At 54.4% G+C, this 57671-nt stretch carries 51 protein-coding genes (3 of these 51 only partly in view); 30 read left to right on the top strand and 21 right to left on the bottom strand.

Features of this window, described 5'->3' with window-relative positions:
• A protein-coding gene (locus B4O97_RS11485; protein ID WP_083050961.1) for a helix-turn-helix transcriptional regulator crosses the window boundary here: on the bottom strand, positions 1–25 show its beginning. 275 nt of this gene lie to the left of the window's left edge; 25 of the gene's 300 nt are visible here — the first part of the coding sequence; it begins with the start codon at positions 23–25; its stop codon lies off the left edge, out of view.
• Positions 26–174: 149 nt separating this feature from the next.
• Here B4O97_RS11485 and B4O97_RS11480 point away from each other — a divergent pair, with 149 nt between their 5' ends.
• The 3 genes from B4O97_RS11480 to B4O97_RS11470 all read left to right on the top strand — a co-directional run bounded on the left by B4O97_RS11480 (position 175) and on the right by B4O97_RS11470 (position 1299).
• Entirely contained in the window at positions 175–555 is a 381-nt protein-coding gene (locus B4O97_RS11480; protein ID WP_198947070.1) for a hypothetical protein, read from the top strand.
• Between the two features lie 14 nt (positions 556–569).
• Positions 570–920 (top strand): DUF3147 family protein, encoded by a 351-nt coding sequence (locus B4O97_RS11475; RefSeq protein ID WP_083050960.1) that lies wholly within the window; start codon positions 570–572, stop codon positions 918–920.
• A gap of 112 nt (positions 921–1032) precedes the next feature.
• On the top strand, positions 1033–1299 hold the full coding sequence (locus B4O97_RS11470) for an SHOCT domain-containing protein (protein ID WP_198947069.1): 267 nt from the start codon (positions 1033–1035) through the stop codon (positions 1297–1299).
• Here the strand turns inward: B4O97_RS11470 and B4O97_RS11465 are convergent.
• Together B4O97_RS11465 and B4O97_RS11460 are read right to left on the bottom strand one after the other, a co-directional pair.
• The gene (locus tag B4O97_RS11465) at positions 1283–1888 is read right to left on the bottom strand and encodes a class I SAM-dependent methyltransferase (RefSeq protein ID WP_158084269.1); all 606 of its coding nucleotides are present in this window, start codon (positions 1886–1888) and stop codon (positions 1283–1285) included. The genes B4O97_RS11470 and B4O97_RS11465 overlap by 17 nt on opposite strands.
• 11 nt (positions 1889–1899) lie before the next feature.
• Positions 1900–2646, bottom strand: coding sequence for an HpcH/HpaI aldolase family protein (locus tag B4O97_RS11460; RefSeq protein ID WP_083050958.1), 747 nt, complete (start codon positions 2644–2646; stop codon positions 1900–1902).
• Between the two features lie 148 nt (positions 2647–2794).
• Between B4O97_RS11460 and B4O97_RS11455 the strand changes: the two genes are divergently transcribed.
• The 4 genes from B4O97_RS11455 to B4O97_RS11440 all read left to right on the top strand — a co-directional run bounded on the left by B4O97_RS11455 (position 2795) and on the right by B4O97_RS11440 (position 7525).
• Positions 2795–3718, top strand: a complete 924-nt coding sequence (locus B4O97_RS11455) for a DMT family transporter (protein WP_083050957.1) — start codon at positions 2795–2797, stop codon at positions 3716–3718.
• Positions 3719–3772: 54 nt separating this feature from the next.
• Positions 3773–4633, top strand: coding sequence for a DMT family transporter (locus B4O97_RS11450; protein ID WP_083050955.1), 861 nt, complete (start codon positions 3773–3775; stop codon positions 4631–4633).
• Positions 4634–4648: 15 nt separating this feature from the next.
• Complete coding sequence (locus tag B4O97_RS11445; RefSeq protein WP_083050953.1) at positions 4649–6034, top strand: MATE family efflux transporter; 1386 nt, start codon at positions 4649–4651, stop codon at positions 6032–6034.
• 162 nt (positions 6035–6196) lie between these two features.
• Entirely contained in the window at positions 6197–7525 is a 1329-nt protein-coding gene (locus B4O97_RS11440; RefSeq protein ID WP_158084268.1) for a DUF3943 domain-containing protein, read from the top strand.
• 20 nt (positions 7526–7545) lie between these two features.
• On the opposite strand, the gene B4O97_RS11435 is transcribed toward B4O97_RS11440, so the two are convergent.
• Positions 7546–8655 carry an aminopeptidase gene (locus B4O97_RS11435; protein ID WP_083050950.1) on the bottom strand — a complete coding sequence of 370 codons (1110 nt, stop codon included), beginning with the start codon at positions 8653–8655 and terminating at the stop codon, positions 7546–7548.
• A gap of 80 nt (positions 8656–8735) precedes the next feature.
• Here B4O97_RS11435 and leuS point away from each other — a divergent pair, with 80 nt between their 5' ends.
• The gene (gene leuS, locus B4O97_RS11430) at positions 8736–11246 is read left to right on the top strand and encodes a leucine--tRNA ligase (protein ID WP_198947068.1); all 2511 of its coding nucleotides are present in this window, start codon (positions 8736–8738) and stop codon (positions 11244–11246) included.
• A gap of 22 nt (positions 11247–11268) precedes the next feature.
• Complete coding sequence (locus B4O97_RS11425; RefSeq protein ID WP_083050948.1) at positions 11269–12381, top strand: M24 family metallopeptidase; 1113 nt, start codon at positions 11269–11271, stop codon at positions 12379–12381.
• A gap of 3 nt (positions 12382–12384) precedes the next feature.
• On the opposite strand, the gene B4O97_RS11420 is transcribed toward B4O97_RS11425, so the two are convergent.
• The gene (locus B4O97_RS11420; RefSeq protein WP_083050947.1) at positions 12385–13125 is read right to left on the bottom strand and encodes a hypothetical protein; all 741 of its coding nucleotides are present in this window, start codon (positions 13123–13125) and stop codon (positions 12385–12387) included.
• A 19-nt stretch (positions 13126–13144) separates the two neighbouring features.
• The gene (locus B4O97_RS11415; RefSeq protein ID WP_083050945.1) at positions 13145–13675 is read right to left on the bottom strand and encodes a DUF4416 family protein; all 531 of its coding nucleotides are present in this window, start codon (positions 13673–13675) and stop codon (positions 13145–13147) included.
• 56 nt (positions 13676–13731) lie between these two features.
• On the opposite strand from B4O97_RS11415, the gene B4O97_RS11410 reads away from it, so the two are divergent.
• Complete coding sequence (locus B4O97_RS11410; RefSeq protein WP_083050943.1) at positions 13732–15150, top strand: hypothetical protein; 1419 nt, start codon at positions 13732–13734, stop codon at positions 15148–15150.
• Between the two features lie 12 nt (positions 15151–15162).
• Here the strand turns inward: B4O97_RS11410 and aroF are convergent, their stop codons facing one another.
• Genes aroF through B4O97_RS11395 form a run of 3 tightly spaced genes read right to left on the bottom strand, consistent with a single transcriptional unit; the run spans position 15163 to position 18457 of the window.
• Complete coding sequence (gene aroF / locus B4O97_RS11405) at positions 15163–17070, bottom strand: 3-deoxy-7-phosphoheptulonate synthase (RefSeq protein WP_083050942.1); 1908 nt, start codon at positions 17068–17070, stop codon at positions 15163–15165.
• 13 nt (positions 17071–17083) lie between these two features.
• Positions 17084–17788 carry a transglycosylase SLT domain-containing protein gene (locus B4O97_RS11400; protein WP_158084267.1) on the bottom strand — a complete coding sequence of 235 codons (705 nt, stop codon included), beginning with the start codon at positions 17786–17788 and terminating at the stop codon, positions 17084–17086.
• Between the two features lie 39 nt (positions 17789–17827).
• The gene (locus B4O97_RS11395) at positions 17828–18457 is read right to left on the bottom strand and encodes a class I SAM-dependent methyltransferase (RefSeq protein ID WP_083050938.1); all 630 of its coding nucleotides are present in this window, start codon (positions 18455–18457) and stop codon (positions 17828–17830) included.
• A gap of 217 nt (positions 18458–18674) precedes the next feature.
• Here B4O97_RS11395 and B4O97_RS11390 point away from each other — a divergent pair, with 217 nt between their 5' ends.
• The gene (locus tag B4O97_RS11390; protein ID WP_096348886.1) at positions 18675–19031 is read left to right on the top strand and encodes a response regulator; all 357 of its coding nucleotides are present in this window, start codon (positions 18675–18677) and stop codon (positions 19029–19031) included.
• An 11-nt stretch (positions 19032–19042) separates the two neighbouring features.
• The gene (locus B4O97_RS11385) at positions 19043–20596 is read left to right on the top strand and encodes a peptide ABC transporter substrate-binding protein (protein ID WP_083050937.1); all 1554 of its coding nucleotides are present in this window, start codon (positions 19043–19045) and stop codon (positions 20594–20596) included.
• On the opposite strand, the gene malQ is transcribed toward B4O97_RS11385, so the two are convergent.
• Together malQ and B4O97_RS11375 are read right to left on the bottom strand one after the other, a co-directional pair.
• Positions 20593–22149: a 4-alpha-glucanotransferase gene (gene malQ / locus B4O97_RS11380; RefSeq protein ID WP_083050935.1), complete on the bottom strand. Its 1557-nt coding sequence runs from the start codon at positions 22147–22149 to the stop codon at positions 20593–20595. The genes B4O97_RS11385 and malQ overlap by 4 nt on opposite strands.
• 96 nt (positions 22150–22245) lie before the next feature.
• Positions 22246–23613, bottom strand: coding sequence for a mercuric reductase (locus tag B4O97_RS11375; protein ID WP_083050934.1), 1368 nt, complete (start codon positions 23611–23613; stop codon positions 22246–22248).
• Between the two features lie 122 nt (positions 23614–23735).
• Between B4O97_RS11375 and B4O97_RS11370 the strand changes: the two genes are divergently transcribed.
• The 4 genes from B4O97_RS11370 (at position 23736) to B4O97_RS11355 (ending at position 26046) form a co-directional block, all read left to right on the top strand.
• Positions 23736–24254, top strand: coding sequence for a CarD family transcriptional regulator (locus B4O97_RS11370; protein ID WP_083050932.1), 519 nt, complete (start codon positions 23736–23738; stop codon positions 24252–24254).
• A 9-nt stretch (positions 24255–24263) separates the two neighbouring features.
• Positions 24264–24926, top strand: a complete 663-nt coding sequence (locus tag B4O97_RS11365; RefSeq protein ID WP_083050931.1) for an IspD/TarI family cytidylyltransferase — start codon at positions 24264–24266, stop codon at positions 24924–24926.
• Positions 24923–25396: a 2-C-methyl-D-erythritol 2,4-cyclodiphosphate synthase gene (ispF, locus tag B4O97_RS11360; RefSeq protein WP_083050929.1), complete on the top strand. Its 474-nt coding sequence runs from the start codon at positions 24923–24925 to the stop codon at positions 25394–25396. Before B4O97_RS11365 ends, ispF begins: the two co-directional genes overlap by 4 nt.
• 65 nt (positions 25397–25461) lie before the next feature.
• Positions 25462–26046: an endonuclease III domain-containing protein gene (locus tag B4O97_RS11355; protein WP_233143020.1), complete on the top strand. Its 585-nt coding sequence runs from the start codon at positions 25462–25464 to the stop codon at positions 26044–26046.
• 72 nt (positions 26047–26118) lie between these two features.
• Here the strand turns inward: B4O97_RS11355 and B4O97_RS11350 are convergent, their stop codons facing one another.
• Positions 26119–26823, bottom strand: coding sequence for a hypothetical protein (locus B4O97_RS11350; protein WP_083050926.1), 705 nt, complete (start codon positions 26821–26823; stop codon positions 26119–26121).
• An 11-nt stretch (positions 26824–26834) separates the two neighbouring features.
• Positions 26835–28931: an elongation factor G gene (fusA, locus tag B4O97_RS11345; RefSeq protein WP_083050924.1), complete on the bottom strand. Its 2097-nt coding sequence runs from the start codon at positions 28929–28931 to the stop codon at positions 26835–26837.
• Between the two features lie 246 nt (positions 28932–29177).
• Here fusA and B4O97_RS11340 point away from each other — a divergent pair, with 246 nt between their 5' ends.
• Positions 29178–29954, top strand: a complete 777-nt coding sequence (locus tag B4O97_RS11340) for a DUF72 domain-containing protein (protein WP_083050923.1) — start codon at positions 29178–29180, stop codon at positions 29952–29954.
• A gap of 792 nt (positions 29955–30746) precedes the next feature.
• Here B4O97_RS11340 and B4O97_RS11335 read toward each other — a convergent pair.
• Entirely contained in the window at positions 30747–33530 is a 2784-nt protein-coding gene (locus B4O97_RS11335; protein WP_083050921.1) for a response regulator, read from the bottom strand.
• 91 nt (positions 33531–33621) lie between these two features.
• On the opposite strand from B4O97_RS11335, the gene B4O97_RS11330 reads away from it, so the two are divergent.
• The 6 genes from B4O97_RS11330 (at position 33622) to B4O97_RS11305 (ending at position 44094) form a co-directional block, all read left to right on the top strand.
• Positions 33622–35208: a fibronectin type III domain-containing protein gene (locus B4O97_RS11330; protein WP_083050920.1), complete on the top strand. Its 1587-nt coding sequence runs from the start codon at positions 33622–33624 to the stop codon at positions 35206–35208.
• Complete coding sequence (locus B4O97_RS11325) at positions 35208–37601, top strand: tetratricopeptide repeat protein (protein ID WP_083050918.1); 2394 nt, start codon at positions 35208–35210, stop codon at positions 37599–37601. The genes B4O97_RS11330 and B4O97_RS11325 overlap by 1 nt, the downstream gene beginning before the upstream one ends.
• Positions 37591–38466, top strand: a complete 876-nt coding sequence (locus B4O97_RS11320) for an HDOD domain-containing protein (protein ID WP_083050917.1) — start codon at positions 37591–37593, stop codon at positions 38464–38466. The genes B4O97_RS11325 and B4O97_RS11320 overlap by 11 nt, the downstream gene beginning before the upstream one ends.
• Positions 38467–38485: 19 nt before the next feature.
• Complete coding sequence (locus tag B4O97_RS11315; RefSeq protein ID WP_083050915.1) at positions 38486–39412, top strand: MBL fold metallo-hydrolase; 927 nt, start codon at positions 38486–38488, stop codon at positions 39410–39412.
• Positions 39413–39423: 11 nt separating this feature from the next.
• Entirely contained in the window at positions 39424–41922 is a 2499-nt protein-coding gene (locus tag B4O97_RS11310) for a hypothetical protein (RefSeq protein ID WP_083050914.1), read from the top strand.
• Between the two features lie 75 nt (positions 41923–41997).
• Entirely contained in the window at positions 41998–44094 is a 2097-nt protein-coding gene (locus tag B4O97_RS11305) for a histidine kinase dimerization/phosphoacceptor domain -containing protein (RefSeq protein ID WP_083050912.1), read from the top strand.
• A gap of 5 nt (positions 44095–44099) precedes the next feature.
• Here B4O97_RS11305 and thyX read toward each other — a convergent pair whose 3' ends face one another.
• On the bottom strand, positions 44100–44936 hold the full coding sequence (thyX, locus tag B4O97_RS11300) for an FAD-dependent thymidylate synthase (RefSeq protein ID WP_083050910.1): 837 nt from the start codon (positions 44934–44936) through the stop codon (positions 44100–44102).
• 127 nt (positions 44937–45063) lie between these two features.
• Here thyX and B4O97_RS11295 point away from each other — a divergent pair, with 127 nt between their 5' ends.
• Positions 45064–45543 carry an FKBP-type peptidyl-prolyl cis-trans isomerase gene (locus B4O97_RS11295; RefSeq protein ID WP_083050909.1) on the top strand — a complete coding sequence of 160 codons (480 nt, stop codon included), beginning with the start codon at positions 45064–45066 and terminating at the stop codon, positions 45541–45543.
• A gap of 12 nt (positions 45544–45555) precedes the next feature.
• Positions 45556–46698: a DUF819 family protein gene (locus B4O97_RS11290; protein WP_083050907.1), complete on the top strand. Its 1143-nt coding sequence runs from the start codon at positions 45556–45558 to the stop codon at positions 46696–46698.
• A gap of 13 nt (positions 46699–46711) precedes the next feature.
• Here B4O97_RS11290 and B4O97_RS11285 read toward each other — a convergent pair whose 3' ends face one another.
• The 6 genes from B4O97_RS11285 to B4O97_RS11260 all read right to left on the bottom strand — a co-directional run bounded on the left by B4O97_RS11285 (position 46712) and on the right by B4O97_RS11260 (position 53927).
• On the bottom strand, positions 46712–48772 hold the full coding sequence (locus B4O97_RS11285) for a methyl-accepting chemotaxis protein (protein WP_158084266.1): 2061 nt from the start codon (positions 48770–48772) through the stop codon (positions 46712–46714).
• Positions 48773–48818: 46 nt separating this feature from the next.
• Positions 48819–49958 (bottom strand): hypothetical protein, encoded by a 1140-nt coding sequence (locus B4O97_RS11280; protein ID WP_143305657.1) that lies wholly within the window; start codon positions 49956–49958, stop codon positions 48819–48821.
• Between the two features lie 201 nt (positions 49959–50159).
• A complete protein-coding gene (locus B4O97_RS11275; protein ID WP_083050902.1) occupies positions 50160–50360 on the bottom strand; it encodes a SlyX family protein in 201 nt (66 codons plus the stop codon).
• Between the two features lie 22 nt (positions 50361–50382).
• On the bottom strand, positions 50383–52452 hold the full coding sequence (locus tag B4O97_RS11270) for a TIGR03545 family protein (protein ID WP_083050900.1): 2070 nt from the start codon (positions 52450–52452) through the stop codon (positions 50383–50385).
• A complete protein-coding gene (locus B4O97_RS11265; protein WP_083050898.1) occupies positions 52452–52988 on the bottom strand; it encodes a TIGR03546 family protein in 537 nt (178 codons plus the stop codon). The genes B4O97_RS11270 and B4O97_RS11265 overlap by 1 nt, the downstream gene beginning before the upstream one ends.
• An 18-nt stretch (positions 52989–53006) precedes the next feature.
• Positions 53007–53927, bottom strand: a complete 921-nt coding sequence (locus B4O97_RS11260; RefSeq protein WP_083050896.1) for a M15 family metallopeptidase — start codon at positions 53925–53927, stop codon at positions 53007–53009.
• 118 nt (positions 53928–54045) lie between these two features.
• On the opposite strand from B4O97_RS11260, the gene B4O97_RS11255 reads away from it, so the two are divergent.
• Positions 54046–54645, top strand: coding sequence for a MarC family protein (locus tag B4O97_RS11255; protein ID WP_083050895.1), 600 nt, complete (start codon positions 54046–54048; stop codon positions 54643–54645).
• 37 nt (positions 54646–54682) lie between these two features.
• Entirely contained in the window at positions 54683–55669 is a 987-nt protein-coding gene (locus B4O97_RS11250) for an aldo/keto reductase (protein ID WP_083050893.1), read from the top strand.
• Positions 55670–55754: 85 nt separating this feature from the next.
• On the top strand, positions 55755–56399 hold the full coding sequence (locus B4O97_RS11245) for a CBS and ACT domain-containing protein (RefSeq protein WP_083050891.1): 645 nt from the start codon (positions 55755–55757) through the stop codon (positions 56397–56399).
• A gap of 67 nt (positions 56400–56466) precedes the next feature.
• Positions 56467–57671, top strand: the 5' portion of a protein-coding gene (locus tag B4O97_RS11240) for an HDOD domain-containing protein (RefSeq protein ID WP_083050889.1). Its footprint extends 7 nt past the window's final position; 1205 of the gene's 1212 nt are visible here — the first part of the coding sequence; it begins with the start codon at positions 56467–56469; the stop codon falls past the right edge of the window.
• On the top strand, position 57671 holds a 1-nt sliver of the coding sequence (locus tag B4O97_RS11235; protein ID WP_083050888.1) for a hypothetical protein. 1127 nt of this gene lie beyond the right edge of the window; only 1 of the gene's 1128 nt is visible here; only part of the start codon is in view: it crosses the right edge, with 1 base visible at position 57671; its stop codon lies off the right edge, out of view. The genes B4O97_RS11240 and B4O97_RS11235 overlap by 8 nt, the downstream gene beginning before the upstream one ends.

Here is a 57671-nt window from a genome sequence, read left to right as displayed (position 1 = left end):
ATGATCCTGATCTGTTCTGCCCCATATCCTTCTCCTTCAGACTTACCTGCCTCACAATAACGATCTATTTTACATGTGTCAATATACGTGAATTAAGATTCGTGTATTTTTATTCGGTATAGGTGTTTTATCCCCCTTTCAGAATCAGCCTGAACCGCGTATAGTAAAACATCTATGAACAAGACCCTGTTTATTTTTATCCGGGATATGACTATCGCTGTTTTCGGCGTCTGGTACTTTGAATTCAGCCTCGATTTTCAGCTCCCCTCGGAAAACAACCTGCTGCTCTTCTTCGTTGCCATTCCGGTGATCTGGGCCACACTGATGCAGCTCTGGATCTCCGTCAGTTACCGGGAACAGGATAACAGAATAATGTATGTCGCCTCCCATGTCCTTGGGGTCCTGATGCTCATAAGCAGCGTTTTTCTTATCAGCGCCGTACTCAATACCATCGAATCAAGTCTGGATCCCATGGGGAACGTACTGTTCCACTTTGTAGGCTGGACAGGACTCCTGGCGGTCATTTTTTATGACATGGTGGATATTTCCCGCTAAAGGAGAGATCTAAAATGGTGTACTACCTGCTGAAGGTACTGATATCGGCGCTGATCGTTGTCCTGGTTTCGGAAATTGCCAAGCGGAGCTCCCTTGTCGGGGCACTTATTGCATCCCTGCCGCTGACCTCCCTGCTGGCCCTGATCTGGATGCGGGTTGAGAAGGTGGAATCCCAAAAGATTGCGGCGCTCTCATCATCCATTTTCTGGCTGGTAATCCCGTCTCTTCTTTTCTTTGTCGTGTTTCCCCTGCTGCTGCGCAGAAACATCCCCTTCTGGATCAGCATAAGCATTGCCTGTGCAGTAACCGCCCTGAGTTACCTTCTGCTGACCGGCATCCTGCGGTACTTCCATATCGAGCTATAGAACGTCCGCTTCCCCTGGGCACCTCTTTTAAAAAATCCTCCGGTTTTCACAATTTGTTCACATCTCTGATTTATTATCTTTATTGTAAGAAATATTACAGGAGGTTACAGCCATGATGTACGGATACGGAAACGGAATCTGCAACGGGTTCTTCCCCTTCGGAAATTTCCCCTACGGAGGTATTATAAGCATGGGAATCGGACTTATTCTGTTAATTGTCGTCGCCTATTTTCTTTTCAGGATCAACGGCCCGTTGCGCTCCGGCAACGATGCAGGCAGGGAGACTCCCCTGGACACCCTGCAGAAACGCTATGTCAACGGAGAGATAAGCCGGGAGGAGTACCTGGAGAAGAGGGACATCCTTAAAGGGGGCAAGTAGCCCTCACCACACAGTCGATTTGAACAGTCCCGGGGGGTAGTCCGCCATGATCGGCGGGACAACTCTCCCGGTTTGCATAGCCGACTGACATGCCCGGCAGCAGAGCTGAGATCTCTTCCGGCGTATACAGAATATCCGGGATCTGCGGTCCCCCCGCCCCCTGGGTGATGTTAGTTCGGTCATGACCGACGATCAGCAGGCTGCCGCCGGGTTTAACGGCGGCGGCAGCTTTTTTAAGGACACCTGCGAGCTGATCCCCGGGGACATGAAGATAGAAGAGACATACCAGATCAAAGCTCTTGCAGGGTGGAACATATTCGTTCAGATCCCGGATCAGCCAGTCAACGGACAGGCCCTCATCTTCGGCAAAAGCCCTGCCCCACTCAATTCCGACCTCCGAAAAATCCACAGCCGTCACCTTCCAGCCTTTCCGGGAAAGAAAGAGTGCGTTCCTCCCGTCTCCTGCAGCCAGGTCCAGGGCCGTGCCGGCCTCAAGATGGGCGACGAGTTTTTCAAGATGCACATTCGGCGGCAAAGGACTTTTCGAAGACCTTTCCCGGTGTCGTTCATTCCAGCGCTCCCTGCTCACAGCTCCTCCCTTTAATCCAGAGCTTTTTTCAAAGCCGCCTTCGTCCCGTCCACCAGCAGGTTCAGATCGAGCCCTATGGAGATAAACTTCCATCCGGCCTTGAGACGTTCGGTAACCGGCCTCCCGGCGCCGAGCCACATTCCCGGAACCACATTGTGGCGCTTCGCCGCCTCCAGCACCTTGTCCACTGCTGCCTGAAACTTCGGATCATCCTGTTTACCTTTGAAGCCCATGGAAATCGACAGGTCAAAGGGGCCGACAAAACAGACGTCCACCCCTTCTACGGCGAAGATCTCATCCGCATTGTTCACCGCTTCCTCGGTCTCGATCTGCGGAATAACCAGGACCTCTTCATCCGCCGTGGCGATATAATCCGGGTCGTAAATCCACGGTCGCTTGGGGCCGCAACCCCGGATTCCCTTGGGCGGATAGGTACAGGCCTGCACCGCCTTGAGGGCATCTTCTTTCGTATTCACCATGGGAACGATGACCCCATGAGCGCCAATATCCAGGGCCTTTTTTATCAGCACCGGATCATTCCAGGCAACCCTGATAAGGGGGGTTACGCGGTCGCCCCGCATTCCCTGCATCAGGACCTGGGCGGACTGTTCGTTCAATCCGGAATGCTCGAGATCAAAGAGCAGCCAGTCGAGATCCAGGGTAGACATAGCTTCGGAAACATCCGCACTCGGTATAGTAACCCAGGCGCCCAGGGCATGCTTTCCTGATGCCAATGTTCTCTTCAACTGATTTTTCATTGCTGATAACTCCTTCAAAGCAGTAAAATCGTGTACAATCTGTCTGCTATCATACACGATTGGGCCCGCTTTGGCTAAACACTTTTATAGATTTTATGTTAAATTCGGCCTCTGTCATGGATCATCCATTTTAAACAGGAGCAGTACAGTGCAGTCATCCTATCGCAGGGCAATCATACTCAATCTCAGCGCCTCGGTGGTCTGGGCATCTACCTCGGTGATGATCCGCTATGTAAGCGCGGGATTCCCCGTGATGTTTCAGTCCTTCGCCCGCTACCTGGCCTCCCTCATGGTTTTGTGGCCCCTCTTCTTTTCAGCTGCCCCGCTGGAAGAGCGCAGGCACGTGGGGGCGAATCTGGCGCATCTCCTGCCCAGAATGGCCCTTATAGCCCTGATGAATTTCGGATTCCAGGCCGCCTATACCGGGGCGCTGTACATCCTTTACCCTGGTCTGGCCATGCTGATCTACCAGTCGGCGGCAATCTTCAGCGTGCTTCTGGGTTTCCTCTTTTTTGCCGACGAGAGGTCCCTGTTAAAGCGCCCCCTCTTCTACACGGGACTGGCCGCGGCAGCGGCAGGGGTGCTGCTTACTGTGTCGCCGGGATCCGGAGGCAGCAGTGCGCCCCTTACCGGGGTGATTCTTGTACTGGCGGCAGCCCTCTCCTGGGCGGGGCTTACCACCATGGTACGGGCCTGGCTCCCCGGATTTTCCCCCTATTTTGTGAACGCGGCGGTATTTACCTTTGTCACCCCCCTCTTCCTGGCCAGCCATCTGCTGATTGAGGGACCCCAGGTACAGTTTCAGGCCTCCTTCAGCATGTGGACCGTCATGATTCTCTCCGGACTCATCGGTATCGGCCTGGGGCACTCCCTCTTTTACCGTTCCGTACCCCATCTGGGGGTCTCACTGTCCAACATTCTGCAGCTGACCCGGCCCTTCTTTGCCGCGGTCTTTTCCTTTCTGATTTTCGGGGAACGTCTGAGCCCGCAGCAGATTCTCGGCGGACTGCTCCTGATAGGGGGAGCGTATTCGGTTACCATTCTCAGGCGGGAGAAAAAACACGCCGGGTAGATAATCAGGCGTTTTGCTTGCCAAAGATTATCCCCCCGGTGTAGCTTGCTAGCCATGCAGCAAAACCGCAAGGCCGAACTCGTTCTTCTCTTTGTGACCCTCCTGTGGGGGGCGACCTTTATCGCCACAAAACAGGGACTGCGTTCCGCGCCACCGGTCTTTTTTCTGGGTCTTCGATTTCTGATAGCGGCTCTGCTGCTGCTGCCAATCTGCTACCGGGAGCTGAAAAAGATTACCCCCGCCATATTCAAACGCGGTCTCGTACTGGGGGTTCTGATGTTCACCGGCTATGCCTTTCAGAACGCGAGCCTGGTCTATACCACCGCAGGGAAATCGGCACTTATAACCTACTTCTTTGCCCTGATCGTTCCATTTCTGCAGATACCCTTTACCGGCAAGCCCTTGAGCCGGGGAAACATCTTCGGTCTTGTCATTGTTGTAGGCGGCCTCGTGCTTCTGAATCTGCCTTCCGAAGGTGGCGTTAACCTCGGGGACATACTGGCCTTCGGCAGCGCCGTCTCCTACGCCTTTTTTATTATCTTTCTCGATCGCTACGGACGTCACGGAAGCGTCCCGGTCCTGACCTTTCTGCAGTTCGCCCTGACGGCAGTGTTCAGCTTCATCCTTTCCGGTATCATCGAATCGGGCCCGCTTATACTGGACGCGAATCTTGTCTGGTCCCTTTTCTATCTCTCCTTCTTCGGCAGCTTCATCTGCCTGCTGCTCATGAACCTGTATCAGCGCTACGTCACCCCGGTAAAGGCGGTCATAATCTATGCCATGGAACCGGTATTTGCCGTCCTGTTCGCCATGATCTTTCTCGCGGAGTTTTTCACCCCCCCGGAATGGGCCGGCGCAGGGCTGGTAATAGCAGGAGTGATCCTGTCTGATCTGTATAAAGATAGAAAAGTGTGATATGAATTGCAGCTCATGAACATACGACCGGATCGTAAATTTTTAGCATCCCTTGTCTCTCTTGCTCTCCCCATCGCGGCCCAGAGCTTTCTTCTGTCCTCGGTCAACCTGATCGACAACTTCATGATCGGCCGGCTGGGAGAAAGCAGCATTGCCGCCGTCGCCCTGGGCAATCAGGTCTATTTCCTGGTCATGATGCTTCTTTTCGGCGTAACCTCCGGGGCGGGAATCTTCGTCAGCCAGTTCTGGGGAAAAAGGGATCTTGCAACCATTCACCGAATACAGGGACTGACCCTGCTTGTCAGTTTCTGCGCCTGTCTAATTGTAAGTGTTACCGCAGTGGCGGTACCGGAAGGGCTGATCGGGCTGTTGACCACCGACACGGCCGTTATCCGGGAGGGTGCCCAGTATCTGCGGATCGTGGCTTTTTCCTATCCCCTGACGGCGATCACCTTCAGCTTCGTCATGGTTCTGCGTTCCTGCGGTTTTACCCGGATTCCCTTCAACGCCGCCGCCGCCGCCCTCTCTACAAACGTCGTCCTCAACGCGGTCCTGATCTTCGGTATGTTCGGCTTCCCCGCCCTGGGTGTCCGGGGAGCCGCCCTGGGCACACTGATTGCCCGGGCGCTGGAGACCTGCATTATCATAGTATTGAGCTACCGTCGCGAACGGCCCTCCGCGGCACCCCTGAAAGAGCTTATCGACTGGAACATGCCCCTTATCAGGCGGATCCGGAGAACCTCCCTGCCGGTGGTGTTCAACGAAATCGGCTGGTCCACAGGCATGGTGGTTCTGAACTCCGTCTTCGCCCGCATCGGTACCGAGGCCATTGCTGCGCGGAACATTGCCGATACTGTTTTCAGAATGCTTATGGTGCTCTTTGTCGGGATGGGAAACGGGGCGCATATTATGATCGGCAACGCCATCGGCTCCGGGAATGAACAGAGCGCACGGCGCCTTGCGGGTCAGTTCTCCCTGCTGAGCCCAATGACCGCGATATGTACCGGTACGGTACTGGCTGCAGTATCGCCCCTGGTCCCGCAGATGTTCAGCGTCAGCCCTGTAACCTCCCGATACATAATCCAGTTCCTGCTCATCATCGCCCTGGTCTTTCCCTTCAAGGCCCTGTCGATTATACAGATAGTCGGGATCTTCCGCGGCGGCGGGGACACCCGTTTCAGCATGGCCCTGGATGTGGGAGGAGTCTGGCTCATCGGTATACCCCTGGCGATAACAAGCGGGCTCATTCTTCAATGGCCGGTCTGGCTGGTATTCCTGCTGGCAAGTTCCGAGGAGATCATCAAATCGGTAATCGGGATCTACCGCACCATCAGCGACAAGTGGATCAACAACCTGACGGAGGATGAGCCGGGGATTCCCCTGGACAAGGCGCCGAAATAACGAAGCCACGGATGCCGGGCCGTGGATGCAGTCAGAGAGTACAGACGGACGGGGATTCAGGTTATAATGATAATCGGCGACCATACCCTTTGACAGAAAACGGTCTGCCGGCTACTTTTTTGCTTGATGAAAGCAATACTTACTTCTTTGATTTGTCTGACAGTGCTTGTTGCGATAGAACCCGACATCTATGCAATGGAGAATTGTGCAGAACCGGTTTACTCGGAAGAAAAGAACTACACACTGGGAGTCGGCAACGCCCTACTCAGCAACCTGGCCCTCTTTTCGGTAAACAGATTCATCGGGCAAACGGAATTCTCAAAAATCAGTATGGAAAGCATACACAACAACCTTACCTGTCCATGGCAGTGGGATCGCAGTATGTTTCTGGTAAACCAGCTGGGACACCCGTACCAGGGCTATGCATACTATGCCGCAGCCCGGGCAAATAATCTTAACGCTTTTGAATCCAGCCTGGTTTCAGCCCTGGGCAGCTACACATGGGAAGTCTTTGGAGAGAGAGCAACAGCTGCAGTAAACGATTTGATTGTGACCACGGTTGGAGGGATTTCCTTGGGAGAAATGCTGCACCGCATCTACCTTGATACATACACGGAGAACCAGCTGCTGGCGACCTTTATCAGCCCAATGGACAGTTTCAACGACTGGGTAAGTGAAAAAAAGCAACGGCCAACACATTCCAGGATACAGAATGCCACCCTTTCCTTCGGTGGGGGCTATGTGCAGACACAGCATTACAGAAACAATGAAAAGTGCGACAGAAACTCGTATCATACCGGTACCGGCAGCCTGGGGATTGATCTCAATTACGGAGACCCCTTTGTCTCCCATGCTTCATCCATATTCAGCCATTTTGATCTTCAGTTATTCCTTGAAGGCGGGTATAACTGGTACAACCTCGTTCTGATCTCCGATGGGGCACTGTTATCCGCAAGTCTCCGTCCACAGGAACATTCATGGACCAGCTGCGGGCTGCATCTGCATTACGATGTCTTCTCCAGTAAACTGATGGATTTTTCCGGAAATTCCCTTACCTTCACAATGCAGCATGAGCGGTATACCAGCAGCGGATGCGTATTCAAACTAAAAGCCCACGCCGGCTGCCTGCTCTTCGGCAGCAGTACATTTTATCGTTTCGAGACCGAGCCCTCGAAAGATTCAGTCGAAAGACGGGATTACGGTGTGGGGGCAGCATCAAAACTGCGAATGAGCTGGGACTTTCCCCGGGCTGGGACTATCTCCATGCAGACTGCCGGGTACCTGATGACGACCCTGCCGAATATGGTCTCCGGTTCAGAGGGAAACCTGGTATTCAGCAGATCTACTCTGGCCTGGAAATACCCGCTGAACGGAACAACCTCGGTGGGAGCGGCAAATACCCTCAGCTGGAAAAAGACAGACCGCGACTATTTGCCGGATCAGAACAAGCGGATCTACAATGCTACGGTGTTTATGGAATACAAGCTGTAAAACCCCCGGGCCCTCTGGTTTTACAGGTTCAGGACCCCGTCCTCCATTACGAGCTTCTCTTCTCCGCCGGGCAGAATAAAACGGATGGTAGGCTCCAGTACCAGCCCGTCGCAGTGGATCAGCGCCGGGGCATCCTCGGCGTAATTGGCCCCCACTGCCAGGTGGCATGTTCTGTAGGCCTTTTCGTCCTCCAGCATGTTGCCCGTAACCCGGGCGGCGGGATTAAGACCGATGCCGATCTCACCGATGGAGCGGGCGTTCCTGCGGTAGACCTCACCCATCCCGGGAGGCAGGGCTCCCTCTGCAGCCAGACGCTCAGCCCCGCTTTCTCCCGCGGCGATGGTCTCCTCTAAAAGCCCGGCTTCCCGTCCTCCTGCAACGGAGACGACAAAACCCTCCTCCACCTGCACGGTGATCGGTTCTTCGATGAGGATGTCCCCCCTGTTCAGGGATATGGAGCCCCGGAAAACGATGGTTCCGCTGACGCTTCCCAGTTCGGGAGAGGCAAAGCTCTCACCCGCAGGAAGGTTGCCTCCGCTGCCGGGGAAGCTAAAGTTTCCATCGTCTGCTTCCCCCTCTCTGCCCCGAAGGCCGATATAGAGGTCGGTCCCGCCTTTGCAGCGTACTTTCATGCCCTCGGCACGATTGAACAGATCGCTAATAAAGGCGCACTCACGTTTAAGCCTGGTGTAATCGATTCCCACGGTACGGCAGAACATATCCTCATGTATCCCCGGGGCCCAGAGGGCCCTGATGCTTTTTGTTCCGTTCAGCAGGTAGTCGAAAATATGGTCGAACTCCCGGTCCTCATAACGGTAGGGTGTTTTCAGTCCCACAGGGTCCTTGCCGATCTTTTCGGCGCTTATTGAACACACCACAGCGGGTCCGCTCTTCAGAGCCGCCAGAACGGAGGGATCGGCGTAATCGAGCTGGGTTTTCACGGGCTGAACAATCATCACCGGGTCAGCACCAATCTCTGCCGCAGCCAGATAGAGAGCCTGGGAGATGGATAACACCTCCTGAACAGGATTTGTAATAATCAGAACCCGCTCACCGGATTGTATGTTCAGAACCTCCGAACAGGTGGTACGGGCGGGGACGCTCAATCGGGAATCCAGATGCTCTTTCATTACGCCAGCCTACCGGGGCAGATCAGGGGGGTCAAGTATGAGATTGACCTTTGCTTCCTCCTGTGGGTATCATGCCAGATATGAGCAAATACCCATACGCCGAGATTGAGCAGAAATGGCAGCGCTTCTGGGAAGAGAATTCCAGCTTCAAGGTGGAAGAGGACCCCTCCTTTCCTAAAGAGAAACGGCGCTACGTGCTCGACATGTTCCCCTACCCCTCCGGATCCGGACTCCATGTCGGCCATCCGGAAGGATACACTGCAACGGATATCTACTGTCGTTTTTTACGGATGAGGGGCTTCAACGTGCTCCACCCCATGGGCTTCGACTCCTTCGGTCTGCCCGCCGAGAACTATGCCATCCAGACCGGGACCCACCCGAAGATAACAACGGAACGGAATATCGACCACTTCCGTACCCAGATAAAGTCTCTGGGTTTCAGTTACGACTGGGACCGGGAAATATCCACCCACAGCGAGGATTACTACCGCTGGACCCAGTGGATCTTTCTCAAACTGTTTGAACAGGGCCTGGCTTACGAAGCGGAAACTCCCATCAACTGGTGCTCCTCCTGCCTGACGGGACTTGCCAACGAGGAGGTCAAGGACGGCAAATGCGAGCGCTGCGGACAGCTGGTGGAGCGGCGCAACATCCGGCAGTGGATACTCAAAATCACCTCCTATGCCGACCGGCTCCTGGAAGACCTGGATACCCTTGACTGGTCGGAGTCCATAAAGACCATGCAGCGCAACTGGATCGGCCGCTCCGAGGGTGCCAATGTGCATTTTCAGATCGACGGACACCTGGAGTCCCTTGAGGTCTACACCACCCGTCCGGACACCCTCTTCGGCGCCACCTACATGGTCATGGCTCCGGAGCATCCCTATGTGGAGAAGATCACAACAGACAAACATCGCCCCGCCGTTGAGGCTTACCTGGAGCAGGCCCGGCTCAAGTCGGATCTGGAGCGCACGGATCTTGCCAAGGACAAGACCGGTGTCTTTACCGGCGCCTTCGCCGTCAACCCGGTAAACGGGGAGAAGATCCCCATCTGGATTTCCGACTATATCCTGATTTCCTACGGAACCGGCGCCATCATGGCGGTTCCGGCCCACGACCAGCGGGACTGGGAATTCGCGAAGAAATTCGACCTTCCCATTATCGAAGTCCTCAAGGGCGGTACTATCGAAGACGAGGCCTTTACCGGGGACGGCCCCCATGTAAACTCCTCCTTCCTTGACGGAATGGGAAAGGAAGAGGCCATAGAGAGTATCATAGAATGGCTGGAGGAACGCAAGCTCGGGCAGCGTGCGGTCAATTACAAGCTCAGGGACTGGGTCTTCAGCAGGCAGCGCTACTGGGGAGAGCCTATTCCGCTGGTTCACTGCCCAACCTGCGGTATCGTGCCCGTCCCGGAGGACCAGCTTCCCCTCAAGCTGCCGGAGGTGGACTCCTACGAACCGTCGGGCACCGGGGAATCTCCCCTTGCCAAAATACATGAATGGGTTAACACAAGCTGCCCCAAATGCGGAGGACCCGGACGACGGGAGACCAACACCATGCCCCAGTGGGCAGGTTCCTGCTGGTACTATCTGCGCTATCTGGACCCCCGCAACGGTTCATCCCTGGCGGACCGCCGCAAGATCGACTACTGGATGCCCGTGGACCTCTACGTGGGGGGCGCGGAACACGCGGTGCTTCACCTTCTCTACGCCCGTTTCTGGCACAAGGTGCTTTACGATATAGGTGTCGTGGGAGACGTTGAACCCTTCAAGCGCCTGGTAAACCAGGGAATGATCACCTCCTTCGCCTATCAGCGCCCTGACAAGACCCTCGTTCCCACGGATGAGGTGGAGGAGCCGGAGACCGACAGCTTTGTAGAAAAAGGGACAGGTACCCCCCTTACCCAGGTCATCGCCAAGATGTCCAAGTCCCTCAAAAATGTCATCAACCCCGATGACATCATCCGGGATTTCGGGGCCGATTCCATGCGGGTCTACGAGATGTTCATGGGGCCCCTGCAGGTATCCAAGCCCTGGTCCACCTCGGGGATATCCGGGGTTCACCGTTTTCTCGACCGGGTATGGCGTCTCTTTGACAGGGAGCTGGTCGACCGGGAGCCCCCGGAAGAGCTGAAGCGGGTTCTGCACAAAACCATCAAGAAGGTTACCGGCGACACGGATTCCCTGGAGTTCAACACCGCCATCGCCCAGATGATGATCTTCGTCAACGAGGTTTTCAAGGAAGAGACCCTGAACCGGCAGCTCATCGAGCCCTTCGTACTGCTGCTTTCTCCCTATGCTCCCCATCTTGCCGAAGAGCTCTGGGAACGCCTGGGACACGAGCCCCTTGCCGGCCGTCAGAACTGGCCCGACTATGACGAGGAGCTCACCCGGGACGAGATGATAAACCTGGTATTCCAGATCAACGGGAAAGTCCGGGCCAAGGTCGAGGCCAATGCCGACATCAGCCCGGAGGAAATGAAGGAAGCGGCTCTGAATCATCCGCGGATAAAGGAGCTTACCGCCGGCAGACAGATCAGGAAGATCATTCCGGTGCCGGGCAAGCTGGTCAATATAGTGGTCAGCTGAAGGAAGCAAAAGGAACAACATAGTGGCAAAATATCGCCTGAACAGTCTGCAAAACTGGATGGAACAGGAGGGGATCGACCTTGTGGTCGTGGAAGACACCGAAGGAAGGCGGAATGCCTCCCTTCGCTACCTCTGCGGTCATCCCTCCGACGCCGTCTTCTTTTTTCATTCCTCAGGGGCCTCCCTGCTTGTCGCCTGGGACCTGCCCCTGGCCGAGATCTACGGAACCGCCGACGCCTTGGTCGCCTACAGCGAATTTCAACGCAGCCCTGTTCAGGCCATTGCCGGGGTGGCCCGGCGCTTTGGCCTTTCCAGAAACGCCCGCATTGAGCTGCCTCCGAACCTGCCTGTTCCCCTGGTGGACAACCTCCGGACCGAAGCCCCGGAATTCAATTTTCTCTGCCGGGAAAACGGTGCGGAGGCCCAGATTACCGAACTCCGCAGCATAAAGGATGCCGCAGAGCTGGAAATTTACCGGGAAGCCGCCGGAATGACAAACCGGATAATCGATGAGCTTGTACAGGGCTTCCGGGACAGGCGCTTTCCCACGGAACTTGACGCTGCTCTTTTTATAGAGCGGGAGATCCGCATGGCGGGGGCGGAAGGAACAGGCTTCGAAACCATTGTTGCCAATCCGAAGCGAAGCTTCGGGATACATGCCTACCCTTCATTTTCAGGGGCGGGACTGAGCCCGGAGGGGCCGACAATCATAGATTTCGGCGTGAAACTGAAGGGCTACACCACCGACGTCACCCTGACCATGATTACCGGCTCCCTGAATCCCCAACAGGAACGAATGGCAGCCCTGGTGGAAGAAGCCTATGCCGCCGCAGAAGCGGCTCTCGCTCCGGGAGTCCCCTCATCCTCTGTGGCCCGCCGCGTGGATGAGGTCTTTTCACGGGAAGGCTTTACCATGCCCCACAGCCTCGGCCACGCCATCGGTCTGGAAGCCCATGAACGGCCGGTACTCCGGGACCGCAGGGAACTGGACACGATACTTCAGCCCGGAATGGTACTTGCAGTCGAACCCGGGCTGTACGATGCCGAGCTGGGGGGATTCCGCAAGGAAAACGACTACCTGATAACCGAAAAGGGAGCAGAAAAACTCACCAGATCGGGAATCTTCAGGGTATAGGAATCACCATGTTCCGCCGCGGCTGAAGGACCCGTCCCGGGCGTAGAAATGCCAGCCCATACTGTCGCACCACAGGACTGCGGCATCTTCTCTTTTGTAAAATGTCCATCGCCCCTCGTAGACTCGTGCAGCTTCGCCGCCTGTAAGCTTTTCCGCCAGGGGATTGGCGGGAGTCCACTCTCCAGGGGGAAGGGCCTCGGGAGGAAGTTCATACTCTCTGAGCATGACAATATCGCGGACGGAAAAGTTCCCCGCCAAAAGAGCCCTGAATATACGTTCATTGTCCAGCAGATAGGGATTTCCCCCGGAGCGAAGGCGACATTCCCTGCTGAGGCGTCGATAATTGACGACAGAAAGGGGAACACCTGCCTCCGCAAGGCGTGAAAAAACAGTCGAGCAGAATCCCTGCCCAAAGCCGAGTTCCACCCGGGCCTCCCCATCTCCATCCCAGGGCAGTACCCCTCCGGCCGGCGGCACACCACCCTGATAAAAGGCGGTAAATACAGTTACCTGTGCCTTGGGAAGCTTAAGCCTCCTGACCTCCCCCGCCCTGGCACTGATGTCGATTCCTCCGGACTCTTCGCTGTCCACTTTTAAAATGACCCGGTCATCGACACATTCGGAAGCCCCCGGGGGAACCGGAGGGATGGCTACTTCGACCTCCGTTTCAAAGGGATGAAATCCGCAGGATATGCTTATCGCTGCCAGAGTCGCAGCGGCAACACAGGAGATATGACTGTTCATACCTCATATAAACCGGGAATCAGAGCAGGTGCTTCAGCTGTCCGTGAAAAATCTCCCGCAGCTCCAGAAGAATCCGCTGATACTCTTCGCTCCGGTAATCAGGATAGGTCCAGGGCAGGGGTTCAAAACGTCCGCGCCGGTAATGGAGGGTAATCTCCGCATATATGCCTTCCGCCAGGGGAATACGGTGTCCGGCGTGTTTCGTCGTAGCCAGAACCAGGCGGTTCAGATCAAGCAGACCCGGGTCAAGATTGATCTTCCTGTCCCGATCCTCGGAAAAAAGAGCCTCCATGCGGTTCGTCGCTTTTTTAATCCGCCACAGGTCACCCGGATCAACCAGCTCCTCAAAACCCAGAAAGATTCTCCCGAGCCCCGGGCCCATCTCCCTGTCGTAGTAGGACGAGAAGGAAAAGGGGATCTCCCGACTCGTATAATCGATCGGTCCAAAATTCTGCTCCAGCTCTGAATACAGGACAGGAAGCATGGAGACGCTGCTGTACAGGAGTGGAATTATAAGCTTTTCCGGCGGGAATTTACCCTCACGACCCATAAATACCCTGTAAAAAGATTGAAGGATACCGTATTTTATCCCATAATGTTCAGAATATGGAAGAGAGGATCGATCTTGACGATGCGCTGAACCAGGCGGTGGCTCATCGGCGTGAACATATAGACAAGAGGATTATGCCGAAGTTGAAAGAAGACTTTCGGCGCTACCACACCTCTTTCCAGAACGTTTACAATGTTCTGCTGCGCAAGGGGCTTGTCCAGGAGGACCCGTACAAAGGGGATTTCAAGATTTCTGAAGTTACCACCCCCAGCAACGAGCCCTACCTGGAATCGGAAAAGAACGAAAAGATGAGCATCCGGCTTTCCCAGTTCGATTCCATCCTGGAATTCCTGACCAACTACTACCAGTTCAGCGCGGATTTTCTCAATCTCAAGCGCCTGAAAAATATTTCCGCCCTTCTGAACTACTTTCACTGGACCAAACTGGGAGTCAGTTCGACATCCCTGAACACCCGGGTCATGGCGGACCTGGTACAGCACATCAAACAGGGGAGCGATTCCCTCTCGGCAAACATTGTCAGCGACGGCTGCAACCAGCTCTCCAAGCTGACGAATGAGATTTTCTCCCTCCTGAAAGACGTAACAGCCTTCAGCAGGGAGCTCTACAAGCAGGATATCCGGGAGCGGGTTCTGTACAAGCTTTCCATATCCGGTGAACCTTCAAGTCAGGTAATGGAGGAGGCCTTTAACCAGATTAAACGCTCCTTTCCCCGGGAACTGCCTGACACGCCCTTCTTTCCCGAACTGGTAAATGAACTTGTGGCGGAGGAGTACTCCCCCCAGCGGGACAAGCTGAAACAGGAGCTGATAAAATCTCTTCAGATAAAGGAAAAGAAACAGGAAACCAGGCAGGAGGTCTCCCACAAACCGCTTTTACTGGAGGCCGCCAGGATACTGTCCGGCGCGAGTATTCATCTGGAGAAGGCTGTTTCCAAGCTCAACGAGAGCCAGCAGCTCCTTGATCAGCGCCGCTTGAGCCTTGGAGAACGCTTTCGTCGCTGGGTAATGAACGTTGTTCAGAAGAAAGGCGATAAACATGTGTACATGGTGGAATTCTTCGACGAGAAAACCGGGGCCACCCGTATGGTCCGGGTCGATTATGACGCCTTTTCCGAGAATGTACTGAAACGGGCACGGGCCCTGAACATGCTGTCAAGCAAGGTTTCATCGGCATATATGCGCCTCGAGGGCAGCGATGAGGAAAAGGTCTACGAGTATGTCAGCAGCATAGTCGATGAGCTGTACAAGATCCTGAATACCCTGCCGGCCCTGGATACCTTTTTCAAGAGCGAAGCGCCACGGGAACTGCGCAGCAGTATTCGGGGAATAAAGCTCGAAATCTCCGCCATAAAGAACGTGGTAATCCGGTCAAACCAGAAACGCCACGAATATATAGCCAAAAAGGAAGAGATCGAACAGCTCAAAAAGCTGGGCATCGATACCAGTGTAAATTAGAGGCTGGCAGCGTCAGCTGCGGTAGACCCCCAGAACCCTCAGATTCTCAGAGACACCTTTAAGAGCCTCCACAGCTTCATCAAAAGCCGGCATCTTGCCGGGGAGTTCAACATCCAGGTAGAACATGTACTCCCAGGGTTTTCCCAGGATCGGCCGGGATTCCAGCTTTTTCATGTTGATTCCCCGGTCCGCAAGGACCTTCAGGCAACTGAAGAGTGCTCCGGACTTGTCCGGAACCGCAAAGACCAGGGAAGCGGTATTGGCGTCCGCCTCCAACGGTTCATCGGTGCTGCCGATTATAAAAAAGCGGGTATAGTTGCTGGGATTCGTCTCGATTCCCTCCTTTAGTACGACCATGCCGTTAACTGCAGCGGCCTCTTCGCTGGCGATAGCCGCGAGGGAATTATCCGGCTGTCCGGCAATAAAGCCGACCGAGCCGGCCGTATCGTAATAGGGAACCCGTTCAGCCTCCGGGAGGGTTTCGTCAAGAAAACGCGCGCACTGGGCAAGCCCCTGGGGGTGGGAGTAGACCTTGCGAATATCCTTCAGGCCGGCACCCGGCCGTCCGATCAGGGTGTGGCGGATTCTGACCCGGCGCTCCCCCAGGATTTTTATATCCGGATACTGGAGAAAAAGATCGTAATTCTCGTGTATCGATCCGGCCAGGGAGTTCTCCATGGGAACGACCCCGTATCGGACTTCTCCCTGGAGCACCGCATCGAACACCTTCCGAAAACTGTTCAAGGGCACGCTCTTCGCGTCTATATTACTGAAGTACAGGGACAGGGCCTTTTCGCTGTAGGCTCCATGTTCTCCCTGAAAACCGACCGGAACCGGTCCCTCAGCCGCAGAGGAGGCTGGAACAGCAGTATCCCTGGACAGAATCACCGGCCCGCGCCGCACGGGGCGTTCCAGCTCCCGTCCCACCACCGGAGCCATGGCCTCGATGTCCCGCATCATTTTCTCGAACTGTTCCGGCAGCAGGGACTGGGGACCGTCGGAAAGGGCCTTTTCCGGATCCGGATGCACCTCCACCACCAGACCGTCCGCCCCCGCCGCAACTGCAGCCAGTCCCATGGGAATGACCTTCTCCCGGATACCCGTGGCGTGGGAGGGATCGACAATAACAGGAAGATGAGAGAGCTTTTTTATTACCGGAATCGCCGAGAGGTCCAGGGTGTTTCGGGTATAGGTCTCGAAGGTACGTATTCCCCTTTCGCAGAGGATCACATTCTCGGCGCCGTGGGCCATCAGATATTCGGCGGCCATGAGCCATTCTTCAATCGTCGCAGCCATTCCCCGCTTGAGAATTATGGGCTTGTTCATGGAACCGACCCGTTTTAAAAGCTCAAAGTTCTGCATATTCCGGGCGCCGATCTGCAGCACATCCACAATATCCGCCAGCATATCGGCGTGCTCCGTGGCGACAATCTCGGTTACCACCGGAAGACCGTACTTTTCCCCCGCTTCTTTCAGATAGCGGGCTCCTTCTTCGCCAAGCCCCTGAAAGGCGTAGGGAGAGGTCCTGGGTTTGAAGGCCCCTCCCCGGAGCATTACACCCCCGGAATCCCGCACGATACGGGCGGACTCCATGATCTGATCCCGGCTCTCGATAGCGCAGGGACCGGCGATAACCGCCAGGCGTAACGGTCCGATCTTTACAGGACCGACGCTAACCAGACTGTCTTCTTTTTTAAACTCCCGGGAGGCAAGTTTGTAGGGTTTGGTTATGGGAATAACCTGATCCACCCCGGATAGAAGCTCCACCTCCCGCCGGTCGATCTGTACAAGACCGACGGCGCCGAAGATGGTCTCTTCTTCACCGACGATCTCCCGTACGGTAAAGCCCTTCCGGGTGAGAAAGCTTCGGATATTTTCTTTGTCAGCAGTGCTGATGGATTTGTTTAAGACGATTACCATAGTGGTAATCAAGCTATTTTACGGTCTTACTCTTGTCAAGTACGTAGGCGACACGAGCGCCGCTCTTGGAGTCTGTTTTTACCAGCTGCTGTTTGCTGATGAGTCCGTTTTCGAAACGCCCTTCAAGATCCCGCTGATAATCGAGAATCTTGGAAATGTAGTCCAGGGTCATCCGCGGGGTTCCACGTTCAGTGACCCGGGTCCGTCCGGCATTGTACATGGCCAGGGCCACCACCGGGTTTTTCCCCTCATCCAGACAGTAGCGAAGGTAGGCCACCCCGTGCTGGGTATTGACGACGGGATCAAAGAAGTCAGCTTCCGTCAGTTCCGGGAAGGAGCGGTTATTCAGCTGAAACAGACCGCGGTCGATGGAATTGCTGTTGCGATTGACAGCCCGGGGCCTGAAACTGCTCTCGGCGTATACCAGGGAAAAGCTGAGAGACGGAGGAACTTCGTATCGGTTCGAGTAATGCAGAATAAGCTCCGCAATCTCCCGGGAACCGGCAACCTGGGAATAGAAATCAATAACCCGACCGCGGCTCTCAGGACGGCGATAGAGTTCGAGTCCGATATCCTGACCCGGGCCAAGAGATATGGCAGTTTCCACATATTCCGGCATTCCCTCTTCATCGATACTTCCGGGAGTAAAAAGGAGGGCAAGAAGGGGTATCAACAGCGCGACAACGCTAAATAATCCAATAACTCTAATTCCATTCATAGGCATTTATGCTAAGATAGTCATTTCCGCAGTCCAGGGTCAAGACCTGGAGCCGGAGCTTGAGGACCCGTGCCGGCAGACGAGGGTAAAATCATTGGACAGGTACCCTGCTTCGATCTCGGCAAGCGGGAACAGACCGCCCGCCCGCTTTATTACGCTGTCAGGGTCAAAATAATGATATTTGTCCTGCTGGTCACGGGAGGCAATGGAAAGAAGATTTATAACAACCGCTTCGGTGGTCAGATCCTGAAGACGCGTCAGGTACGCGTCCAGCAGTCTCTCGTTATCCCCGGTTTCCAGATTGAATATACCTGAGCAGAAAGCGATCTGAAAACGCTCATTTCCGAAAGGATTTTCCCGGAGCAGATCGGCCTTGATAAAACGTCCGGGGGGACAGCGTCTTCTGGCTTCCCGGATCATTTTTTCCAGGATGTCCACGCCGGTATAGGAAGCCTCGATTCCCTTCTGCTGAAGATAGGAGCACAGGTCTCCCACGCCGCAGCCCAGATCCAGGAGACTTTTACCGGACAGGTCTATCTTTCTGACCAGCACGTCGAAACGGCAGAACTGACTCTCCTGGTCTTCCCAGTCAAGGATCTCATAGCCCATGCTTTCGGGACGTATTCGAGGCTCGTAGTGCTCTTTCAGGCGACGCAGTGAATCTTTCATAGGAAGTTCAAGAGTATGAATCACCGCTCAGCCTGTCAAGAGCGGCGGGAAGTCACGGTGTAATAATTACTTGACCACGCTGGGGCTTTTGTTTACCCTAGCGTAACAAAGGTCTGCACACAGCCGGGTACGCGACAAAAAGATAGCCCTCTGACGGGCTGGAGCTTCATTGCCCGGCTTCTGGTTTTAGACTATCACGGGTCCAAGGAGCAGCCGGGTGACAACGAAACGTGTTCTCTATGCGGAAGATGAGTTCACCAATCGCAAACTGCTTGAAATGAAGCTGAAGAATCATGGCATCAGTTGCGATCTGGCTCACGACGGAGTTCAGGCACTGGAACTTTTTCAGAAGAACTCCTACAACCTGGTCATTCTCGACCAGTACATGCCTGGAATGAACGGAGATCAGGTGGCACGCCGAATCCGGGAGACCCATCCGGAACTTCCTCTCATAGCCATCACATCCGACGATGGCGAGATAGACCGTCTGAATGCCGCAGGTTTCAACGAGGTATTTATCAAACCCCTGCGGGGCCAGCATTATATCGACTCCATCAAGAATTACCTTACCTGAAAAGAGAGAACATGAAAAAATATATAAGTCTGATTTTCGCCCTTGTCGGCCTTGCACTCAGCGCAGAGACTGTCAGCGTAAGCTTCGGGTCAACCCGGATCGCTCTGGATCCCCACCACTCCTATTCCGCCACCGAGGCTCAGCTTTATACAGCCCTTTACGAGGGACTGTACACCTATCATCCCCTGACCCTGGAGCCTGTCCCGGGGGTTGCCCGGAATTTCGAGGTTTCCGAGGACGGCCTGGTATACCGCTTCTATCTGCGCCCCGATGCCTATTACTGGAACGGAGACCGGGTTACCGCCGAGGACTTCAGGGAGTCCTGGCTGCTCCATCTGAACCCGGAGGACAGGGCTGAATACACCTTCCTGCTGGACATTATCAAAGGGGCCCGGGAGTACCGTACCGGAGCCGGCAAACGGGAGGATGTGGGAATCTCGGTTCCGGAGGAAGGAGTCCTGGAGGTTACCCTGAACCATCCGGCATCCCACTTTTTAAAGATCCTGTGCCATCACAGTTTCTCACCCGTCCATTCCACCTTCCGGGAGAATCCCGACTGGGAAAACGCCCCTTCGGTGATCGGAAACGGACCGTTCATGCTCTATTCACGGAGCCCCGAGAAGTATGTCCTGAAGAAAAACCAGTTTTACTGGGATCGCAGGAACGTTCGGAGCGACGAGATTATATTTCTGCTGAGTGACGACTACCAGCATCTGACGGACCTTTTCAACGCCAAGGAGGTTCTCTGGGCTTCGGGGAATATCCTCTATGACAAGCTGGACGACACCTCCACCCTGCAGGTATTTCACCAGTTTGCCACCACCTATTTCTACTTTGTCTGCGACGAGGATCCCTGGACAGATCCGCGCGTACGGCGGGCGCTGCTTCTCCTCGTTCCCTGGGAGGATCTTCGGACCGAAGAACGCTATGCCGTACCCACCTTCCGGGCGGTTCCCGAGATCTCCGGATATCCGGAAGTTGCTGGAATAAACAGCAGGGACCGGGAGACGGCCCTGAAGCTGCTTAAGGAGGCGGGCTTTCCGGAAGGACAGGGTCTCCCGCGTCCTGTATTCAAGATCCCCGAAAGCCAGGAGGTACAGGATTTGGCAACGGCCATGGCGACAGCCTGGAGAGATACGTTGGGACTGGAAGCACAATTTACCCTTGTTCCCTACGGAGACTACTATAACTCCATTGAAAACAGGGATTATACCATCGGCCTGATGAGCTGGATCGGAGACTATGCCGACCCTCTGGCCTTTCTGCAGATGTGGGTCAGCGACTCCAACCTGAACAAGGGATCCTATTCTAATCCCGATTACGATAATCTGATCGAAGAGGCCATGTCCCTCTCAGGCAGGGAGCGGTACAACAGGATGGCCGAAGCCGAGGGGCTGATCCTCGAAGAAGGGGGAATAATCCCCTACAAGCACTCCCCTTCCTATAACTTTGTCCACGCCGATGTCCTCGGCGGATGGCTGCCCAATCCCCTGGATATTCATCCCTTCAAGTACCTGAGCTACACCAAGCCGCCTCTGCCCGCCAGGATCGTACGGGGAAATTAAGGCTCCCTCTTCGGCAGGCGGCCGTACAGGCTGTTCATTTCCCTCAGCCGGGCAGAGATCAGGTCGCTCAGGTCCTCCGGGCGGTGACGGTATGCCCAGTTCTGCGGTCCCACTGTGGACGGCGTATTCATCCGGAACTCCGTACCCAGGGAAAGCAGATCCTGAAACGGGACCACCGCGAAGCCCGCGGTGGAGGACAGGGCCATACGGATAAAGTCCCAGACAATATCGTGGTCATCCCTGGCAAGGTAGCGGCGCACGATATCCTGAATCCGTCCGTCCATGGAACAGTACCACCCGGCGGTAGTATCGTTGTCGTGGGTCCCGGTATAGACAACCGTGTTGGTATCGTAGTTATGAGGCAGAAAGTGGTGATCCGCATTGAATCCCCGCTGGAGATCAAACTCGAAGCCGAACTGCAGGACCCTCATCCCGGGAAATTCAAGGTCCTGTCGCAGCTTTATTACCTCAGGGGTTATGACCCCCAGGTCCTCGGCTATAATCGGCAGGCTGCCGAGGCACCGCTTCAGTTCCTGGAACATCTCGAAGCCCGGGGCTTTAATCCATTTTCCGTCCACGGCCGTCTCAGCATCGGCGGGAATGTTCCAGTAGGCTTCGAAGCCCCGAAAATGGTCTATCCGGACCCAGTCGACCTGCTTGAGGGTATATTCAATGCGTCGGATCCACCAGGAGTAGCGGTCCCGTCCCAGGGCCTCCCAGTTGTACACCGGATTGCCCCAGAGCTGACCTGTCTCGCTGAAATAGTCTGGAGGAACCCCTGCCTGAGCCGTCAGGCGTCCTTCATCGTCAATCTGGAAATATTCCCGCCAGGCCCAGACATCCGCGGAATCGGGAGCAACGAAAATCGGTATATCTCCGACAAAGCGAATTCCCTGTTCGGCGGCATAACTTTTAAGGCGTCGCCACTGGCGGTAAAAAAGGAACTGAATTACCTTTCTTATCTCCGTTTCCCCGCGAAGCTTTACAGACCAGCGGGCAAGGGCTTCCGGTTCCCGGAGTGCGATATCCCTGTCCCAGCGACTGTTTATCAGGGGTCCCTTTCTTGAGGATCGGGGCCTTCGGTTTTTAAAATGGTCCTGCAGGGATGCGTAGAGGGCGTAATCATCGAGCCACCAGGACTCCTCGCGGCAGAAATCCTCAAAGGCTTTTCTGTGGGGTCCGGCATCTCCGGACAGGAAGCGGCCGGCAGCCCTGCGAACCAGATCGGTCTTCCAGGGGACCACCAGGCTGTAATCCACCCGGTCCAGGGGGAAATCCGGCACTCCTTCAAGATCTCCGGGAGACAGCAGTCCTTCCTCCAGCAGGATATCGGGGCTTATCAGCATCGGATTGCCCGCAAAACTGGAAATGGAGGCATAGGGACTGTTACCGAAACCCGTGGGACCCAGGGGCAGAATCTGCCAGAGACTCATTCCGCAGCGGGTCAGAAAATCAACAAAGCGGTAGGCTCCCTGCCCGAAATCCCCGATGCCCCAGGGCCCCGACAGAGAAGTTGGATGAAGAAGAATACCTGCAGAACGCCGGTGAATCATACTTTTCTAGTGCTCCTTGCTCTCGATAATTATCACAGCTAATCAAGGTACTTCAAGATACGTCCGTGCTTCAAGACAGCCAGAATAGAGACACCCTTATTCCGGTTCTGCCAGACTGTTAAACAGGAAAGGTACAAGCTCCGCTACCGTGGGATGAGGTATGACTGTTTCCTGCAGTTTTGTATAGGGAATCCCCGCCTGCATTGCCAGGGCGAGCAGGGCAATAACTTCATCAGCTCCTGTTCCGAAGAGAGTGGCCCCCAGGATTGTGCTGCTCCCGGCTTCGGTAAGCACCTGCATTATCCCGCCGGTTTCGCTCTTCTCCTTTGCCCTGCTGACGGAACTCATGGGCATTTCCGCCGTGAGATACTCAAGCCCGCGGTGCTCCGCAGCCCTCCTGTTAAGGCCGACCCTGGCCAGGGGCGGATCGATGTACATGGCATAAACCGGGACCCGATCGCTGATTTTCCGCCCGCCGCCGCGCAGATAGTGGTCCAGGAAAACCTGTCCGTCGTTCACGGAGGTGTGGGTAAAGGCTCCCCTGCCGTTTACATCCCCCAGTGCGTAGATATGTTTTTGAGCGGTGCGGCCGTAATCATCGACCCGGATATAGCCTTTATCATCCGTTTCGACGCCCGCCGCGCCAAGATTGAGACCGGTAACAGCGGGAGCCCGTCCGGCTGCCACAAGGAGATGGCTTCCTTCCACGGTCTTTTCACTTTCCCCCTGCTTGTAGTGCAGTACGATGCTTTCGTCTCCGGATGAAAGGGACAGAATCTCGCTTTTCAGATGAAATTCCACTCCCTCATCAGCCAGCAGCTCCTTTGCCAGGGTACTGATATCCGGATCCTCGCGGAAAATAAGTCTCTCCCCGTGTTCAAAAACCGTGACCCTGCTGCCGAAGCGTCGAAAGGCCTGACCGAACTCAAGACCAATATAGGAACCGCCGATGACAAGGAGGTGATCCGGAAGCTCTGTGAGATCCAGGATTCTTTTGTTATCCAGCCAGGGAACAGATTCGATACCCGGCAGCTGAGGAATACGTGCCGCAGCACCGGTGTGAATGATAATCGTCTCAGCCTGTATCAGCTCATCCCCCGCTTTAACCGTATGTTCATCGACGAAACTTCCGGAAAAGGGATAAAAATCCGTCACCTCTTCAAGCCATTTCTGAAAACCGGTACTGGCTTCATTCCGTATTGAATTGACCCTTTCCATGACCCTGGAGAAATCCGTGACGCCGGGTCCTGTTTCGATTCCAAACTCCCCGGCCCGCTGAACCATGCGCGCGGCCCTGGCGCTTGCCACCAGGGTTTTGGTCGGAGTACACCCCCAGTTTACACAGGATCCTCCGACGCGGTCCCTCTCGATAACCGCGATGCGTTTGCCGGCATCCAGGAGTCCGGGAAGAATCGTACCTGTAGCCTGTCCGGTACCGATGAGTATGATGTCGTATTTTTTCATAGAAACCTCCTTGCGGCCGGGTTCAGAAGTCAAAAAACGGGAAAAACCGGGACTATACCGGATCACCCGCCCAAGGGCCCTGCCCTTTGACTCCCATGGTGATTTTTTGTATACTAACCGTTATGGAATCAGCCGTACAGGGTAACACCTCGACTCAATATAAGGTCAACCAGGAAGTTGTGTATCCTTTGCAGGGTGTCGGTAAAATTACCGCCATCGAAGAGAAGGATTTCAAGGGCAAGAAGCTGCTCTACTACATAGTCTATCTTGAAGTGTCGGATATGACCGTTATGATCCCCGTGGACAAGGCGGATGAACTTGGAATACGGGCTATTGTCTCCAAGGCCGAATCGAACAAGGCACTGAAGCTGATCTCGGAAGATCACGAACCCATAACAGCGGACTGGAAAATGCGCTACCAGATGAACCTGGACCTCCTGAAAAGCGGCAGCGTTATGGATATCGCAACGGTTGTCCGGACCCTCTACCATCGAAGCAAAATTAAGGAGCTCCCGATTCTGGAGCGCAAGCTTTTTGACAGCGCCCTCAAGCTGCTGGTAGACGAGATCTCCTACTCCCTCGGAAAAGAGAAGGAAGAGGTCGAAAACCTTATCTTTTCAAAGCTCGAATCCCAGGAATAAGCACCTCCCATGCGTGCCGCTGCTCTGATTACCGCCGCAGGCTCAAGTCAGCGTTTTGGCGGCAGCATGAAAAAGGAATACCTGCCCCTCGGGGCGGGAACTGTGCTTTCCAGCGCTCTGAGCTCCTTCGTCGATCCGGAAATTTTCAGCTATCTCGTTGTAACCATCCCGGAAAACGGCAAAGAAGAGGCTGAGTATGCCCTTCGGGATTTTCCCCGATCCCGGGAGGTAATCTTTGTCTCCGGTGGAGAGACCCGCCAGGCTTCGGTTCTCGCAGGGCTCAAAGCCCTGTCAGGGTATGATCCCGATGTGGTCCTGATACACGACGGGGCCCGTCCCTGGTGTACCCCGGAAATCGCGGAAGAGGTAGCCCGCAGGGCCATGGAAGCCGGGGGCTGCGCGCCGGCTGTCCCATCGGTGGATGCCATGAAGATACTGTCCCGGGACGGATTCATCATCGATCATCTCTCCAGAGAAACTAGCTTCCGCATTCAGACACCCCAGGGATTTGTATATCGCGACATTCTCGAAGCCCATATCAAGGCTGCCGAAGACGGAGGCTTCTACATCGACGATACCGAAATATACGGCCGGTATATAGGTGCGGTGGCGACAATCCCCGGAGATGAGAGGAACAGAAAGATAACCTATCAGGAGGACCTTGCGCCATGAGAATCGGTATGGGCTACGATCTGCACAGGCTGGTTCCGGAGCGCCGGCTTCTTCTGGGAGGCGTCCACATTCCGGCCCCTTTCGGTGAAGACGGCCACTCCGACGGCGATGTACTTCTGCACGCCCTGATAGACGCCCTCCTGGGGGCCGCAGCCCTGGGCGACATCGGGAGCCATTTTCCTCCTTCAGATCCGGCATATAAAGACATCGACAGCCGCGAGCTTCTGGTGGAAACAATGAAGCTTATACATGAAGCCGGTTACAGGATCGGCAATGTCGACGCAACGGTGATCCTCGAAAAACCGAAACTCAGAGAACACATCCAGGAGATACGGCGCCGCCTGTCCGCAGATTTGAGGGTAGAAGAGGCCAGTGTCAGCATCAAGGCAAAAACCAACGAAAGCGTCGATGCGGTGGGAGAAAGCCGGGCTGTGGCCGTCCATGCTGTTGTGCTTCTGCTGCGCCGATGAAGCTACCATGGAAACAGATCATATCAGTCCTCAGGCGGGCCACAGGTGCGACCGAAGTTCCATCAGTGACGAAAATAGCCGGGGACGGTCCCGATCCATACCGGGTCCTGATATCAACCATTATCAGCCTGCGGACCAGGGATGAGGTGACCATCAGTGCGTCCGAACGGCTCTTCTCCGCCGCCGACACCCCGTCTGCCATGCTCAGGCTCTCCTCTCCCGCCGTCGCTGATCTCATCTATCCCGCCGGATTCTACCGAACCAAGGCCGACACAATCCTCAAGATTTCCGGAATTCTCCTCGAAGCACATGACGGAAAAGTCCCTTCCCGGCTTACTGACCTTCTGACCCTGCCGGGGGTTGGCAGAAAAACCGCCAACCTGACTCTCGGCCTGGCCTTCGGAATCCCCTCAATCTGCGTCGACACCCATGTACACCGGATTCCAAACCGTGCCGGATGGATCAGCACCTCGAATCCGGAACAGACCGAGGATGCTCTTATGCAGATCCTCCCCGAAGAATTCTGGATCGAAATAAACACCCTGCTGGTTGCCTTCGGCAAGGATACATGCACCCCCGTAAGTCCCTGGTGCAGTCGCTGCCCGATTTCCAACTGGTGCAGCAGAATCGGGGTAAGCAGGCATAGATAGGGGCTACCTATAAAAAAAGGCCGCCAAGTACGTAACTCAGCGGCCGGATTTGCATATAGACAGCGAAGGGGGCTATTCCCTGGCAATCAGCATGGTCTTGGGATCCAGCATCAGATGCATATTGATCAGTTCGGTGTTCTTCTGATCCTTGACGGCCCGGAGTTTCACATTATCCCCCGCGTAGGCGAGGGTGATGATTACATCCAGACTCTCGGCAAAAGCCTTAAGCTCTACCGGAAATCCCTCATCGTCAAAACAGGGTTCTTCCGACTTCAGAGAAGCGCTGAACCAGATTCCAAGCTGATGATCCTGTGCGAAAGCTTTAAGCTTGGCCAAGTCCTCTAGAGTGGCATCTTCAAAATCGTAACCGTCAAAGAGTACCTGATCCGCGGCGAAATTCCCGTCGGTAATCAGTGCGCTTATACTCCGCAGGATCTGATCGATACTGATTCCCTTCTGGTTAAAATTCATGATAACCCGGTTCTTGACTATTTCGTCGTGAACGGAGACTGCATTCTCCAGGTCCCTCATCTTTGCAATCTCTTTAAATATATCCTCATACCAGCTGACAATGTGATCAACCCGGGAGGAAAAAGAAACATGTATAACATGCTTGTCGTTAAAAAGCTGGTCGGTTGCCAGATGGACCAGACAGGCAGTCTTACCGACCCCCTTTCGAGAGGCAAGAACGCCCAGATTTCCTTTGCCGAGCCCGCCATTGATCGATTTCTCGAAGACCCTGAGCGGGCTGCGCTTTATCAGTTCAGATTTAACCATTCCCTACCCCCTTATTTTCCAGCATCTTTCTTCTTTTTTTCTTCGAACTCTTTCTTCAGTTCTTCCGCAAGACTCGCCGGCAGACGCCCGTATTTTTCAAACTCCATGGTATATTCCGCCTTCCCCTGGGTCAGGGATCGCAGAATTGTTGAGTAACCGAACATCTCGCTCAATGGCACCTCAGCCTCAACCCGGCAGAAATTACCATCTTCAACGGATGCCACTATTATACCCCGTCGCTGATTAACCGAACCGAAAATATTTCCCTGGAATTCAGAAGGTCCTTCAACCGAAACCTTCATTATCGGTTCCAGGATAACGGGTTTTGCTTTATTGTAGGCTTCCCTGAAAGCACCAAGCGCGGCAGCCTGGAAGGCCATATCCGAGGAGTCGACTGCGTGAGACTGTCCGTCCTCAAGAACCATCTTGGTACCGACAATGGGAAATCCGATCAGGGTTCCCTTCTCTATGGCAGTCTGAAAACCCTTGTCGCAGGCTGGAATATACTCGGTAGGGATGTTTCCACCCTTTACCTTGTTCTCGAATACGTAGTTACCCTCGCCTTCTTCAAGGGGCTCCATGTAACCAATGACCTTACCATACTGACCGGAACCACCGGTCTGTTTCTTGTGAGTGTAGTTGAAATCCGCCCGCTGACTGATTGCCTCGCGGTAGGCTACCTGGGGAGCACCGGTGTCGACTTCTGCCTTGTATTCCCGCTTCATGCGCTCGATGTAGACGTCGAGGTGCAGCTCACCCATACCTTGAATTATAGTCTCATTTGATTCGGGATCAACATAGGTCCGGAAGGTAGGGTCTTCCTTGGTAAAGCGGTTCAGAGCCTTGGCCATGTTATCCGCAGCCTTCTTGTCCTTGGGCCGGATTGCGAGAGTAATTACCGGGTTCGGTACATACATTGATGTCATGGAATAGTTCAGGTCAGACTGGCAGAAAGTATCCCCCGAAGCACAGTCAACACCGAACAGAGCAGCAATATCGCCGCAGTGTGCCTCAGTAATATCCTCCATGTGATCTGCATGCATCTTGATAAGCCGGCCAACCTTGAACTTCTTACGGTTCCGCACGTTATAGAGTTCGATCCCTTTCTTGATCATTCCCTGGTATATGCGAATATAGGTAAGCTGACCATACTGGCCGTCCTCAAGCTTGAAGGCAAGGGCAACCGGAGGAGCAGCATCATCGGCCTTGAGCAGCACCTCCTCCTCATTATTGTCCAGATCCAGGGCCTTATTCTGCACTTCCGTAGGATCAGGCAAATACTTGAGAACAGCGTCAAGCAGAGGCTGAATGCCCTTGTTTCTATAAGCCGATCCCAGGAATACAGGGGTGAGCTCCAGAGAGAGAGTTCCCTGTCGGACGGCATCATAGATAAGCTCTTCGGTAACCTGCTCTTCCAGCATGGCTTCCATGAGCTCCTCGGAAAACATGGAAACCGCATCCAGCATGATCTCCCGCCGCTCCTCTGCCTGTTCAAGCAGTTCCGCGGGGATTTCACGTTCCACAATCTCGGTACCGTCATCGCCTTCAAAATAGATGGCTTTCATGGTGATCAGGTCCACAACCCCCTGGTGCTTGTCTTCCAGCCCGATGGGGATCTGCATCATAATCGCGTTATGTCCCAGTTTGGTCTCAAGCTGATCCCGCACCTTGAAAGGGTTGGCCCCGGTACGATCACACTTGTTGACAAAGGCTATCCTGGGTACATTGTAGCGCTTCATCTGCCGGTCTACAGTTATCGACTGGGACTGAACACCACCGACGGAACAGAGAACAAGAATCGCTCCGTCCAGAACCCGCAGAGCCCGCTCGACTTCAATAGTAAAGTCAACGTGACCAGGAGTATCAATGACGTTAATCTGGGTGTCCTTCCATTTTACATTGGTGGCTGCGGAAGCGATTGTAATCCCCCGCTCCCGTTCCAGTTCCATGGAATCCATTGTCGCCCCGACACCGTCTTTGCCCCGTACCTCATGTATCGCATGAATTCTCTTACAAAAAAACAATATACGTTCGGATAAGGTGGTTTTTCCGGAGTCGATATGGGCGCTGATACCGATATTCCTCAGTTTGGTAATATCAATGCTCATATAGTACTCTACCTCTCAAATATAAGTGTATTTCCTGCCTTTTCAATCTCAAGAGTCAGCAAGAAAGTTGGTTACCTGTTAAAAATAAGCAGGGGCGGAAGCAGTGCTCCCACAACGAAAATAATATAGAAAACACAGCTCAATTTCAAGTCCCGGCCCTCCGTTTCGTTCCATCCGACGGTATTCAGTGTCCTCGATTAACAAGAAATCAGCAATTCCAAAGGAGAAACAGGGTATACTCGACTCATGGGAATCTACATCGGAACAAGTGGATACTCCTACGCAGACTGGGTCGGGACCGTTTATCCGGAAGGAACCCGGCAAAACGAGTATTTGAGCGCCTATGCAGGGATTTTCAATTTTGTTGAGCTCAATTTCAGCTACTACGCCATGCCCTCCGCCAGGGTTCTGGAGGGATTGCAGAACAAAGTGGATGAGAATTTCCGCTTTACCCTGAAGGGACACCGGAGCATGACCCACGAAAAAGGGGGAGACCTCCCGTCGCTCTGTTCGGCCTTCATCGAAGGAACTTCTCCCCTGCGCGAAGCAGGCAGTCTGACCTCTATCCTGCTGCAGTTTCCCTACAGCTTTCACTACAACCGGGAAAATCGGGTGCACCTGGATACCCTCTGCAGCTGCCTTGAGGAGCTTCCCCTGCAGATCGAGTTCCGCAATACCGACTGGTTCAGGCCCCGGGTTGTGGAGGAGCTGAGAAAGCGCAGTGTGGGAATCATCACCTCGGATTACCCCGCCCTGGAGGGACTCCCCGATTTTTGCCCCCGGATTACGAGCTCCATCGTATATGTACGCTTCCACGGCCGCAACAGGGAAAACTGGTGGACCGGGAACAACGTGAGCCGCTATGATTACCGCTATTCCGCCGAAGAACTGAAGGAGCGGGTACCGGTTTTAAAGCAGCTGGCAGCAGAGGCGTCAATACTGCTGGTGGCCTTTAACAACCACTACAAGGGGCAGGCGGTGGACAATGCACGGGAACTGATCGGGCTGCTGGAGGAGGGGTGAACGCGGAGGAGAAAAGGCAGAGGTCATAGCACGAGAGTCGCGAAGAGAGCACAGGAAAGAGAGACCGCGCAGAGGCCGCTGAGGGAGGACGCAGAGTCACAGCGCGAGAGTCGCGAAGAGAGCACAGGAAAGAGAGACCGCGCAGAGGCCGCAGAGGAAGGACGCAGAGTCACAGCGCGAGAGTCGCGAAGAGAGCACAGGAAAGAGAGACCGCGCAGAGGCCGCAGAGGAAGGACGCAGAGTCACAGCACGAGAGTCGCGAAGAGAGCACAGGAAAGAGAGACCGCGCAGAGGCCGCAGAGGAAGGACGCAGAGCTTACGTGGATCCGACTTTACCTGGTTTTCTCTGCGTAATCTGCGCGGTTTATCCCCTAACGACTGCGCCTGCTTATCCAGAGACAACTGAAGGCAGTTCACAGGCACCAGGAAAACTCACAGAGGCCGCAGAGGGAGGGCGCAGAGCTTACGTGGATCTGACTTTACCTGGTTTTCTCTGCGTAATCCGCGCGGGCATCTTCGTCATTTCTGGCATTGTCTCCGTAGAAATACCCTGAGCCTCAAGAGGTCTGCAAAGCGTTCAGGCTACGGGATCGGTTTCCTGTGGAGAGGTCCATGCTGAGGCCGCAGAGGATCGCAGAGCGGTCACTGTGAGCAGATCAGGCTTTGATTCAGGCATCCCCTCCTACCTCTGCGTAATCTGCGCGGAACTTCTTCCTCGGTATACTCAGCATATACGAAGAAATCTCATCCTCCCTATCCTTCCCATCTTTGTTTCTCTTACTCGTTTTCGTTTTACCCCGAGAACAGGAACCTGCGCTTCTCCTGTGCAATGAAGGCTTCCGCTTTTTCCAGGAAGAGCCGGGCCGCCCTGTCCTCGGAATTCACCGCGATAATCTGCCTGAACAGTTCCGCCGATTCATCGAACTGGCGCTTGGAAAACTGCAGGATAGCCGTCTCAAAGTCGGTTTTGGTTTCAGTTTTTAATTCCCGCATCTCTTCCTGGTCGCCGTCGAAGATCTCGAAGAGGGATACGGACCTGTTCTTTCCCTTGACCCGCACCTTGCCGAGGAACCTGAATCCGTACTCCGTCGGGTTATCCAGCTTTATAAAGGACTCCTGGCTGATTATGATATTCGCCCCGTAGAGCTTTGTCACATCCTGAATCCGCGAGGCCAGGTTTACCGCATCGGATATCACCGTTCCCTGCATTCGTCCCTTGTCGCCGATAATCCCGAGAATCAGGTTCCCGGTATGTATACCCACACCGATGCTTATGGGCCTGTAGCCGCAGGATGCCCGCTGCTTGTTGTAGATCTCCATGTGTCCGACCATCTCGGTTGCTGCTTTTATTGCGTCTTCCGGCCGGTTGGGAAAGAGCGCCATGATGGAGTCGCCGATGTATTTATCGATAATGCCGCCGTTCTCCTGGATCATGGGACTCAGGCGGCTCAGGAATGAGTTGATGAACTTGAAATTCTCCTGGGGAGTCATGATCTCCGACAGCGCGGTAAATGCACGGATATCCACAAAGAGGACGGTCATCTCCTTCTGAACCTGGTCACCAAGTTTTATATCCGCAATGTTGTCGTGGCCCAGAAAATCGATGAACTCCATAGGTACGAATCGGCTGTAAATGGTATTTATCTTTGCCAGATTCAGGTGAGTCCGGATACGGGCAAGAAGTTCTTCCTGGGTATAGGGTTTTGCCAGGAAGTCGTTCGCTCCGGCAGAAAGCCCCTCCTCCATGTCCATAGCCTCGCTTTTTGCAGTAACAAGAACTATCGGCAGATTCGTGGAGGTATATTTTTCCCGAACCTTACGGCACAGGGTGTAACCGTCGATCTCCGGCATCATGATATCCAGGAGAACAAGATCGGAAGGGTTATTCAGAATATGAGACAGGGCCTTCTCTCCGTTCAGGAAAGGAACAATACGGAACTCCTCTCCGGACAGCTGGTTTTTAAGGACCTGGAGATTTACCGGATTGTCATCCACAACGACAATGGTGAACTTTGAGGCTTCGGTGTTGTCGTCGTTCAGGGCCTCCAGGTTTTCCAGAGCATCCAGGGAGATCTCCAGAGATTCCTCTGCTTCCCCGGCTTCGCCCTGGTATTTACCCCTGGTTGAAGGAAGCGTCACCTGGAATAGCGAAGTATCATCCTTTACCGAGTATTCAAGACTTCCGGACTGGGCTTCTATAAGGCGTCTTGCCAGGGATAATCCGAGATTGACTCCCTTGTAGCCTTCATCTGCAAATCCGGGTTCCCCGAAGTCATCGTCCCTGCCTTCTACAATATTTCCGGGCAGAGGATTCCCACCGGTTAATGCTATCGAGATAACCGTCACCCTGTTTTCTTCCCGGGCATCGATCTCGATGGTCCCCTGGCTGGAAAACTTTATAATCGACATAAGAATGCTGTTCAGGGACTGTTCTATCCTGTTTTCATCCCCCCAGACAAACAGCGTGTAGGGTACGATATTGTTTTTTATCGACAGTTGTCCGCCCATCAGCAGGGGTACGCACATCTTCTGAGCAACAAGAACCGACTGATACAGATCGACTTCTGCATTCTGAAGTTGTATCCGGCCCTCCCGCATTCGGGAGAAGTCCAGAATATCGCTCACCATGGCATTAAGACGTAATCCGGAAGAGAAAACCAGGGAGAGCGTGGATTTCTGGTCCTCCGTCATTTCTCCCACATTCCCCCGAAGCAGAGACTCAGAGAGACCGACAACCGCATGAATCGGGGTCCTGAGTTCATGGCTCATATTGGAGAGAAACTCATCTTTCAGCCTGTCTGCGGCCTGTATCCTCTTGTCCATGGTACGGAGAGAAGCATAATCTTCCCGAATGGTAAGAAACTGTACCAGCACATGCAGAAAAACAAACACCAGCAAAGCAGCGGGCAGCAGGTAAACCGACTCAACAAGTCCCCGGAGGAGAAGCAAATCGTGTATGCCCGCAGCCGAAACAGCCAGAAGACCGATAATGTGAAGAAGCACCCGCAGTTTTTCCCGGATCAGGGGTATCAGCCGGACAAGAAAAAATAAAAAGAGTGCGCCCGAGAGCCCTGTTATACCGTTCTCCATATATACTGCTGCAGACTGGGGGCCCAGGAACCAGGCCAGTCCCAAAGCTAAATTGAGAATAGAATAGACTATCACCGGTTTAAGGGAAACACGCCTCTGGTAGCGCTGGCGAAAGAAAAGAGCAAGAAGGATTCCCCCGATTGCGAGGAGAGTAAATTCAAAGGAACGAAGGGGTATAAGCGATACACTGGCATAGAACCGCGAAAAAAACGGTATGGTTCTGAGCAGGGAATACACAACAGCAGCTAACGAGAAAAAACCGAAATAGAGATGGTCCAGACGAAGCCGGCTCAGGAAGGCAAAGACAAAAAAAAGCAGGGTACAGACAATCATCAGAGATACGGCGGACATCTGGATTGCAGAAATGAGAAGTCCACCGTTGAATTCTGCAAGCCCTGAAGCCAGCAGGGTAAAGGAGAGCCCAAAAGCGCCCAGGATCAGCGCTGATACTACGGTCAGAGTAACAAGAATTACTTTAATTCCCATATAGTATAACTATCGGAAAAGTAACGGAAAATGCAAGGAGAAGTTTTCAGTATCACCGGCAAGATCGCCGATAGTTAATAGTAGAATAGAGATGAAAAGACACAGACGATCCGGAATATCAGCGATCCTACTCTTTGCGCGCCTGTATGTGCCCATTCTTGTGCTCTTCTGTCCCGGCCTCTTCGCTCTGGAAGAAGAAATCGTCCTGGGCAGGGAAAACGGCTGGGGACCATTACATCATTATAATACCGAGATGCTGGAACGGGGTTTTCAGGGGTATTCGGATATCATGCTTCATGATGCTGCCTATTCCAGGGACGAGTATACTGATCTGCTGCTCCATTTCGACAGCATTCCCCTTTCCCCCTCTCTGGTCAGAAAAAAGAGCGACGTACCGGGAGAAGTCCTCTGGACTGAACAGCGGTATTACACCCTGAAGCCTGAAGGTATTGTTCCGGATTCGAACAGTAAGGTATTCGGATCCGGTTCAGCCATGTTCGACCGTTCATCCAGCAGTCTCCTTAAACTCGTTCCGTTGCCGGGGAGTCTATTCTATCCGGGAACCGACTGGCGCGATTTTACCATTGAGTTCTGGCTCTACCCTGCGGAAACCGAATCCTCCCAGAAGATCCTCAACTGGAACGGGGTTACACTGCCGGGAGAGTGGGGAGAGAGGCCCCGAAGCCAATCCATAAGCTGCGAGATCAGCAGAGCCCGCCTGACCTGGCGCTTTGACTCTGTATTCCGGCCCCATGATGCCTCTTCCTTCAGCCTGGAACTCGAAGGGAGTCGGGAACTCATGCCCAGGCGCTGGCATCATCACATGCTCAGGTTCGACTCCAGGACAGGCCTGGTGGAATACCTGATAGACGGTACCGTTGAGGATATTGCCTACGCAAACCACCAGAACAGGGAAACCGGGACGGTGTTCCTCCCCTATCTGGGTTCCGCCGGAAACAGGCAGCTCAGTATTGGAGAAAACCTCTCGGGCTTCCTTGATGAATTCAGGATTTCCTCGGCATTCCGGGAATCCGGACCTCCGGCACCTTATAAAAACATGGACGGCACGGTTCTTATCAATCCTGTAGACCTTCAGTTCGGTGCATCCCGGCTGGTCAGCATTGAGAGCAGCTACGAGACTCCCGATGACTCTGATATCTTCTTCTTTTATCAGCTTGGAGACTCTCACTTTTACATTCCCCCGGACGATCCGAACTGGAAAGCCTTTACACCCGGTGATATATTTTCACCCGATACCCGGGGCCGCTACCTCCACCTCATGGCTGCCCTGTATCCCGACGGAAAGGAGCAGAAAAGCCCGGTGCTGTCAGACATTACAATTATCTACGAACCCGATTTGCCTCCTCCTCCGCCCTCCGGTCTGCAGGCACGCCCTGAAGACGGAGCCGTATTGCTTACATGGGAACCCGTACCCGATCCGGACCTGGAGGGATACAGGATTTATTACGGAACTGCTCCGGGCAGGTATTTCGGTCAGGACAGCTCGGAAGGCCCTTCGCCCATAGATGTGGGGAACACCACTGAATTTCTCTTGAGTGGTCTGCGAAACGGCAGACTCTACTACTTTACGGTCGTGGCCTATGACAAGTCCCCCAGGCCCTATCAGACACTTTTCTCGGTGGAAGTCAGTGCCCGGCCAAACGGGAGACTGGAATAGTGCTGAATGATCTTGCAGCCCGTTCGCGTAAGGCTTTTCTGCTCAGGGACTGGGAGAGCGCGGAGAAATACGTCCGTGAAATGCACCGGCAAAAACCGAAGCATCCGGGAATCCTCCTGTTTCTGGGCAATATCTACACCAAGATGGGCCGATACAACCAGGCGATCCAGGCTTATCAGGAATCCCTGGAGCTGGACGACGGGAATCCCGAGGCCTTTAACAATATCGGTATTGTCTACCGCCTCGAAGACAACCTGCCCGCCGCGGTAGGGGCCCTGGAAAAAGCCCGGGAACTGGCACCTGAACGGGCGGACATCTGGTACAACCTGGCGAATGTGTACAAGCAGATGGACGAGCCGGAAGAGGCGGAGACCTACTATCGCAAGGCTATAGAACTGGATTCCGAATTCAGCCGGGCCTACAACAACCTGGGAAATCTCTATGAGAATTGGGGAAACCACTCCAAAGCGGAAAATCTCTACCTCTCGGGACTGAAAAGTGATCCCAACAATCCCACCCTCCGCTACAACCTGGGCATCAGCTATCAGTCGGAGGGGTGTATCCCGGAGGCGATCGACTCTTATCGACAGGCCCTGAAGGCCCGCCCCAACTGGGTCGACGGACTGAACAATCTCGGCATACTCCTGGAAAAGAGCGGAAACTATGACGAAGCTGCCCGGATACTGAAAAGCGCTTTGGAGGTGGACGCGGAGAACCCGAAGCTGAACAATAACTACGCTGTAGTGCTCAGTGCCCAGGGGCGCCATTCCGAGGCTATCGATTATCTGAACCGCGCCGTTAAAAACGATCCTTCCTACTCCAGAGCCAGTATCAACCTTGGAACGGAACTGGAGGAGATAGAGGAGTACGACAAGGCCTGGGAACACCTGCAGCACATGAAGCAGAACACTCCATCCGATCTGGACGTCCGGGAAAAGATCGCACGCCTGGCAGTTAAAACCGGAAAGGTCCGCCAGGCAAAAGAGGAGATCCGTTTTATTCTGGATCACAATCCAAAGGCGGGTTTTGCCTACGCGCTGCTGGGAAGCCTTCACCTGACCCAGGGCAACCGCCCGCAGGCGGTACAGGCCTTTAACCGGGCCCTGGCCCTGTCGCCGGAGGACCTGGAAACCTCCTTCAACCTGGCGCTGCTGTACAAGGAGATGAAAGAGTACAAGCAGGCGATAGCCCAGATATCGGGGATTCTTGCCAAAAACCCCCGGCATCAGGCAGCACGGCTGCTGCTTGCCAAGCTGTATCTCTATGAGAATCTCTACGCTGAAGCTTTGGCCATTCTGAGCGAACTCTACGAGGAGTCTCCCCACGACGAGGAGCTCCTGGAGACCCTGATCCGCGCCCATCGGGGTGCCGGAAACCGGGAGGAGGCACTGCGCATCACCGAAACCCTGGTCAACATGCAGGGAGAGCGGGATGAAACCCTGGATCTGGACAAACTGCAGCAGACCCTGCACCTCTACGAAGAGACCGTTGAAGCCTTCGCGGAGGAACATGAAAAACTCTGGGAAGAGAATCTCAAGCGCTATCTGGACCACGGCGAGGCCGATGTTGAACCGGAGGTTCTCAGGGAAGAGGAGAGTCTCTTCTTTGATTCCATTCCCGACCTGGACCAGCCGGCCCGGCTCATCGATATCGGGGGAATCGAACCGGTAATCGTCATAAACGAAGACGAAGAGCGGATCAACCTTCTTGAAATGGAGGAGGAGATCCCGGAGTTTCCGCCGGAAGAAAAGGAAGAGGAAGAGAACGAAATACAGCAGGTATTTGCTCCCCCGGCGTCACCGCCGCAGCCTTCAGGGGAACCTCAGGCCTCCGTACCTGAAGCTCCGTCAGGCGGCAGCGGGACATCCTCCTCTCCCCAGGGACCAATAAGCATCAGCGTTCAGGGACCGTCCTCTCCCGGCAGAATAGAACTGGGAGGTTCCCTGGACCTGGGCTTGCTTAAAATATCCCGTAACAGGAGCGGGAAAAAGACGGAACCTGAACCGGAGCCGTCCAAGGACCGGAGGAAAGAGCAGCAGGAGAAGAAAGAGGAGAGCCCTGCGGAACTTCTCTCCCATCTTGAAAACCTTACACGCTATCTTCCGGATGAGAGACGCAGGGAGTACATGAACAGCGATATGCGGCTTCGGCTGAAAGCCTTGAAGGACAGGCTCTCCGGACGACCTTCCCTGCGGCAGCAGCTGTCCCGGTATATTGCCCCGGACATGCAGGAAGATGAGGGAATAGTCTTGAAACCGGGAAAGATCGAGAGTACCCTTTCTTTCATGGGAGACCTCTCCACGTATCTGCCGAATCCGGAAATCGGAGTTGCCCTGCACCACCGGATCACACAAATCCTGAAAACCATGAAGCGAGACGAGCATGGAGAGTAACAAAAAGAATTATCTGTATGCCCTGAAGATCTATATCGACAAAATGCCGAGTCTTCCCACCAGTGTAACCAAGATAATGGAGATCTCCAACGACCCCAATGCCTCACCGGCGGACCTCAACCAGGTCATCAGCCTCGATCCGGTACTGATGGGCAAGGTGATGAAGCTTATAAACTCCGCCTATTACGGCCTGTCCCAGGAGGTTACCTCCCTGGTGCGGGCTATAATCATGCTCGGCATCAATACTGTAAAGAACCTCGCCCTCAGCACGGCTGTCCTGGCAAACCTGGGCAAGGGGACCTCGGCCAAGGGCCTCAATATGGATGGTTTCTGGCGTCACAGCCTCTGCGTGGGGGTAACCTCCAAGCTGATCGCAAAGAAACTTAAAATCGACCCGAAACGGCTTGAGGAATTCTTTATGGCGGGACTGCTCCATGATATCGGCAAAATTCCCCTGAACAACCGCCTGGCCGACCCCTATGTCGCGGCCATGCAGAACGCCGACAGGGAACAGGCCCCGCTGATCCAGGCCGAGAAGAACGTAATGGGTATTCACCACTGCGAGGTAGCCAAGATAATTCTGCAGCGCTGGCGCCTGAACCAGGAGATTCAGGATGCCGTCAGTTTTCACCATGCCCCCTTGAGTTACGAGGGCCCCCACTGGAAGATTGTCTACGCGGTAACGACGGCAAACTTCTTTGCCAATACCTTCGAGATCGGTTTTGCCGGTGACCGCTACCCCTTGAGCGTTCCCCCCGAGGTATTCCAGGCCCTCGATGTGGACATGGAGTGGTTTGATGACATTGAAGACCAGGTTCTGAGTGAAATAGAGAAAGCACGGATCTTCCTGAAGATCGCGACCTGATGCAGAAAGGATACAGGGTATGATGAAAATTCGATTGTGGGGTGTACGCGGGTCAATTCCCTGTCCCGGAGAAACAACAGTTGCCTACGGCGGCAATACCGCCTGCATAGAGCTCAGAGTCGGAGAGGAGGAGCGGCTCTTCATAATAGATGCCGGTTCAGGGATACGGGCCCTTGGGAACTACCTTATGCAGCACGACCTGCCCAAAGGCCCCATAGATACCTCCCTTTTTATATCCCACACCCACTGGGATCATATCATGGGTTTTCCTTTTTTCGTTCCGATCTTTATTCCCAGCACCAGGCTGAAGGTTTATGGACCGGTGACCTACGAGGAGGAGGGACTCAAGGATATTGTGGGAGGACAGCTCTCCTATCGCTACTTCCCGGTAAAGCACTCCGAACTTGCCGCGAATATCAGCTATCATCCCCTGAAGGAGTCTTCCATGGACCTGGGGGACGGCCTCTGGGTTACGACCAAGTATCTGAACCATCCGATTCTCTGCCTGGGCTACCGTTTTGAGTACCGGGGCAAGGTATTCTGCACCGCCTACGACACCGAACCCTTCCGCAACGTTTTCCCCACCGATCCGGATGCACCCGGTTATGACCCCATCGCCGCAGAAGAAGGTGAACGGGCGGCAAAGGAAGAAAACGAAAAACTGCTCCGCTTTTACCAGGGCGCCGACCTTCTGATCCACGACACCCAGTATACCCACCGTGAATATGAGGAATCGAAAATCGGCTGGGGCCACTCAACCTTCGAATTCGCCATAAACTCCGCCCACAAAGCGGGGGTCAAGCATCTGCTCCTCTTTCATCACGATCCGCTGCGGACCGACGAACAGCTGGACGATCTCATCGGAAATTACCGCGGCAGAGTAAAATCAAAGACGGACATGATTATTGAGGGAGCCCGGGAGGGAATGGAAATTGTCCTCGATTAGGGAGTTCTGTAATGCCTAAATATCCTCCCGAGCGCTATGACCCGGGAGAACTTGGCCGAACCAGGCAGAATCTCGGAGATCTGACGGAAAATGAAGCCAGAAAAATGGCCGAAATCTTCGGCGGAGAGATAGGTATAGAACGGACACCGCCGGAACTTGAGGAAAAGTACCGCCGGCTCAAAATGCTCAACCGTCGAAACAGCGATCCGCGGATAATCCACGGTTCCCGGGAGGTTTATCAGGAAGGATCGTTTAAGCAAACGCCGGAGATCGACCTGCAGCGGAGACATCCCGGATACCTTGACAGGGTCCGGATAAACTTCTGGGCCTCCTCGACGGATTATGCCCTGATTCCCCGTCACCAGGCACTGGGAAGCCTTTTCTCCTTCATTATTCCCATTCATGAGCAGCTCCACCCCCGTTTTATTATCAAAGCGGACCAGGTTTTTTACAATTCTCTGGAACGCTTTGTTCTGGCTGTCCGGTCTCTCATGTCCATCAACCGCCGGGAAGAGGTTCCTTCTCTGCTGGACCATCGCTGTCTTCAGATACTCACTATTTTGAAAAGCTGGAATATCGAGACAATCCACCAGGAATTGACCGTTCTTCAGCGTTCACCGAGAAATCAGCCTGTGAGTTCCGCAGGCAAGCTCATCCGGGCCTTTTACAGACCCTTCGTAAAACTGGTGAATCTTGAACCGGAAACCCATATCCTTCCCGCGATTAAACGGCTTTTCGATCTCGATCTGATGGCCTATCCTCCCGATTCCGGGGAGGCGGACCGCATCAAGCGCATCGGCAGTACCCTTAAGCAGGAGATATTCCATCTTTTTACCGACGTGCGGCGCCGCTGTGCTCCCCTCCTGGTAAAGCTGGCGGATCTGCCCTACGCCCCCTATCCGGAGCTTTTCAGCTACTTCCGTCCCCAGATCCTTGAGTACCTGTCTCTTACACGAAACGATATTCTCGAAAGTCTGCCGGAAGACCTGCTGGCAGGCGACGCCGAATCGGATTTTCTCCCTGAAGAGGAAGAGACGGCAGAAGCAGCTGAAGAAGAAATACTGGAGGAGCCTGAGGAAGAAGAGAAGGAGGCGGAACTCCCGGAGGAAGCCTCAAAGGCCCTGGAGTTTCTTTCCAGACTCTTCCCCCAGAGCGGCTTCGAGGAACCCTGGGAATTCCCCGATATGTTCCGCTATTTTAAACCAATCCTCAGCTTTCCCAAGAACGCGGACCTCTTTCATCCGGAGAATCCTCTTCACCAGCTTGCGGTACTCCTGGCTGTGCTGCAGGAGTTTCTTTACGGTTTCCGGCAAATCATATTCGGCGAGGTTATCGACGAAGAGGACAATGCCACGGAAATACAGAGCGAAATTGACAAACACATCTCGGGGTGGAACCGGCTGCTGGATGAACTTCTCTGCGGCCGTCTTTTAAACGAGCTGGTAGACTATTGCCGGCAGATTGAACGTTCCCCAGAATACCGTCACAGCGAATCCGGAATAAAGCAGGAGAGCTTCATCATGCTCCGGATCCGCCGCAGTCTGCTGCCTCATCTCCAGGTCTCATCCCGGGGAAGCATATACCCGGATGAACGCAGCCTGCCCCAGCTGCACACCACCGTTTCGGGTTTCTACAGCCTGCTTTCCGGATCCCTGCAGCCGAACCCGGAAAGCTATAAACCGGGCATCAGAAACGCCAATGCACCTTTCCATTTTGAGATTGACAGTTTTGTAATTCAACGTTTTCGCCGTTACCTGAAGCGCAAGGGACTGCCCCAGGATAACCGGAACCTCGTTTCCCATTCCGCGCTGATCCTCGGCTATCTGGATTACCTGGTGAACAATCCGGAGAGTCACCTGTACGGATCAGGCCAGTTTCCCCTCTATCGCCACGAAGAAGGACACAGGGAAATACCCATCTATTCCGTAAGCAGTATGGAGACTGCCCGAATAATCGAAAGCAATGACATTGAACTTACCCCTCCGGAGGAGTTTCTGGAAGGAGAAAAGGAAAACACCGACAGGGTTTCCGGGCTGCTGGATCCGAAGGAGTATACGCCGACCGTTCAGAGCGCCGTGGAGAACTACCATTCCGCGGGGCTTCCCCTGTCCATAATAACCATTTCGATTCCTGAACTGAGGATCCTCGAACCCGAAGAGAGGGATGACAGACTGCGGGTTATCGGCCACTGCATACGGGGAGAAATCAGGGAGTACTCCGACCGTCCCTTCAGAATGCCCGACGATACCATACCCATCGTTCTGCAGGAGACGAACGGGGATAACGCCCGTCTTTTCTGCCGACGCCTCAGTTCAACAATCATGGAAAAATTACCGGGCCTTGGCATTCACATCGGTCTGGTAAGCTATCATCCTACCTGGAGCGCCAATAAAATGGTAAAACTGGCGGCCCGCACTACAGCGGAAGCCGAACGGCACCGGTCTCCGGCTCTTGTCAGCTACCATGAAACCGACGACAGTTTCGAAGAGCAGCTTCTGTTGCAGCCATGAACGGTTTTTACCCTTGCCTTCGGGCAGATTAAGCCATACAATGGGTCTACATTTGGTTTTACAACAGCTTGCAACATGCCGAGAGTATTTATATTATTCAGACTGCTTATTATAGGTTTTATACTTCTTTTTCCCTTTGCTGTGTATGCGGGCCCCGCATCCGGAGTACTGGTTCTCCACTCCTACCATGCAGGTTTTTTCTGGACCGAAGCCATTCATACAGGAATCATCGGGACTTTTGAATCCTCGGAAACAGAACACCAGCTGTTTTTTGAATACCTGGATGCGAAAAGAAAAGATCCCCGGGTATTCTCACCCCGCTTTGCCGGGTATCTGAAAGACAAGTATTCCGGGTTCAATTTTGATGTAGTCATCGTCAGCGATGATGCTTCCCTCCGATTCGTTCTCGACTACCGTACAGAACTGTTTCCGGAGGTACCCGTCGTATTCTGCGGCATCAATAATTATGATTCCTACCTGCGTATACTGCCCTCCGGCTTTACCGGAATCGCCGAGGATTTCGATCTTGCCAGTAATCTCGTTCTCATCGAAAGGCTTCACGGAATCGGAACCACCGTTGCCGTCGTGGCGGATTCCACAGTTTCGGGGCGCGAGAATACCCGTCTTCTTCTTGACCGGATCAATGATCCCCGGAGCCCGGGTCTTAAATACGAAGTATTATTCGGCCAGGATGCGGCGGAACTCAGAAGCAGATTGAGCAGGCTGCCGGAAGACGCTGTGATTCTCAATCTCGGATACTGGCAGGAGAGAAACGGTACAAACCTGAGCGACAGAGAAGGCATATTCCTTCTCACAGAGACCGGACGGCCGGTATATACCGCCTGGGACGTGGCAATCCGCTTCGGGACGGTGGGCGGTATGGCCCTGGACGTCCAAAATCAGGGGGAAGTCGCTGCAGAGATGGCCCTCCGGATTCTTTCCGGGGAAGATCCGGATCAGCTTCCTGTCAGAAGAACTCCCCTGGTTCATCCGGTGTTCGATTACCAGGCCCTGAAGAGCTTCGATATTCCCGTCAACAGACTTCCTTCCGATTCAGAAATCATCAACCGTCCGGACACCATCTATTTCCGTTATCCCCTTACCTTTGCAGGTATACTCATTGCCTTTGTCGTCCTTATCGGTGTCGTTCTTCTCCTTGGCTTGAATATCAGAAAACGGAAACAGGCTGAATCACTGTTCTTCTCACTCTTCGACAACGCCCCGGACGTGATTTTTCTTTTCAGTCCTTCTGGAAAAATACTCATTGCAAACAAAGCTGTCGAAAATTTTCACGGATACTCCCTAGAAGAGATACGCGGATTGACAATTCAGGAGCTGGATACCCCTGAATATGCGGCGGAATTTGACAGGCGGGTTCATGAAATCCTTACCCGGGACACAAGAATCTACGAGGTTCATCACCTGAGCAGGGACGGCCGTATACTGGAGTTTGAAAGCAGGGTTTCCAAGGTCAATTACCAGGGAAAAACTGCAATCCTGACCATCCTCAGGAATATCAATGAACGGAACCGGAACCAGCGCTATCTCGAGGAATCCCTCCGGAAGAATGAGCTCCTCCTGCGGGAGGTTCATCATCGGGTAAAGAACAATCTTCAGATAATCATCAGCCTCCTGAGACTTCAAACAGACCGGGTCAGGGATCCCGCCAGCATGTCCATGCTCAACGACAGCAGGCAGCGGATCAATGCGATAGCTGCGGTTCATGAACTCCTGTACCAGTCGGAAAACCTCTACAGCGTGGAAGCCTTGAAATATCTGGAATCCCTGGTTTATCAGCTGGCGAGTGCCCACAGCGCTTCGGGAAGAATCGACTTTTCTCTCGATATTGAAAACCTCAGACTCCACCTGGATGAGGCAATTCCCCTGGGTATAATTATCACCGAATTCGTAAGCAACAGTATCAAGTACGCAAATATACAGGGGGAATGCCGTTTCCGCATCTCTCTTTTCCGGAAGGGCGACTGGTGTGTGCTTGAATATGCTGACCGGGGTCCGGGATTCGATTTTGACGCGAAGAACCGGGAGACCCTGGGCTTCCTGCTGGTGGAGAACCTCGCCCAGCAGATGAAGGGACGACTGGACCACGATGGAAAAAGCGGCTTTACCCTCCGCTTTCCCCTACGGGACCTGAAGAATTCAGCAGATTCCTGACGGGATTACACCTCGCTTCCCTTTTCGAGCTTTGACAGAAAAAGCTCCGCCGCTCTTCCCTCCAATCCGTGATCTTCTCCCCGGACCATCCGGCGAAGAGCCTCAAGCTCCAGGGCGGAGAAGCGGGCACTTCCGAAAATGTGGGAACGAAAGGCCTCGCAGGCGATGGGTGCCACTATCTCGGCAATGGACAGGACGACTTCGGCATAGAGACGAATCTCCCGCTGAGCGTGGGGGTCGAGACGCAGCTTGAGGAAGTGAAAGAGGTTGTGCAGATCCATCTGCCAGTACCATTCGGTGTAGAGACTCAAGGGAAGGTTGACCCGCGCCAGCTCCCTGGCCACCCCCTCTTCGATCAGGTCGGAATACTCGCCGTAAGCCCTTTTCTGGCCTTCGGTGAGTATTGCCCGGATTCTTTCCGCTGTATCCGGAGGCAGGGGCTCTTCCTGACGTCCCTGCTTGTTATTCTCGCTCTGACCGGAAACGTCTTCCATGGCAGGTACGTAAAACTCATCCTTCATGATGGAGTATCGGCCGGAGATCTCATTCAGCCGGGCAGTCCTGTGACGGATCCACTGCCGGGCCACGAAGATGGGCATCTTTACGTGAAATGTAAGAACCACCTGCTCGAAAGGGCTGGTATGCTCGTTTCGGAGCAGGTAGGAGATCAGCCCTTTGTCCTGGCGGTAACTCTTGGTACCGGCGCCGTAACTTACCCGGGCAGCCTGTACGATCCGCTCATCCCCTCCCATATAATCAACCAGCCGGACAAAACCTTTGTCAAGTACGGGGAACTCCCTGTCCAGAATCGCGTCGGCTTCGGGTACAATGCAACGGGCCATAATAATCCTCGATAAAATGGAATCTTGTTCATCACTATACAGAAAAGCACTTCAAATCACAATCTCTTCCCGATTTTGCTTTTCTCAGAGACAAGTCTACAGTAGACTAAAGCACAAGGAGTTTTTCATGAAGATTGCACAGGACACAGTTGTTTTTATAGACTACATTCTCAACGACGGAGACGGAAACCTTCTGGAAAAGAGCGACAGGGAAGAAAACTTCGCCTATCTCCACGGCTACGGACAGCTGCCGACGAAACTCGAAGAGGCCCTGGAAGGAAAAGAGGCGGGAGCCCGGGTCCAGGTAAGCCTGAGTCCGGAAGAGGGTTTCGGCGACCGGGACGAGAAACAGATAATATCCGTTCCCCGTGACCGATTTCCCGAGGATGAGGAGATCGTCAACGGGCTCCAGGTCGAGGCGGAAACGGACCACGGCCACCAGGTCTTTACGATAATCGATATTCAGGACAATACGGTAACCCTGGACGGGAATCATCCCTACGCCGGGGTCGATCTGGACTTCGACGTGACCGTTGCACAGGTGCGCGCCGCAACGGAAGAGGAACTTGACCACGGCCACGTCCATACCGGGGACCATCACCACTAGAAGGCGGCGGACATGGTCGCCTTTGGAATAACCGCCCTGTATGTTTTTATACCCCTGGGGATCGTAATATTCGTCGAAACCTCGTCCATTGTCCGCAGAGTCCGCCCCATCATTCTCTGCTATATTGTGGGAATCCTGATCGGAAACAGCGGATTGCTGCCGGAGGGAAGTTTTCCGGTGCTGGACGCGATCTCCACCGTAACGGTGGCCCTGTCCCTGCCGCTGATGCTCATCTCCCTGGACCTTTCACGCTGGCGGGAGCTTACAGGAAGAGCGGGGCTTTCCATGGCTTTCGCATTTTTTGCCATCATGAGTTCCTCCGCCGTCTGCTTTCTGCTTTTCGGATCCGGGATAGATGAGAGCGCAAAGATTGCGGGCCTTCTGGTTGGCGTGTACACCGGGGGCACCCCGAATATGGCGGCCCTGCAGCGGGCACTGCAGGTCAATACGGAAAGTTATCTGGCCGTACATACCGCAGATGTTCTTGTGGGAGGAGTCTATCTGCTTTTTCTGCTTACCCTGGGCCGCAGGATCATCAGAAAAATCCTGCCCCGCTATCGGGACAGCTACACCGAAGGACGGGAGATCGAACCCCTCTCCCTGAAAGCCCTGCGGACCATGATTACCGACAGGGCCGGAGGGAGCGTCATGGCCTCCCTGGGGGTCGCCCTTGGCATCGTTGTTCTCGGCGGCGCCTTCTCCCTCTTCTTTCCCGGCGAGGCTTCCACCGTAGCCGCCATTCTGGGAATAACCAGTATTGCCATCGGTGCCTCCTTTATTCCCCGGATCAGGGAGCTTCCCCACAGTTTCAAGATCGGGGAATACGTAATCCTGGTCTTCTGTGCTGCGGTGGGTTCCATGGCGGATTTCACAAAACTGCTGACGACGATTCCCTCCGTCCTGGGCTATGTTACTGCCGCCCTGGGAATTTCAATTCTGATTCATCTGCTCCTGTGCCGCATATTCGGTGTGGACGCCGACACAATGATGATAACCTCCACTTCGGCAATCTACTCCCCGCCCTTCGTCTCCGCGGTGGCGATCTCCCTGAACAACCGGAACCTGATCTTTCCGGGGATCACCACCGGCATTATCGGCTATGCCGCAGGAAACTATCTGGGGGTGCTTCTGGCACGGCTTCTCACCCTGGTCTGAGATTCCGGCAGGATCAGCCCTCTTCCCCGGGACCTTCCAGGAGCATATTCCCTGCGGAAAGTTTGAACCGGGAGATCAGTTTTCGCAGCTCCTCAGCCTGCCCCGCCAGTTCTTCGGCGGCGGAAGCGCTCTGCTCTGCGGAGGCGGTATTTGCCTGGGTTACTTCATCAATCTGCTCAACACCGCTGCTTATCTGTTTGAGCCCCTGGGCCTGTTCTCTGCTGGCAGAGGAGATCTCTTCGAGAAACGAGGCAACCTTCTCGACTCCTTCCACTATCTGTATGAGCTGTCCCGCCGTATCGTTTACCAGCCTGTCCCCTGCAGAGATCCTCTCCAGGGAATCGTCAACGATGGTCTCCGTCTCCCTGACCGCCTCGGCACTGCGATTTGCCAGGTTGCGAACCTCATTGGCCACCACGGCAAAACCCCGGCCGTATTTTCCGGCCCGGGCGGCCTCCACATTTGCATTCAATGCAAGAAGATTAATCTGGAAGGCGATATCGTCAATCACTTTGACCACCTTCTTGATTTCACCGGACCCGAGATTGATCTGCTGCATCGCCCGGACAAGTTCTTCCATGTAACGGTTGCCGGAGACCGCGTTGTCCCTGGCCTCGTTTGCAAGCCTGTTGGCTTCTCCTGCACTGGCTGCATTCTGGGAGGCCTGACCGTTTATCTCGGTTATCGAGGAGGATATCTCCTCCAGGGAACTCGCCTGTTCGGTAGCCCCCTGGGAGAGGTCCTGACTGGCCGTGCTGACCTGGTCCGCTCCCTGGGCGACCTGCTCGATGGCCTGCTGGACCTGGCGAAGAACCGAGGAGAGGGACTCCTGCATGCGAATCATCGATGCCCCCAGGATATCGGCACTGCCGGCTTTTTTAATTTCCCGGGAAAAATCTCCCCCCGAAAGAATCTCCAGGGAATCGGATTTTTCCTTCAGGGCCGCGACCATTTCCAGCACGGAACGGTAGACCCCCTCGGAGCTGTCGATACCGGCAAGATCTACTGTCAGGTCACCCCGGGCTACCCGTTCGGCTATCCGTTCCAGGATCATGGGATCCTGTCCCAGCTGCTTCAGGATTGCGGAGGTGGTAAATACCGCCAGAAAGAGCCCCGCAAGCAGGGCCGCCAGGGCTATGGCGATAACGGTAATAATGATCTGCCGGATCTGTTCCTCCATGTCTCGCCGGGCGGTCTCCGCACGCTCTTCAAAATATCCAACCAGACCGGCCAGGGCGCTCTGGGTTTCCTGGAGGGCGGGAATCGTTTCGGTATTGAAAATTTCCACGGCGGCCTTCTGCCCGGCGTCCAGCTCCTGAAGATGGGCCATTGTCCGATTCTTGATTGTCCGAAGCAGATCCAGGGCCGGCAGTACATTCCGGCTGTAAAGACGCCTTGCACCTGCCAGGTCTCCCCTGGCGAGGGCAGATACAATCTCCTTCGCGGAATTGTGCAGATCTTTATGCGGTGCCTCCCACAGGGCCAGCAGCTGGCTCAGGTCAGGATCATCGGCGGTGAAATTACCGTACCAGCGGCCGAAATCACAGCGCCGGGGATCGGTTTCACCAGTAAATGCCGTTCCCATCATGACGGCATAATTCAGGTCCTTGAGCCATTCAAGGTGATCTATCCAGGCCTTTTCCAGGGTCACCAAAAGAGACTGATCAAATTCCACGTATATCTCGTCGATCCTGATCGCCGTTTTATGCATCCTCTCATGGGGAGGTTTTATCGCGCTGATCAGCTGACCGAGTTCGGGATCCCCCGCCGTCTCCTCCGCCATGGCCTCGCCGTAGATCCACTCGCCCAGGCTGCATCTGTGCCAGTCGGTCTCGACATTCAGCTCCAGGATGTCGTCCAGCAGAAAGAGATCACTCACATCGCTGACCCACTTCAGATGGTCAATCTCCCGGGCAAGGGCATAAGCACGGTTGTTGTTCTCCCGTACCGCAGCCCGTCCGAGGGCAGCCACATCGTTGAAGCGGATAATACTTAAAACTGAAACGGCAGTGATCAGAAGAATCATAACCAGAAAACCGAGTACGAGCCTGAGGCGCAGACTTATCCTTTTCATATACTTTCCCCGTTTAATCATTTTATGGGCACCTAAAAAATCGTTTTTATGAGGTGCCCTTATGGTAAACCCGGTGACGCTTGTAAACCCTGGCCCCCAGGGTTTCAAGATCGGCAAGCATCAATTCAGTGGTCTCGGCGACCTGAGTGAGATCTGCCCCCACAAACTCCCGCCCCAGACCCTGAACACTTTTTTCCAGGGCATGGTACAGGATCGCCGTTCCACCGTTATTACGGTAGCGCGGATGAATCCCCAGCCCGTTGACTATAACCTTGTCGGTACGGCGCTTCTCCCGCAGAATTGACCACAGGCTGACGGGATTCAGCTTTCCCTTCGCCTTGATCAGGGCATTGGTGAGGTCCGGAAACGTCAGTACAAAACCGGCGAGATCATCTCCTTTTCGAATGACCTGCAGGAGTTTCGGGTCCGTCACAAGCATCAGATCATTGGTGAGTTCCAGAAGCTCCTCCTCGGTGAGGGGAGCGAACTCCGCATGGTCCTGCCATGACTCATTATAGAGGCGCCCGATCTCCAGCGCCAGGGCACGCATCTGCCGGCGGCCTCTGATACGGGGAAGATCGAAACCTCCCCGTTTCATGGCGATTGCAGCCACCCGGGAGATCTTTTCAGGGCTGCGGTAGGTTCTGGGATCCAGATATGCGGAGACAAAATCCTTGTATTTGCTGAAACCTGCGGATTCCAGTAACTCCTGATAATAGGGATAGTTGTACCCCATCATCGTCATGGCGGGCATCTGGTCGTACCCCTGGACCAGGATTCCCCCGCCGGCCATGCTGGAGAAACCCTGGGGGCCTATCAGACGCGTAAGCTTCCTGCTGCGGGCCCAGTTCGCGGCAAGATCAAACAGCGCATCAGCAGCGGGCTGACTGTTTTCCGCGTCGAAAAAATAGAACCTGGCGTCCCTGTTCCCCGTATAGCTGTTGAAATTTCGGTTTTCAAAAAGAGCGATCCGCCCCACGGGGGTGTTCCCGTGGTAGGCGACAAAAAACTCCCCGTCGGAGTGTCGGAAAAAGGGGCTCTTCCGGGAGAAAAGCCTTCGCATTCCCCGGTCAAACCAGGGAACATAGCAGGGACAGTCCCGGTAGAGTCTCTTTGGAAAAGCTATAAAATCCCCGGCCTCCCGGCTGCGGGGAGACAGAACAGCACGAATCTCCGTAACATCCATGGGCCGAATCATAATGGAGGCGGCGGAGAGATTCAATTCAATAATAGGGTCACCTCTAAAAACTACTCTTTTTTCTCTATGCTGCGTTGTCGGGATTTCCCGCGGTCCTCAACTCTTGTTATTACAAGAGTTTGCGGGCGCTACAAAATCCCTCCGCCTTGCCTATAACAAAAATACTACGTTTTTAGTGGTGCCCATAGTTTAATAGTGCGGAGGAGGAACGTGAGGCATCTCCTCCCCCCCCTGGTCCTGCAGGTCCCGTACCCTCTGCACCAGGAGTTCCACCGTTTTCCTGAGCCGGTCGATCTCCTGCTGCTGGGATATTACCGTATCGTTAAGATCCGCCAGCGCGGATTCCTGGTAGCTCAGCTTCGTCTGCAGTTGCAGCAGTTCTTCGTCCATTCAGTAACTCCTCGTACCCGGCTTAGAAGGGCAGCTTGAAATCCTTAGCGGCATCCTTTATCAGATCCTCCGCCTTGTCCTGTACTTCTCCGGCGGCCTCGTCCCGGATCTCCCGCATTCTGGTATCCAGACGTTCCTCCTGGGACCGGGCAAGGTCCTCCAGACTGCCTGCCTCACGGAGGTCCTCAGCAAGCTCTCCACCCCAGGTACCCAGCAGGTTTTCAAGCTCGGCGTTTTCCTCAAGGGCAGATGCCAGCTCCTCCCGAAGCAGAACCTTAAGGCGTTCCCGGAGTCTGGATGCCTCGGCATCCAGAAAAGCACCCACCCGCCGGGCGAGCAGGGCATCCAGATCGCTTTTCACCCGGAAACGGGTAAAACCGCCCTCGTCAGCTTCGAAGGATACCGTAAAAACCGCGCTGTTCGTAGAGGCAAGGACCTCCCGGACAGCATTCTGCAGCAGGTTTCCGTCATCCTGAAAAATGGGGTTCATATCCTCCAGCCGGATCTCTGCGGTTCCGGCACCCTTCATCCCGGGATCGATACTGAACACGATGCTTCCGTCGGCGGAGCCCTTCAGTTCCTCAAGTCCGATTCCGGACAGGGCATTTCCTAGAGCGAAACCGCCGCCTTCAAGGCCGCCTTCCAGGGAGAGAAACTCCTGTGCCCCTTGCCGGGTGTCCAGAGAACCTTCTCCGCTGATACGATGCACGCCGTCCTCGGCATTCAGGGAGAACCGAACCGGCCGCCCGACGATCTCCTGGTCAGAGCTTATATCCTGCGCGGATGCTTCAAGATACTCTCCGGAACCGGAACTCCCGTAGGAGATATAGAGCTCCTCAATCATGAACCGGGGATATCCCCGGACCGGAAATTTTACAACAGCGCCCTGTCGGCGAACATCCGCAGCTTCTTTTTTACCATTCTCCGATTTCATCTTTCTGGAGGCATCAATGGCTTTCAGGGCATAGTCATAGTACCTGCCGATCCGGGCCTTCAGGAGGTTCTCCGCCGCCTGGGAAGCCACCCCGCCGAGTTCTCCTCCGGGATCTGCCACCACGGACTCCAGAAGCCGGTAATCCTCCTCCAGGGCATCCCGTACTCCCCTCTGCAGATCCGTCAGAGCCTCCCGGTCCTGCTGAAAATCCCGATTGGTCCGGCGTAGCGTGGAGGCGGCTTCTTCCACCCGGGGATAATTATCCTGAATCACCTTCGCCGCGTCCGCGGCCTCCTGCAGGCTGTCAATCTCCTGTATCTTCAGGGCCGCGATACGGGAAGCCGCCGTTCTTCCGGCCTCCAGATCATTCTGCACAGCCTCGATCCTCTCCGGCCAGAGGTCGAGCGCCTGACGATAGCGGCCGTTCACCTCATCCAGGTAGGCAGGACTCCGCAGCCGGTCAAACTGGGCCTGCAGCAGAGCCTCGGGATCTGTGTCCGCCAGCAGTGCCCCGAGACCGGAGGACCTGCTGTCCCCGGGAGAGAAACCTGCCTCAGTCGTCTCGGCCTCGGGCAGCGCACCGGAGGAGTCCCGGGGGGTCCCGAGCCGGATGCCGGAGCATACCGCCCGTTCGATGACGAGGCGCTTTTTCAGCAGCTCCCAGATGTTTACCCGCAGCTCGGAACGGGAGAGTTCAAAAAGGTTTTCCATGGGTTTGTCCCGATCCGCCACCGACAGGGATTCAAAAGAGAGGGATCCCCGGAACAGCGAAAGGTGAACACCTTCTGCTTCCGCCCTGGCGCGAAATACATTCTCCAGGGCCGCTTCCATGCCCGCCTCTGCAAGACGGTCCTTGAAAAGGAAATTAAAGACAAGCAGAGAACCGATAATGACCGCCAGAATTGCGGCCTTCCAGCCGGTGACGAGCCCTCTGTTTTTCCGTATGGATTTAGCCAGGGTCGCGAGGTGTTTCGCCTCGGCCTTTGAAAGTTCCCCGGATATGACATACCTCTCCTGCTCATCCTGTTTTGCCAGAGAAAGCAGGAAATCCCTCTCCTTCGCAAGGTAGATCCGCCGGAGTATCTTCTTTTCGAAGCGCTTTTTCGGTATGGGTTTCCGAAACATTTTCGGCAGCTTTACGGATTTGGTCTTTGCCATCAGCGTACTCCCTTCCAGAATCCGCCGACCTTGCCGACGGCCCCGCTGATCTTTTTGACCAGGGGATAGCGTAAAAAGCCCTTAACCAGCCGGTTCTCCGCAAGCTTCGGCCAGAGATAGCTGCGGTACAGCCGTACCAGCAGTATGAAGAGAAAAAAGAGGGGTATCCAGAGAATGATACCTGCAGCGAACCCCCCTGTAACCAGGGAGTGGTTATAGTTGGTGTAGGGCAGCAGGGGCATGTCGGCCATGGCGGTGAAGAGGGGAAAAAGGGATTCCTGGTTCAGAATTGCCAGACCAAGAAGTTCAATAAGGGGGTCAAGCAGGGGGACGACCAGTTTACCGAGCACCATCACCAGCAGCGCCGTCGCCAGGTGAACCTTGAGCAGAAACACCAGAATAAAGAGGGCGAACCAGAGCAGGTTCCCCCCTGGAATCAGGGCCAGCATGAAGCCGAAAGAGGCGGCGGCCCCGATCTCCCCCGGCCGGGAATTGGCATTCAGGGCGGCGAGGAATTTGGCTATAAACGAGAGCATAGGACCTCCTTAAACTTCCTACCAGCCGTTCAGAATCAGAAGTTCCGGCCGGTATTCAAAATGGATTGTATCGAAGTAGAACCATTTCCCTCCCCAGATAAATCCCTGCTCTTCAAAGGCCCGGACGAAGGAGTCCGGAGGCATGAAGCGCTGTTCGTAGGGAAGGGTAAACCAGTCAGGATAATAGCGGGCCGCCCAGCGCCAGTAGGCCTGGAGTCCCCGGTAGTCCCCCGGAAGAAGGTCTACCGCGGCACCGTAGGCATGAAAGCTCATGGATGCCGTGCCTGCAATTATACGCCAGTTGTAAGCGTCGAAGCCTGAAAGGCCGGCAACGAAACGGCGCAGATCAGCATCAGTCTTCATGACCTCCTGGATTGTCTCCTCCACCGCCGCCAGGTCCTCCAGCAGCTCCCGGTGCAGCTCAATCCTGTGGCCCAGAAAAAAGGTGGTTTTCATCCGCGCCCAGCTGGTATCCCGGTCGTAAATTCGCCACAGGGCGTTGAAGAATCCGGGGTGCCGCCGCGGGGGGTTCTCCTCCCGGGAGCTGACCCTGGCCCGCAGCCTGGCAGCCTCCTGAGGATCAGGTTCCCCTAAGGCGGGCAGAGTCCGGGGGTACCGGTAAAAGGGGTAAGGAGAATAATCCCGGTGCTGCATTCTAAGTTCTTCCGGAAGAAGCCGTCCTTCGGCCCAGAAAAACCAGCTGCCGTCAACAAGCATGGCCCAGTCCCCGGCCAGGAGGGCGATACGCTCAATCCTGTCGGGATAGGCCCTGTAAAAAGCCCTGACGACCTCCTCTCCGGAAAAACTCCTCCGCGCTTCCTCCCGGGGGGCACCCTCGGGCTGCACCTCCATGGGGACTTCGGCAAAAAGGCCCGGAGAAAATGAGAACAGGTATAAAAAAACGACAAGTTTCCCTGTAAGAAATCCTGGAATATTCAAAATAAGCGTTCCTGATGTTACCCTTGAAGATATCCCCGATGTTCTGATTGGACAAGGCCAAAACAGAGCAAAACAGAGGCCGCTACCGTTTCCTTCATCCGTATGCTACAGTAGATCCATGTTTATCATATCCAATGCAATAACCCTTCTGCTGGTAATGGATCCCTTCGGAAATATACCGGCTTTTCTGGCCCTGTTATCCAACATGGATCCCGGACGCCGGCGGCGGGTAATTCTGCGGGAACTGATCATTGCCCTGGCGATTCTGATAATCTTCCTGCTATTCGGCGGCTATATCCTCAAGGGAATGCATATTTCCGAGCCTGCCCTCTCCATCGCCGGAGGACTTATCCTCTTTCTGATTGCCCTGAAAATGATCTTTCCCGAAACCGTCCGGGGGCAGGGGATTGCCGGCGATGAGGAGCCCTTGATCGTCCCCCTGGCCGTACCCCTTATCGCAGGCCCCTCAACCATAGTAATGCTGACCCTGCTGGCCACCCGGCACCCGGACCGCATTACGGAAACCTTCCTGGCCCTGCTTATCGCCTGGCTCTCCACGGTGCTTATTCTGCTTTTATCGGACCTACTCAGGACACTGATGGGCACGAGGATACTCAAGGCCATCGAGAGACTCATGGGGATGATCCTGACCACCGTGGCGGTACAGATGCTCTTAAGCGGAATTGCCGAATACCTCTCCAGCCTGGGTATGATATAGTGTATCGACGGACAGAAAATTAAAAGAGGAGAAAAAAATGAACAGAAGAAGACTTGGTAAAACCGGTTTCAGCATTACAGAGGTTTCCCTGGGTACCTGGCAGGTGGGGGGAAAATGGGGCAGTGCTTTTGACAATGCCAACGCCGAAAAAATAATCAATTCCGCCATCGACGGGGGAGTCAATTTTATCGACACCGCGGATGTTTATTCCGACGGAGAAAGCGAAAAGGCCGTCGGCCGTGTTGTCAAATCCAGAAGCGAGCGGATTTACGTGGCAACAAAATGCGGTCGTCAGATCCGGCCCCATGTGGCGGAAGGCTATACACCTGAAGCACTCCGATCCTACGTGGAAGGGAGCCTGAAACGAACCGGTCTGGACCGGCTGGATCTGATTCAGCTTCACTGCCCCCCCGGGGAGGTATATTACCGTCCGGAGATATTCGGTCTCTTTGAAGACCTTAAACGGGAAGGGAAAATCGCCCATCTCGGAGTCTCGGTGGAAAAAATCGACGAGGCCCTGAAGGCTTCGGAATACGATAACGTCACCACCGTTCAGATCATTTTCAATATGTTCCGCCAGCGTCCGGCGGAAGATTTTTTTCCCCTTGCCCGGCAAAGGGAGATCGGAATCATTGTACGGGTGCCCCTGGCCTCTGGCCTTCTGAGTGGAAAGTTCACCGCGGAAACGACCTTCGGTACCCGTGACCACCGGAGTTTCAACCGGGACGGTTCGGCCTTCGACAAGGGAGAGACCTTCTCCGGTGTGCCCTTTGAAACAGGTCTGCAGGCGGTGGAGGAGCTCAAGGAACTTTTTTCCGGTGATACCGCCCTGGCGTCCATCGCCCTGCGCTGGATACTCATGTTCCCCGAGGTTACCACGGTAATTCCGGGAGCTTCCCGGCCGGAACAGGTTGTCTCCAATGTCGGATCAGCGGATCTGCCGCCCCTTACACAGGAACAGATGGATAAAGTCCGTAAAATATACGACACACACATAAAACCCCTGGTTCATACGAACTGGTAGCAATATTTGACACCGCATGAAAAGCGGGCTACCATATTTACGGGTGGTACACCCCTATTTTGTCTGTGTCCACGAGGAGGTTGTCATGACTGTGGGTAAGCGAATGACTCAGAATCCCATAACAATATTGCCGCACGATTCAGTAGCCAAAGCCCGGAAAATAATGCAGCGGGAAAAAATCCATCGACTCCCCGTTGTGGATAAGCATGGCAAACTCAAGGGGATTGTAACAGAAAAGGATCTGCTGAAGGCCTCGCCCTCCACGGCTACCGCGCTGGATGTGTATGAAATATCCGAACTCCTTTCGGAACTCCAGGTTGAATCGGTAATGACCGTCGACCCCATCACCATCGACGTGGAAACCCCTATCGAGGATGCTGCCCGTATAATGGCGGAAAATAACATCGGCGGCCTCCCGATCATGAAAGAGGGACACCTGGCGGGCATTATTACCGAATCCGACCTCTTCAAACTCTTTGTGGAGCTCTTCGGCGTACGGCGTTCCGGTATTCGGGCGACCATCCTTATTCCGGAGAAGCGCGGAGAACTGGCAGACATAGCTGTTGCAATACGCGACAAGGGTGGAAACATCATCTCCATCGGAACCTTTCTGGGAGAAGATATGACCAATGCCCTGCTGACCCTGAAGGTCGAAGATATGAGCAGGGAGGACCTTATTTCCTGTCTGTCCCCCTATGTCGAAGAGATACGGGATGTACGGGAGGTCTGAGCCCTAAACCTTGAGCGGCGCCGTATTTGCGGCTATATTTAAGGAATACTTTCTCATCGGCGGCTGTATGGAAACGATACGTGTAGGTGACTTACAAAACGGAATGGTCCTTGCGGAGGATGTGCATGACATGTACGGCCGGCGTCTACTCACCGCCGGCTGTGTAATAAATGAGAAGAACCTTGAAATCCTCAAGACCTGGGGAATATCCGATGTATGCGTTACCGTCGAGTCGAAGATAGCCCTGGGAATTCAGCACACAGAGAAGAAAAATGAACCTGTATCCGGAGAGAGCCTGGAACTCTTCTCCCTGGTGGACAGAAACGACCCTCTCATTCGAGAAATCTGGCAGCAAAGCATAAGTATCCGTTCAAAACGCCCCTACGACAGATTCCTGAAGAACACCAAAGAAGTAGCACCGCCCCAGCGAAACAGTCTCCCGGCAAATCCCGCGGCCATCATTGAAATGGGGGAATTCACGGCTCTCCCGGAGGTGTACAATCACATCCTCTCCGTCATCAACGATGAGCGCAGTTCAGCCATCGACATATCCGACGCGGTAACCAAGGACCCCAGCTTCACCTCCCGCCTGCTGAACCTGGCGAACAGCTCTTTCTACGCCCTGAAAAACAGCGTCGACACCGTCAGCAAAGCAGTCTCCATAATCGGAACACGGCAACTTGGAACCCTGGCCCTGGGGATCAGCATCAGCAGGAGTTTTTTCAAGAGGGGAGAGAATGATGCATCCCTTACGGAGTTCTGGCGTCACAGCATTGCCACCGCCATTGCCGCCAGGACCCTGGCCATCTTTCTGAAAGAGAAAAACACGGAGCGCTATTTTATCGGTGGTCTGCTTCACGATATCGGCAAGCTCCTCCTGTATACCCGGCTGCACGACGCAGTTTACTATATCGATACCATCTGCCGCAGCCATTCCCTTACACAGTTCACCGCAGAGCGCAGCATTCTGGGTTTTTCCCATTCCGATATCGGCCGGGAGCTCTGCCTGAAACTCAATATGCCGGAAAACCTTCTGGCCATGATTACCGACCACCACAGCGTGGCGGAAAGCCTGAGACCCTTTGAAGCCACGATAATCCATTTTGCCGACATCATAGTCAACGGAATAAAAAAAGGTTCCAGTGGAGAACTCTATGTACCTCCTCTTCAGGAGGCTGCCCGGGAGTACCTCTCACTCAAGCCTGCCGCCATAGACGCCGTTGTCCGTCAGGTGGAGACCCATTCTGAAGAAATAACGGAGATAATGCTCCA

Source organism: Marispirochaeta aestuarii, from assembly GCF_002087085.1.
Lineage (GTDB): Bacteria > Spirochaetota > Spirochaetia > JC444 > Marispirochaetaceae > Marispirochaeta > Marispirochaeta aestuarii.
This window is presented reverse-complemented; position numbering and strand designations above follow the sequence as displayed.

Excerpts from the sequence above, each read along its gene's own strand:
- B4O97_RS11480 (WP_198947070.1), top strand. The coding sequence starts at position 175 with ATGAACAAGACCCTGTTTATTTTTATCCGGGATATGACTATCGCTGTT.
- B4O97_RS11475 (WP_083050960.1), top strand. The coding sequence starts at position 570 with ATGGTGTACTACCTGCTGAAGGTACTGATATCGGCGCTGATCGTTGTC.
- B4O97_RS11470 (WP_198947069.1), top strand. The coding sequence starts at position 1,033 with ATGATGTACGGATACGGAAACGGAATCTGCAACGGGTTCTTCCCCTTC.
- B4O97_RS11460 (WP_083050958.1), bottom strand. The coding sequence starts at position 2,646 with ATGAAAAATCAGTTGAAGAGAACATTGGCATCAGGAAAGCATGCCCTG.
- B4O97_RS11450 (WP_083050955.1), top strand. The coding sequence starts at position 3,773 with ATGCAGCAAAACCGCAAGGCCGAACTCGTTCTTCTCTTTGTGACCCTC.
- B4O97_RS11445 (WP_083050953.1), top strand. The coding sequence starts at position 4,649 with ATGAACATACGACCGGATCGTAAATTTTTAGCATCCCTTGTCTCTCTT.
- B4O97_RS11435 (WP_083050950.1), bottom strand. The coding sequence starts at position 8,655 with ATGAAAGAGCATCTGGATTCCCGATTGAGCGTCCCCGCCCGTACCACC.
- leuS (WP_198947068.1), top strand. The coding sequence starts at position 8,736 with ATGAGCAAATACCCATACGCCGAGATTGAGCAGAAATGGCAGCGCTTC.
- B4O97_RS11420 (WP_083050947.1), bottom strand. The coding sequence starts at position 13,125 with ATGAACAGTCATATCTCCTGTGTTGCCGCTGCGACTCTGGCAGCGATA.
- B4O97_RS11415 (WP_083050945.1), bottom strand. The coding sequence starts at position 13,675 with ATGGGTCGTGAGGGTAAATTCCCGCCGGAAAAGCTTATAATTCCACTC.
- B4O97_RS11410 (WP_083050943.1), top strand. The coding sequence starts at position 13,732 with ATGGAAGAGAGGATCGATCTTGACGATGCGCTGAACCAGGCGGTGGCT.
- aroF (WP_083050942.1), bottom strand. The coding sequence starts at position 17,070 with ATGGTAATCGTCTTAAACAAATCCATCAGCACTGCTGACAAAGAAAAT.
- B4O97_RS11400 (WP_158084267.1), bottom strand. The coding sequence starts at position 17,788 with ATGAATGGAATTAGAGTTATTGGATTATTTAGCGTTGTCGCGCTGTTG.
- B4O97_RS11395 (WP_083050938.1), bottom strand. The coding sequence starts at position 18,457 with ATGAAAGATTCACTGCGTCGCCTGAAAGAGCACTACGAGCCTCGAATA.
- B4O97_RS11385 (WP_083050937.1), top strand. The coding sequence starts at position 19,043 with ATGAAAAAATATATAAGTCTGATTTTCGCCCTTGTCGGCCTTGCACTC.
- malQ (WP_083050935.1), bottom strand. The coding sequence starts at position 22,149 with ATGATTCACCGGCGTTCTGCAGGTATTCTTCTTCATCCAACTTCTCTG.
- B4O97_RS11375 (WP_083050934.1), bottom strand. The coding sequence starts at position 23,613 with ATGAAAAAATACGACATCATACTCATCGGTACCGGACAGGCTACAGGT.
- B4O97_RS11370 (WP_083050932.1), top strand. The coding sequence starts at position 23,736 with ATGGAATCAGCCGTACAGGGTAACACCTCGACTCAATATAAGGTCAAC.
- B4O97_RS11365 (WP_083050931.1), top strand. The coding sequence starts at position 24,264 with ATGCGTGCCGCTGCTCTGATTACCGCCGCAGGCTCAAGTCAGCGTTTT.
- ispF (WP_083050929.1), top strand. The coding sequence starts at position 24,923 with ATGAGAATCGGTATGGGCTACGATCTGCACAGGCTGGTTCCGGAGCGC.
- B4O97_RS11350 (WP_083050926.1), bottom strand. The coding sequence starts at position 26,823 with ATGGTTAAATCTGAACTGATAAAGCGCAGCCCGCTCAGGGTCTTCGAG.
- fusA (WP_083050924.1), bottom strand. The coding sequence starts at position 28,931 with ATGAGCATTGATATTACCAAACTGAGGAATATCGGTATCAGCGCCCAT.
- B4O97_RS11340 (WP_083050923.1), top strand. The coding sequence starts at position 29,178 with ATGGGAATCTACATCGGAACAAGTGGATACTCCTACGCAGACTGGGTC.
- B4O97_RS11335 (WP_083050921.1), bottom strand. The coding sequence starts at position 33,530 with ATGGGAATTAAAGTAATTCTTGTTACTCTGACCGTAGTATCAGCGCTG.
- B4O97_RS11330 (WP_083050920.1), top strand. The coding sequence starts at position 33,622 with ATGAAAAGACACAGACGATCCGGAATATCAGCGATCCTACTCTTTGCG.
- B4O97_RS11320 (WP_083050917.1), top strand. The coding sequence starts at position 37,591 with ATGGAGAGTAACAAAAAGAATTATCTGTATGCCCTGAAGATCTATATC.
- B4O97_RS11315 (WP_083050915.1), top strand. The coding sequence starts at position 38,486 with ATGATGAAAATTCGATTGTGGGGTGTACGCGGGTCAATTCCCTGTCCC.
- B4O97_RS11310 (WP_083050914.1), top strand. The coding sequence starts at position 39,424 with ATGCCTAAATATCCTCCCGAGCGCTATGACCCGGGAGAACTTGGCCGA.
- B4O97_RS11305 (WP_083050912.1), top strand. The coding sequence starts at position 41,998 with ATGCCGAGAGTATTTATATTATTCAGACTGCTTATTATAGGTTTTATA.
- thyX (WP_083050910.1), bottom strand. The coding sequence starts at position 44,936 with ATGGCCCGTTGCATTGTACCCGAAGCCGACGCGATTCTGGACAGGGAG.
- B4O97_RS11295 (WP_083050909.1), top strand. The coding sequence starts at position 45,064 with ATGAAGATTGCACAGGACACAGTTGTTTTTATAGACTACATTCTCAAC.
- B4O97_RS11290 (WP_083050907.1), top strand. The coding sequence starts at position 45,556 with ATGGTCGCCTTTGGAATAACCGCCCTGTATGTTTTTATACCCCTGGGG.
- B4O97_RS11285 (WP_158084266.1), bottom strand. The coding sequence starts at position 48,772 with ATGAAAAGGATAAGTCTGCGCCTCAGGCTCGTACTCGGTTTTCTGGTT.
- B4O97_RS11280 (WP_143305657.1), bottom strand. The coding sequence starts at position 49,958 with ATGGATGTTACGGAGATTCGTGCTGTTCTGTCTCCCCGCAGCCGGGAG.
- B4O97_RS11275 (WP_083050902.1), bottom strand. The coding sequence starts at position 50,360 with ATGGACGAAGAACTGCTGCAACTGCAGACGAAGCTGAGCTACCAGGAA.
- B4O97_RS11270 (WP_083050900.1), bottom strand. The coding sequence starts at position 52,452 with ATGGCAAAGACCAAATCCGTAAAGCTGCCGAAAATGTTTCGGAAACCC.
- B4O97_RS11265 (WP_083050898.1), bottom strand. The coding sequence starts at position 52,988 with ATGCTCTCGTTTATAGCCAAATTCCTCGCCGCCCTGAATGCCAATTCC.
- B4O97_RS11255 (WP_083050895.1), top strand. The coding sequence starts at position 54,046 with ATGTTTATCATATCCAATGCAATAACCCTTCTGCTGGTAATGGATCCC.
- B4O97_RS11250 (WP_083050893.1), top strand. The coding sequence starts at position 54,683 with ATGAACAGAAGAAGACTTGGTAAAACCGGTTTCAGCATTACAGAGGTT.
- B4O97_RS11245 (WP_083050891.1), top strand. The coding sequence starts at position 55,755 with ATGACTGTGGGTAAGCGAATGACTCAGAATCCCATAACAATATTGCCG.